Source organism: Sphingobium sp. 22B (assembly GCF_001580035.1).
GTDB lineage: Bacteria > Pseudomonadota > Alphaproteobacteria > Sphingomonadales > Sphingomonadaceae > Sphingobium > Sphingobium fuliginis.
In genome coordinates this window covers 1-57444 of record NZ_LTAB01000024.1, presented here as the reverse complement: position 1 = coordinate 57444, position 57444 = coordinate 1, and the positions used below count along the sequence as shown (strand labels likewise).

51 protein-coding genes are annotated in these 57444 nt (G+C 66.6%); 18 read left to right on the top strand and 33 right to left on the bottom strand.

What is annotated here, in order from left to right:
- Window positions 1-245 precede the first annotated feature (245 nt).
- Entirely contained in the window at window positions 246-425 is a 180-nt protein-coding gene (locus tag A0J57_RS26670; RefSeq protein ID WP_037483860.1) for a hypothetical protein, read from the top strand.
- A gap of 26 nt (window positions 426-451) precedes the next feature.
- Here the strand turns inward: A0J57_RS26670 and A0J57_RS18985 are convergent, their stop codons facing one another.
- The 10 genes from A0J57_RS18985 to A0J57_RS25430 all read right to left on the bottom strand — a co-directional run bounded on the left by A0J57_RS18985 (window position 452) and on the right by A0J57_RS25430 (window position 9484).
- Window positions 452-1231, bottom strand: a complete 780-nt coding sequence (locus A0J57_RS18985; RefSeq protein ID WP_061940207.1) for a phytanoyl-CoA dioxygenase family protein — start codon at window positions 1229-1231, stop codon at window positions 452-454.
- A 116-nt stretch (window positions 1232-1347) separates the two neighbouring features.
- Window positions 1348-3555, bottom strand: coding sequence for a NahK/ErcS family hybrid sensor histidine kinase/response regulator (locus tag A0J57_RS18980; RefSeq protein WP_062017333.1), 2208 nt, complete (start codon window positions 3553-3555; stop codon window positions 1348-1350).
- Complete coding sequence (locus tag A0J57_RS18975) at window positions 3552-4694, bottom strand: FIST N-terminal domain-containing protein (protein ID WP_044661018.1); 1143 nt, start codon at window positions 4692-4694, stop codon at window positions 3552-3554. The genes A0J57_RS18980 and A0J57_RS18975 overlap by 4 nt, the downstream gene beginning before the upstream one ends.
- 41 nt (window positions 4695-4735) lie before the next feature.
- A complete protein-coding gene (locus A0J57_RS18970) occupies window positions 4736-5125 on the bottom strand; it encodes a DUF779 domain-containing protein (RefSeq protein ID WP_061941023.1) in 390 nt (129 codons plus the stop codon).
- A 247-nt stretch (window positions 5126-5372) separates the two neighbouring features.
- Window positions 5373-6893, bottom strand: coding sequence for an aldehyde dehydrogenase (gene adh / locus A0J57_RS18965; protein ID WP_061939258.1), 1521 nt, complete (start codon window positions 6891-6893; stop codon window positions 5373-5375).
- An 87-nt stretch (window positions 6894-6980) separates the two neighbouring features.
- The gene (locus A0J57_RS18960; protein WP_061939256.1) at window positions 6981-7664 is read right to left on the bottom strand and encodes a hypothetical protein; all 684 of its coding nucleotides are present in this window, start codon (window positions 7662-7664) and stop codon (window positions 6981-6983) included.
- An 82-nt stretch (window positions 7665-7746) separates the two neighbouring features.
- Window positions 7747-8049, bottom strand: coding sequence for a hypothetical protein (locus A0J57_RS18955; RefSeq protein ID WP_025551453.1), 303 nt, complete (start codon window positions 8047-8049; stop codon window positions 7747-7749).
- A 144-nt stretch (window positions 8050-8193) separates the two neighbouring features.
- Window positions 8194-8352: a hypothetical protein gene (locus tag A0J57_RS26410; protein ID WP_158298534.1), complete on the bottom strand. Its 159-nt coding sequence runs from the start codon at window positions 8350-8352 to the stop codon at window positions 8194-8196.
- Window positions 8353-8414: 62 nt separating this feature from the next.
- On the bottom strand, window positions 8415-8705 hold the full coding sequence (locus A0J57_RS18950; RefSeq protein WP_044661015.1) for a DUF1330 domain-containing protein: 291 nt from the start codon (window positions 8703-8705) through the stop codon (window positions 8415-8417).
- Between the two features lie 68 nt (window positions 8706-8773).
- A complete protein-coding gene (locus tag A0J57_RS25430; protein WP_025551449.1) occupies window positions 8774-9484 on the bottom strand; it encodes a GntR family transcriptional regulator in 711 nt (236 codons plus the stop codon).
- 196 nt (window positions 9485-9680) lie between these two features.
- Here A0J57_RS25430 and A0J57_RS18940 point away from each other — a divergent pair, with 196 nt between their 5' ends.
- The 4 genes from A0J57_RS18940 (at window position 9681) to A0J57_RS18925 (ending at window position 12803) form a co-directional block, all read left to right on the top strand.
- Complete coding sequence (locus A0J57_RS18940; protein WP_061939254.1) at window positions 9681-10610, top strand: 3-keto-5-aminohexanoate cleavage protein; 930 nt, start codon at window positions 9681-9683, stop codon at window positions 10608-10610.
- 162 nt (window positions 10611-10772) lie between these two features.
- On the top strand, window positions 10773-11954 hold the full coding sequence (locus tag A0J57_RS18935; RefSeq protein ID WP_025551447.1) for an acetyl-CoA C-acetyltransferase: 1182 nt from the start codon (window positions 10773-10775) through the stop codon (window positions 11952-11954).
- A 31-nt stretch (window positions 11955-11985) separates the two neighbouring features.
- Complete coding sequence (locus A0J57_RS18930; RefSeq protein WP_226870507.1) at window positions 11986-12405, top strand: PaaI family thioesterase; 420 nt, start codon at window positions 11986-11988, stop codon at window positions 12403-12405.
- Between the two features lie 32 nt (window positions 12406-12437).
- Window positions 12438-12803: a hypothetical protein gene (locus A0J57_RS18925; protein ID WP_061939250.1), complete on the top strand. Its 366-nt coding sequence runs from the start codon at window positions 12438-12440 to the stop codon at window positions 12801-12803.
- A gap of 30 nt (window positions 12804-12833) precedes the next feature.
- Here the strand turns inward: A0J57_RS18925 and A0J57_RS18920 are convergent, their stop codons facing one another.
- Window positions 12834-14705, bottom strand: a complete 1872-nt coding sequence (locus A0J57_RS18920) for an AMP-binding protein (protein WP_061939249.1) — start codon at window positions 14703-14705, stop codon at window positions 12834-12836.
- A gap of 331 nt (window positions 14706-15036) precedes the next feature.
- Between A0J57_RS18920 and A0J57_RS18915 the strand changes: the two genes are divergently transcribed.
- On the top strand, window positions 15037-16179 hold the full coding sequence (locus A0J57_RS18915; protein WP_061939264.1) for an epoxide hydrolase family protein: 1143 nt from the start codon (window positions 15037-15039) through the stop codon (window positions 16177-16179).
- A gap of 9 nt (window positions 16180-16188) precedes the next feature.
- The gene (locus tag A0J57_RS18910; protein WP_235600908.1) at window positions 16189-16674 is read left to right on the top strand and encodes a MaoC family dehydratase; all 486 of its coding nucleotides are present in this window, start codon (window positions 16189-16191) and stop codon (window positions 16672-16674) included.
- Between the two features lie 99 nt (window positions 16675-16773).
- Here A0J57_RS18910 and A0J57_RS18905 read toward each other — a convergent pair whose 3' ends face one another.
- The 9 genes from A0J57_RS18905 to A0J57_RS18870 form a co-directional block, all read right to left on the bottom strand.
- Entirely contained in the window at window positions 16774-17439 is a 666-nt protein-coding gene (locus tag A0J57_RS18905; RefSeq protein WP_061939245.1) for a TetR/AcrR family transcriptional regulator, read from the bottom strand.
- A gap of 138 nt (window positions 17440-17577) precedes the next feature.
- Window positions 17578-18603 carry an aldehyde dehydrogenase family protein gene (locus A0J57_RS18900; RefSeq protein ID WP_328587047.1) on the bottom strand — a complete coding sequence of 342 codons (1026 nt, stop codon included), beginning with the start codon at window positions 18601-18603 and terminating at the stop codon, window positions 17578-17580.
- Window positions 18585-19049, bottom strand: coding sequence for an aldehyde dehydrogenase family protein (locus A0J57_RS27300; protein WP_328587046.1), 465 nt, complete (start codon window positions 19047-19049; stop codon window positions 18585-18587). The genes A0J57_RS18900 and A0J57_RS27300 overlap by 19 nt, the downstream gene beginning before the upstream one ends.
- Window positions 19046-20017: an alpha/beta hydrolase gene (locus A0J57_RS18895; RefSeq protein WP_061939243.1), complete on the bottom strand. Its 972-nt coding sequence runs from the start codon at window positions 20015-20017 to the stop codon at window positions 19046-19048. The genes A0J57_RS27300 and A0J57_RS18895 overlap by 4 nt, the downstream gene beginning before the upstream one ends.
- Window positions 20014-20748, bottom strand: coding sequence for an SDR family NAD(P)-dependent oxidoreductase (locus tag A0J57_RS18890; RefSeq protein WP_061939241.1), 735 nt, complete (start codon window positions 20746-20748; stop codon window positions 20014-20016). Before A0J57_RS18890 ends, A0J57_RS18895 begins: the two co-directional genes overlap by 4 nt.
- A complete protein-coding gene (locus tag A0J57_RS18885; protein WP_061939240.1) occupies window positions 20745-22721 on the bottom strand; it encodes an NAD(P)/FAD-dependent oxidoreductase in 1977 nt (658 codons plus the stop codon). Before A0J57_RS18885 ends, A0J57_RS18890 begins: the two co-directional genes overlap by 4 nt.
- Before the next feature lie 35 nt (window positions 22722-22756).
- Entirely contained in the window at window positions 22757-23896 is a 1140-nt protein-coding gene (locus A0J57_RS18880) for an alcohol dehydrogenase catalytic domain-containing protein (protein ID WP_061939238.1), read from the bottom strand.
- 2 nt (window positions 23897-23898) lie between these two features.
- A complete protein-coding gene (locus tag A0J57_RS18875; protein ID WP_061939236.1) occupies window positions 23899-25305 on the bottom strand; it encodes an MFS transporter in 1407 nt (468 codons plus the stop codon).
- A gap of 378 nt (window positions 25306-25683) precedes the next feature.
- Complete coding sequence (locus tag A0J57_RS18870) at window positions 25684-28077, bottom strand: TonB-dependent receptor (RefSeq protein ID WP_062017330.1); 2394 nt, start codon at window positions 28075-28077, stop codon at window positions 25684-25686.
- Window positions 28078-28569: 492 nt separating this feature from the next.
- Between A0J57_RS18870 and A0J57_RS18865 the strand changes: the two genes are divergently transcribed.
- Complete coding sequence (locus tag A0J57_RS18865; protein ID WP_061939232.1) at window positions 28570-29439, top strand: fumarylacetoacetate hydrolase family protein; 870 nt, start codon at window positions 28570-28572, stop codon at window positions 29437-29439.
- A 97-nt stretch (window positions 29440-29536) separates the two neighbouring features.
- Window positions 29537-30298: a 2-keto-4-pentenoate hydratase gene (locus A0J57_RS18860; RefSeq protein WP_061939230.1), complete on the top strand. Its 762-nt coding sequence runs from the start codon at window positions 29537-29539 to the stop codon at window positions 30296-30298.
- A gap of 370 nt (window positions 30299-30668) precedes the next feature.
- Here the strand turns inward: A0J57_RS18860 and A0J57_RS18855 are convergent, their stop codons facing one another.
- From A0J57_RS18855 to A0J57_RS18825, 7 genes are all read right to left on the bottom strand, one after another.
- The gene (locus A0J57_RS18855) at window positions 30669-31970 is read right to left on the bottom strand and encodes an aminotransferase class V-fold PLP-dependent enzyme (RefSeq protein ID WP_061939228.1); all 1302 of its coding nucleotides are present in this window, start codon (window positions 31968-31970) and stop codon (window positions 30669-30671) included.
- Window positions 31971-32025: 55 nt separating this feature from the next.
- The gene (locus A0J57_RS18850; protein WP_061939226.1) at window positions 32026-33285 is read right to left on the bottom strand and encodes an MFS transporter; all 1260 of its coding nucleotides are present in this window, start codon (window positions 33283-33285) and stop codon (window positions 32026-32028) included.
- Between the two features lie 47 nt (window positions 33286-33332).
- Entirely contained in the window at window positions 33333-34586 is a 1254-nt protein-coding gene (locus A0J57_RS18845; protein ID WP_061939224.1) for an aminotransferase class V-fold PLP-dependent enzyme, read from the bottom strand.
- Between the two features lie 35 nt (window positions 34587-34621).
- A complete protein-coding gene (locus A0J57_RS18840) occupies window positions 34622-37063 on the bottom strand; it encodes a TonB-dependent siderophore receptor (protein ID WP_061939222.1) in 2442 nt (813 codons plus the stop codon).
- Between the two features lie 184 nt (window positions 37064-37247).
- Complete coding sequence (locus tag A0J57_RS18835) at window positions 37248-38657, bottom strand: MATE family efflux transporter (protein WP_061939220.1); 1410 nt, start codon at window positions 38655-38657, stop codon at window positions 37248-37250.
- A 262-nt stretch (window positions 38658-38919) separates the two neighbouring features.
- Entirely contained in the window at window positions 38920-40143 is a 1224-nt protein-coding gene (locus A0J57_RS18830; RefSeq protein ID WP_064232726.1) for a dipeptidase, read from the bottom strand.
- 389 nt (window positions 40144-40532) lie between these two features.
- Window positions 40533-42968, bottom strand: a complete 2436-nt coding sequence (locus A0J57_RS18825) for a TonB-dependent receptor (protein ID WP_061939215.1) — start codon at window positions 42966-42968, stop codon at window positions 40533-40535.
- A gap of 397 nt (window positions 42969-43365) precedes the next feature.
- Here A0J57_RS18825 and A0J57_RS18820 point away from each other — a divergent pair, with 397 nt between their 5' ends.
- A complete protein-coding gene (locus A0J57_RS18820; RefSeq protein ID WP_061939213.1) occupies window positions 43366-44739 on the top strand; it encodes an amidohydrolase family protein in 1374 nt (457 codons plus the stop codon).
- A gap of 33 nt (window positions 44740-44772) precedes the next feature.
- Window positions 44773-45189 carry a DoxX family protein gene (locus A0J57_RS18815; RefSeq protein ID WP_061939211.1) on the top strand — a complete coding sequence of 139 codons (417 nt, stop codon included), beginning with the start codon at window positions 44773-44775 and terminating at the stop codon, window positions 45187-45189.
- Between the two features lie 92 nt (window positions 45190-45281).
- On the opposite strand, the gene A0J57_RS18810 is transcribed toward A0J57_RS18815, so the two are convergent.
- The 4 genes from A0J57_RS18810 to A0J57_RS18795 form a co-directional block, all read right to left on the bottom strand.
- The gene (locus A0J57_RS18810; RefSeq protein WP_061939209.1) at window positions 45282-46043 is read right to left on the bottom strand and encodes a class I SAM-dependent methyltransferase; all 762 of its coding nucleotides are present in this window, start codon (window positions 46041-46043) and stop codon (window positions 45282-45284) included.
- A 113-nt stretch (window positions 46044-46156) separates the two neighbouring features.
- Complete coding sequence (locus tag A0J57_RS18805) at window positions 46157-46693, bottom strand: gamma carbonic anhydrase family protein (protein ID WP_061939208.1); 537 nt, start codon at window positions 46691-46693, stop codon at window positions 46157-46159.
- A 9-nt stretch (window positions 46694-46702) separates the two neighbouring features.
- On the bottom strand, window positions 46703-47596 hold the full coding sequence (locus A0J57_RS18800; protein ID WP_235600907.1) for a 3-keto-5-aminohexanoate cleavage protein: 894 nt from the start codon (window positions 47594-47596) through the stop codon (window positions 46703-46705).
- On the bottom strand, window positions 47593-48351 hold the full coding sequence (locus A0J57_RS18795) for an SDR family NAD(P)-dependent oxidoreductase (RefSeq protein WP_061939206.1): 759 nt from the start codon (window positions 48349-48351) through the stop codon (window positions 47593-47595). Before A0J57_RS18795 ends, A0J57_RS18800 begins: the two co-directional genes overlap by 4 nt.
- An 88-nt stretch (window positions 48352-48439) precedes the next feature.
- Between A0J57_RS18795 and A0J57_RS18790 the strand changes: the two genes are divergently transcribed.
- Window positions 48440-49909 (top strand): amidase, encoded by a 1470-nt coding sequence (locus A0J57_RS18790; RefSeq protein ID WP_061939204.1) that lies wholly within the window; start codon window positions 48440-48442, stop codon window positions 49907-49909.
- 123 nt (window positions 49910-50032) lie between these two features.
- On the opposite strand, the gene A0J57_RS18785 is transcribed toward A0J57_RS18790, so the two are convergent.
- A complete protein-coding gene (locus tag A0J57_RS18785) occupies window positions 50033-50887 on the bottom strand; it encodes a dioxygenase (protein WP_061939202.1) in 855 nt (284 codons plus the stop codon).
- Between the two features lie 185 nt (window positions 50888-51072).
- On the opposite strand from A0J57_RS18785, the gene A0J57_RS18780 reads away from it, so the two are divergent.
- Both A0J57_RS18780 and A0J57_RS18775 read left to right on the top strand, forming a co-directional pair.
- Window positions 51073-52077, top strand: a complete 1005-nt coding sequence (locus A0J57_RS18780; protein ID WP_061939200.1) for a zinc-binding alcohol dehydrogenase family protein — start codon at window positions 51073-51075, stop codon at window positions 52075-52077.
- A gap of 1 nt (window position 52078) precedes the next feature.
- A complete protein-coding gene (locus A0J57_RS18775; RefSeq protein WP_061939198.1) occupies window positions 52079-52426 on the top strand; it encodes a cupin domain-containing protein in 348 nt (115 codons plus the stop codon).
- Between the two features lie 80 nt (window positions 52427-52506).
- Here the strand turns inward: A0J57_RS18775 and A0J57_RS18770 are convergent, their stop codons facing one another.
- On the bottom strand, window positions 52507-53592 hold the full coding sequence (locus tag A0J57_RS18770) for a LacI family DNA-binding transcriptional regulator (protein ID WP_201030954.1): 1086 nt from the start codon (window positions 53590-53592) through the stop codon (window positions 52507-52509).
- Between the two features lie 470 nt (window positions 53593-54062).
- Between A0J57_RS18770 and A0J57_RS18765 the strand changes: the two genes are divergently transcribed.
- The 4 genes from A0J57_RS18765 to A0J57_RS18750 all read left to right on the top strand — a co-directional run.
- Window positions 54063-55136 (top strand): aromatic ring-hydroxylating dioxygenase subunit alpha, encoded by a 1074-nt coding sequence (locus tag A0J57_RS18765; RefSeq protein WP_061939194.1) that lies wholly within the window; start codon window positions 54063-54065, stop codon window positions 55134-55136.
- Between the two features lie 72 nt (window positions 55137-55208).
- The gene (locus A0J57_RS18760; protein WP_061939192.1) at window positions 55209-56093 is read left to right on the top strand and encodes a tRNA U-34 5-methylaminomethyl-2-thiouridine biosynthesis protein; all 885 of its coding nucleotides are present in this window, start codon (window positions 55209-55211) and stop codon (window positions 56091-56093) included.
- Between the two features lie 120 nt (window positions 56094-56213).
- Complete coding sequence (locus A0J57_RS18755) at window positions 56214-57023, top strand: tRNA U-34 5-methylaminomethyl-2-thiouridine biosynthesis protein (RefSeq protein WP_061939260.1); 810 nt, start codon at window positions 56214-56216, stop codon at window positions 57021-57023.
- 47 nt (window positions 57024-57070) lie between these two features.
- On the top strand, window positions 57071-57444 hold a 374-nt coding region (locus A0J57_RS18750), incomplete at its 3' end, for an aldehyde dehydrogenase family protein (protein ID WP_153023175.1).

Here is a 57444-nt window from a genome sequence, read left to right as displayed (position 1 = left end):
ATCGACATTCAGATGATGACGAGCCGAAAATGGCGGTTTTCCGTGACCCGGAGCGCAGCCTACTCAAGGTAGGTGAGCACCGGAAGCACGGAAAAGCGTCATTTGCACGCCGTCAGGGCTGAATGTCGATTGGCTCTCGGCCGCTCCTTCGGGGGCGGCCCTTTCCACGGCGCCCTGCATGGGGTCGACGCTAAGCCTTTCGCTGAATTGAGCTTGCCCGCTTTTCATGCGACAGTGCCGCCGCCATGATGCGGAGACTCGCCGTGCATGATCATCTGAAGGATGCTGCCGAGGCGGCGGCCCTCACGGACAAGGAACTGGCCGCCATCCGCCGCAGGATGGGCGACCCGAAGAACCCGTCCGGGTTCGAGCAGGCCGTGCTGGACGAAATGGAAAGACGCCATCTGCAACCGCGCCACTGGTGATCGCCCCCGCGCTTGCTCCCGCCATGCTATTGCGCCAGGACGGTGCGCGGCGCGATCCCCAGCCGGCGCTTGATCGCGCGTTCCATCCGGCCGAAGCGGCTGAACTGGATGATCCAGGCTCCCCGCGCCCTGGGCGTAAGGTTGGCGCCGGTATAATGCAGCGTAAGCGGCGTGTGGATGGTCAGCCCACCCGCCTCGACCGGGCATGCGACCCGCTCGCCGGCTTGCGGAACCGCCGCCTCCCGGCCCAAAGTGCCCGATATGCGCGTAAAGGGCCGATGCGGCATGACCCCGGCGCGATGGCTGCCGGGAACGAACTCCATGCAGCCCTGCTCAAGGCTGGTGTCCTGAAGCGGAATCCACAGGTGGAGCCGGGCAAGGCCCCCGGCATGCGCCCCGCCGCCCAGCTTCCGATAGGCGATGTCCTGATACCATGGCGTGGTCGTGGCGGAATGCCCCGGCTTGAAGATGATATGGTCGAAGGCGAAGTGCATCGGCCCCGCAATGGCATCGACCAGCCGCTGGCTCCGCACGAACACCTCGGTCGCCATCAGGCGCGGCGCCAGGTTGGAGGCATAACGTATCTCATGCTGGCTGAGCCGCGCAGGGCCGGCGCCAGCCTGACCGCGCCCCATGTCCATCCGGAAACGGTCGCCGGGACGGACAGGATCGTCGAGCGCCGCGACCAGCAAGCGGTGGATTTCGACGATCTCCTCCACGGACCGGGCGGAAAAGGCGTCCCTGATCACGGTGAACCCATCCCGGATCAGTGAGGATCGAGCCGTCGCGACATCGAAAGCGCTCATAGCCCGCTCCATGATGTGGGGGATTCAGCCTATCACCGATGGCAAGGACGGGCGATCAGTGGGAACACCTAAAGCATCCGATGGAATCGACTTCCAGCCCCGCCAGAAACACCCGCCTATTTCAACATCGTGCGCAGCAAGGCGCGCAGTTGCGCAGGCTTCACCGGCTTGCCCAGCAGCGGAATGCCCCAGCCGTCCATCCTGGCCTTCAACGCCTCGCCGCGGTCGGCGGAGATCATCACCGACGGCACCGCCCGCCCGAAGTGGCCGTGCAACCGCTCGATCACGGCATCCCCGGTCTCGCCGTCGTTCAGATGATAGTCGACCAGGATGACATCGGGCGCCTCGCCCTCCGCAAAGGCGGCGACCGCCTCCGCGAATCCCCCGGCCGTCGCCACGGTACAGCCCCATCCGCCCAGCAGGGTCGACATGCCGGTCTGGATCGCCCGCTCATTGTCGACCACCAGCACCTTCAGCCCGCGCATCGACCGGTCGCTGCGCGGCGCGCTGCCCCCATCGCCCTCTTCCACCACCGCCTCGCCCGGCGGCACGCGGATGGAGAAGGTCGCGCCCTGCCCCGGCACCGATTCCAGCGTCACCTCATGGCGCAGCATGTCGCTCGCCCGGCGGACGATGGCGAGGCCCAACCCCTTGCCGCCCGCCCCCCTGCCCCCCGGCGTGTCGAGGCGGCGGAATTCCTCGAAGATCAGTTGCTGCTTGTCGACGGGGATGCCGGGACCGCTGTCGGCCACGCTCAGCCTTATCCCCTGCGCCTCCGCCACGCAGGTGACGCGCACCGACCCGCGCTGGGTGTAGCGCAGCGCGTTGGACAGGAAATTCTGGAGAATCCGCCGCAGCAGCCGGATGTCGGAGCGGACCCAGACCGGGGCCGTCTCCACCGCCAGCACCAGCCCCGCCGAACGCGCCATCGGCGCGAATTCCGTCCGCAGCGTATCGAGCAGCCGGTCGATGCGGAAATCGCTGATCTCCGGCTGGATCGCGCCCGCGTCGAGGCGGCTGATCTCCAACAGCGCCTCCAGCAGATCCTCGACCGAATCCAGCGCGGTGGACGTCTGGTTGACCAGCGCCCGCGTCGGCAGCGCCAATCGCCGGTCGCCCAGCGCCGCAACGAACAGCCGCGCCGCGTTCAACGGCTGCAACAGATCGTGGCTGGCCGCCGCCAGGAAGCTGGTCTTGGACAGGTTCGCCTTCTCCGCCGCCGTCTTCGCGTCCATCAACTGCGCCTCGATCTGGCGCCGCTCGGCCACCTCCGCCTCCAGCTCCGACGTGCGCTCCGCCACCCGCCGCTCCAGCGTCTCCGCCGTCTCGCGCAGCGCCGCCTGCGCGCGCAGCATGTCGGTCACATCGGTGAAGCCGATCACCTGCCCGCCCCGCTCCATGGCGTTGCTGCGAATCTCGAAGCTGCGCCCCCCGGCATGGACCAGTTCGCTGCGATGGCGCGCCCCGCCCCGGTCGAGGCAGCCCCTGTCGTCCATCCCCAGATTGCCCCGGCACCAGTCCAGCAGCGCGGCATGGCTATCCCGCTCCTGCGCCCAGTCCTCCGGCAGTTCCAGCAGCCGTTGCAGCGCCTCGTTCCACGCCGCCAGCCGCCCCTCGGCATCGAACAGGCACACGCCTTCGGACAGATTGTCGAGCGTCGCCTGCAACACGATGTTGCGCTCGGCCAGTTCCCGCGCCCGGTCGCGGGCATCCTCCGCCTTCACCTCGGTGATGTCGGTATAGATGCCGACGATGCCGCCCTCGCTGGTGCGCAGTTCGTTGATCTGAACCCAGCGCCCGTCGGACAGCGCCTGCACATGCCCGCCCTCCGCCACGCTATGGCGCGCCAGCCGGTCCGACACCCATCGGTCCTGTCCCACCGGGCGGTGATGGGCGGCGGCGAGCTTGGCGATCTCGTCGAAGCTCATGCCCTCGCGGATATGATCGGCGATCTCCGGCCAGAAACCCAGATAGGCCTCGTTATAGAGGACCAGCCGGTCCTCCGCGTCGAAAAGGACGAAGCCTTCGTTGATCGAATCGATCGCGTCGCGCAGCCGCATCCGCGCCGCGTCCGCATGGCCATGGGCGGAGGCGAGGTCGGCATTGGCCTCCGCCAGCTTCGCCAGCGCGTCCTCCAGCTGCACGGTCCGCTCGCGCACCATGGCTTCCAGCGAGATCGCGGTCTCGAACATCGAAAAGGCGTTGCCGGCCATGTCGCTCGACCGTTCGACCCGGTCGATCAGCGCCGCATTGATCTTGCGCAACTTGCGGTTCTCTTCCCGCAACGCCTCCAGTTCGGCGGAAGAGAGGGCCGCGTCGGTCATCGGCCGATGGCAAGGCCGCTGAAGGTCTGGTTGACGTGCAGCGCATGATATTGCTCGCCATAGGTGTTGAAGCCGATCACCCGATGCCGCCCGTACAGCTCAGACACGGCGCGGCTGATCTGCCGCTGCTCGGCATCGATGCGGTTCAATACGCAATCGAAGGCGATGATCCGGTCCACCGGCCCCACCTCTGCTGCGATGTCCGCGAACAGCGCGTCCATCCGCGCAATACGGTCCACCGGCTCGCCCACGGTCATCACGATCCCCTCGTCGATGGCGCAGTAGAAGGTAAGGCTGCCGTCGGGATTCGCGCTCTGGATCGACCGCACATGATAATCGCCCCCCGCCCGCACCATCAGCGGATGCGCGGCATAGAAGGCGACGCCCAGCGCCTCGCCCGCATGGCCCGCCAGCCGCAGATATTCCTGCGCGGCGGGCTCCGCATTGATCTCGGTCACGATCCGGTCGTTCGGGATCGCCCCGGTGACGACCATCTTCGCCTCGCTCGGCCGGTAATGCTGCGCCTTGAACACATGCAGCGGGCGCGGCGTGGACAGGATCGCCACCACCGCCGCATGGCCATGGAAGCGCCCGCCATGGAAGACCGCCGTCTCCCGAAAGGCCATGCCGTCGCCCGACGACCCGCCGATCAGCGCAATGTCGCCCAGCGCGTCCTGGATCGTCATGGTCAGCAATTCTTCCCGATGCGACAGCCCGTCGACCAGGAACAGCGCGACATGATTGACCTTCCCCCCCAGATGGCGGCTCTCCCGCTCCGCCTGCGCGGCCAGCCCGCGCACCGCCTGCCGCGCGGCGGCGGGATCGAAATTCTCGATGTCGTCGAAACAGAGCGAGGTCATGTGAAAGGCCGAAGCCGGAAAGCCGATGACGCTCAGGCTGTCCTCATCATAGCCATTTTCGGTCAGCTCGCCCGAACTGGTGCAGCCGATCGCCACCACGCCCTCCGTCCGGCGGTTGACCGCCCGCGCCAGCGCCTCCCGGTCGAAACGGTGCGAACAGAACAGCAGCATCCCGGCCAGCGGTTCGTCTCCCAATTGCCCGGCGACTTCCGCCATGGCCTTGGCCGGATCGCCCGCATGGCTTGACGCAAAGGCGATCTCCGATGCCAGCACCGTCATGTTCCTCTCCCCGCATTTTCTCCCTGTTCTTCTATGCGGTTTCACGCTCCGCGCAAAGGCTCTCCCGCCGCTTCCAGCGCCGCATTCTCCTCATCGGTGAAGATGCGGGATCGGACGATGAACCGCATCCCCTCCGGGCTTTCCAGCGACATGCCCGCGCCCCGGCCCGGCACGACGTCGATGGTGACTTGCGTATGCCGCCAATATTCGAACTGCGCCGCGCCGATCCACACCGGCACGTCGCCCGCGATCTGGCCCAGCAGCACATCCTGCCCGCCGGTCCTGAACTCGCCCCGCGGAAAGCACATCGGCGCCGACCCGTCGCAACAGCCGCCGGACTGGTGGAACATCAGCGGCCCATGACGCATGGTGAGGCGGGCAATCAACGCTTCGGCCTCCGGCGTGGCGAGGATGCGGGGTGGAAGGTTCATAATGATCTCCAGTCCCCCTCCCGTAAACGGGAGGGGTTAGGGGTGGGCGCGACCCCGGACTTGATCCGGGGGAGCTTCCAGCTTAGCCATTGCAGAATGGCGCTGAGGTTGCGYCCGCCCACCCCCCGGCCCCTCCCGCCTGCAGGAGGGGGAAGAAGAAAAAGGCGGACGCCCGGGAGAGGCGCCCGCCGAACCGAAGGCGTGAAGGGGGAAGGACCCGCCTTCGGCATGCGATCCGCCCCTCGCCTCAGAAGAACCCCAGCGCCTTGGTCGAATAGCTCACCAGCAGGTTCTTCGTCTGCTGATAATGATCCAGCATCATCTTGTGCGTCTCGCGCCCGATGCCCGACTGCTTGTACCCGCCAAAGGCCGCATGCGCCGGATAGGCATGGTAGCAGTTCGTCCAGACCCGCCCGGCCTGGATGTTGCGCCCCATGCGATAGGCCGTGTTCCCGTTCCGGCTCCACACCCCGGCGCCCAGCCCGTACAGCGTGTCGTTGGCGATATGCAGCGCGTCCGCCTCATCCTTGAAGGTCGTGACCGACAGCACCGGCCCGAAAATCTCCTCCTGGAAGATGCGCATCCTGTTATGCCCTTCCAGCACGGTCGGCGTCACATAATAGCCCTGCTCCAGCTCGCCGCCCAGATGCGCCCGCGCGCCGCCGGTCAACACCTTCGCGCCCTCGTCCCGGCCGATGTCGATATAGGAAAGGATCTTCTCCAGCTGGTCGTTCGACGCCTGCGCCCCGATCATCGTCGCGGGGTCGAGCGGACTGCCCTGCACGATCTTCTGCACGCGGGCGACGGCGCGTTCGATGAACTTTTCGTAGATGCTCTCCTGCACCAGCGCCCGGCTGGGGCAGGTGCAGACCTCGCCCTGGTTGAGCGCGAACATCGCAAAGCCTTCCAGGCATTTGTCGAAATAATCGTCGTCCGCGTCCATCACATCGGCAAAGAAGATGTTGGGCGACTTGCCCCCCAGTTCCAACGTCACCGGGATCAGATTCTCGCTCGCATATTGCATGATCAGCCGCCCGGTGGTGGTTTCCCCGGTGAAGGCGATCTTGGAAATCCGCTTGTTGGTGGCCAGCGGCTTGCCCGCCTCCACGCCGAAGCCGTTGACGACGTTCAGCACGCCTTCGGGGATCAGGTCGCCCACCAGGTCCATCAGCACCATGATCGACATCGGCGTCTGCTCGGCGGGCTTCAGGACCACGCAATTGCCCGCCGCCAGCGCCGGGGCCAGCTTCCACGCCGCCATCAGGATCGGGAAGTTCCAGGGGATGATCTGCCCCACCACGCCCAGCGGCTCATGGAAATGATAGGCCACCGTGTCATGGTCGATCTCCGCGATGGAGCCTTCCTGAGACCGCACGCAGGCCGCGAAATAGCGGAAATGGTCGATGGCGAGCGGAATGTCGGCGGCGGTCGTCTCGCGGATCGGCTTGCCGTTGTCGATCGTCTCCGCCATGGCGAGCAGGTCGAGATTCTCCTCCATCCGCTGCGCGATGCGATTGAGGATATTGGCCCGCTCCGTCGCCGAACGCTGGCCCCAGCCTTCCCTGGCCCTGTGCGCGGCGTCCAGCGCCAGCTCGATGTCCTCGGCGGTCGAACGGGCGATCCTGCACACGCTCTGCCCCGTCACGGGCGAAAGATTGTCGAAATATTCCCCGCGAACCGGCGCCACCCACTGGCCGCCGATGAAATTCTCATATTTATCGCGGATCAGCGTCTTCCCCGCGAACCGCGCCATTGCCTGCTGTAACATCATCCTCTCCCGGACTCGTCTGAAAGTTGAGGGACAGGATGAACCTTTCGGACAAATGGACAATTAGACCTTGGGTCGGCGGGACGCTCAAACCCCGCCGCCATTCATCGCCGCCTGCACCCGCAACCGGGGGAAGACCGCTTCCAGCGGCTTGGTGTCGGGCAGCACATAGACATAGCCGCCCTTCTTCCGGAACAGCGGGCTGACGTTCTTGCCGTAAAAGGCGATGGGCAGGTTGATGCAGCCGAAGGTGATGCGATTGTCGTCGCCGGTGGGCGAGAGCATCCGCTCGCGGCGGCGTTCCCTTTTCGGCGCGCCCTTGGGGATGGGGTGCAGCGCCACCGACGTGGCATAATCGACCCACAGCACCTTCTGCCGCCCCGCCGCCAGCCCGAATTTCGCCAGGAAGCGCCCGGCGGGCGTCGTCTTTTCCGCCGGGCCGATCTCCGCCAGATTCTTCGATCCGATGCCGGGGCTCGCCTCGTCCCCGACGGCCACGCCGATCAGGACCGGCGCATGACCCAGCGATTTCCCGCTGGCGTCATAGAGCGAAAGAACCGCCGCCTTCTTGTCGACGATGATATAGGGCAGCGCGCCATTGTCGCGGGACGCGGCGATCCAGTCGGCCACGCGCGCCGCTTCCCCGGACAGCTTCGCTCCCGCCTCCTGCGGCATGTCCGCCTGCGGTTTCGCCGGCTCCGCCGCCCGGACGCCCTCCGTCGCGGGAATGGCCGGCGCAAGCCCCGCCAGCGCCAGGAACAGTGGGATCATCGCTCAATGCACTCGAAGGAAAGCGCCGGCGCCCAGGACGGACGCCGGCGCGGGAACACCGGATTCGGCCCCGTTCCGGGCGTCAGTTGCGCGGCCGCTTGCGCTGATTTTCCTGCATGCGCTGCTCGATGCCGTCGACGCGGGCATTGATCTGGTCCAGCCGCTGGCCATTGTTCTGCGCCTGGCCGGATGCCGCCTGCGCCTCCGCCAGCGCCGATTTCGCGGTGGCGTCCGTCGCCTGCAGGCGCGAGTCGAGCGCATCGACGCGCTGGTTCACGGCGGCGACCTGTTCCCGCACGAAGCCCTTGGTGGCACAGCCCCCCAGCGCCAGCGAACCCACCAAAATCACCGCCAGAGGCGCGAATTTCGTGAAAGACCGCGACATCTCCATTCTCCTTATAGTTAACGAACCGTCCCCGTCCCAAGCCGAGCGCCGGATTCCGGACAATGGGATTCTGTCCGGCTGTGCATCCGCTCGGGTGAATGGATGGGACTGCCCGGGTGGGCCAACCGGGGGCGCGGGATTTCGTCAGCGGCGCGCGCCGGGCCGCCGCCATTTCCGGGGCCGTTCCTCCTCCCCCAGCAGCAGCATGATGTCGCCATAGCCGGCGAGCAGGCTTTCCAGCGACCGCACCGCCTGCCAGCCCCCCGGGAAAAACGCGCGGAAAATATGCGACTTGCCCTTCATCGGCATCCTCCCACAATAAGTCCTGTCCGGCGCGCCTCTTGGCGGGCGTGCCTTGCGGCGCTTCAGCGAGCGCCGTCGACCAGGATCACGCGATATTCCGCACCGGCAAGCCGATGCTGCAATGCTTCCTGATAAGCGGGCGAGTGGTACCAGGCCCGCGCCGCATCCAGATCGTCGAACTCCAATATGGCGACGCCGTCGGGATCGGGCCCTTCCACCGCATCATGCTCCCCATAGAAGGCGAGCCGCCGGGCCGGCTTTTCCCCCCGCGCCTTGACCGCCAGCGCGGCATAGGCGGCCATCTCCCCGGCATCGTTCAGCCGGTCGCGGATCATGACGACATAAGCGGGCATGGACGGTCCTCTCCTCTTCCTGTCATGCGCGGGGGCGGCAGGGCTGGGACGCGCCCGGCCGCAATCCCCTACGCCCCTTCCGTCACCTTGGCGGAGGCCTTGCGGGTCCGGGCAGGCTTCTGGTCCTTGCCCAGCACGATCTTCGTCGTCATCAGATAATGTTCGCGCATCAGCTTGATCGCCAGATCGGCGTCATGCGCCAGAAAGGCGTCGGCCAGCTTGCTATATTCCTTCTCCAGATTCGAACGCTTGGACGGCGAGGAGATGGAGAGCCAGCGATAGCGCTCGCTCTGCAGCAGCAGCATGTCGCGCACCCGGAGCAGCCAGGGATTGTCGCAGGTGGCGACCAGCGCGTGATGGAAGGCGTGGTGCGCGTCCGCCCATTCCTGCGTCACCTTGCCGTCATCGTCGTTGCGCGGCGTCCGCAGCAGGCCGTGCAGCGCCGCGACGATCCCCTTTTCCCAGGCGATGGTGGCGTTCGCGATGGCGGAGCGGATGCAGGGCTCCTCGATCAACAGGCGCACATCCGTCAGATGATGCAGGTCCTCGGCCGCGATCTCGCTCACGCGGAAGCCGCGCTGCGGTTCGGCGGTGACCAGCCCTTCGGCGGTGACCCGCGCCAGCGCCTCGCGCACCGCGCTCTGGTTCGCCCCCAGATTCTCGCACAGGTCGGAAATGACGAGCTTCTGACCGGGCGGAAGCGCGCCGTTCAGCAGCCGGGACCGGATCTGCTCGTAAACGCGGTGGGTGCGGCTGGGCGCCGGTGATTTCTCTGCCATTCGCCCTTGATAGTTCACTTTTTCACCATCTACAACCGTTACAATAAAAAGTGCACTTTCTGTTGACTCATGGACAATACTCGCACATCGTCCGCGCGACCGCCCGCCTCCCCCGGGGCCGGTTTCGGGCCGGGGCCGCGAACGGGCAAATGGCATGACATGGCCGACCTCTCGTCGGCCGGAATCGGGATCAAGCATGAAAGACAAGGTCATCATCTCCTGCGCCGTCACCGGCTCCATCCACACGCCGACCATGTCGGACGCGCTGCCGGTCACGCCGTCCGAAATCGCGGAACAGGCGATAGAGGCGGCGGAGGCCGGCGCCGCCATCCTCCATCTCCATGCGCGCGATCCCAGGGACGGCCGACCCTCGGCGGACCCCGCCCTGTTCATGGAATTCCTGCCGCGCATCAGGCAGGGCTGCGACGCCATCTGCAACATCACCACGGGCGGCAGCCTCACCATGACGGTCGAGCAGCGCTTGGCCGCGCCGCTGCTGGCGTCGCCCGAAATGTGCTCGCTCAACATGGGCAGCATGAATTTCGCGCTCTATCCGATGGCGGATCGCTACCGGCAATGGAAGCATGACTGGGAGGAGCCCTATCTGCGGGAATCGGACGATTATATCTTCCGCAACACCTTCCGCGACATCGGCAAGATCGCCCATGCGCTGGGCGATGCCCATGACGTGAAGTTCGAACATGAATGCTATGACGTCGGCCATCTGTACAATCTGGCGCATTGCATCGACCGCGGCTTCTTCAGGCCGCCGGTCTTCATCCAGTTCATCTTCGGCATATTGGGAGGGATCGGGGCGGAGGTCGACAACCTCCTCTTCATGAAGCGGACCGCCGACCGCCTGTTCGGACAGGATTATCACTGGTCGGTGCTGGGCGCGGGACGCCATCAGATGCCGCTCGCGACGCAAGCGGCGCTGATGGGCGGCCATGTGCGCGTGGGGCTGGAGGACAATCTGAACATCGCCCGGGGGCGGCTCGCCTCCAGCAATGCCGAACAGGTGCGCAAGGTGCGCGCGATCATCGAAGATCTGGGCCTGGAGATAGCGACCGCCGATGAAGCGCGCGCCCGGCTCGGCCTCAAGGGCGGGGACAAGGTCGCCTTCTGATGCCCGCGCGTCGATAGCGCCGGATCGGCCGGCCCGGAATCCGTGGCCCGATTCGCGCCCCGCCCTTGAAAAGACAGGCGACGATCACGATCAATGATATTATAGACATCATGTGATGGTCCGCCGCTACCGGTGCGGACGACAAGAGAAGGAAATGCCAGAGTGACCGCGGAAATCATCCTCGCCCATCCCGTCCGCACCCCGATCGGGAGCTATAACGGCACGCTCAAGGACGTGCCGGCGGCCGAACTGGGCGCCGTCGCCATCCGGGAAACCGTGCGCCGCGCAGGGCTGTCGCCGGATGCCGTCGGCGCGGTCACCATGGGCAATGTGATCCAGGCCGGCAACAGGATGAACCCGGCGCGCCAGGCGGCGATCCACGCCGGGCTGCCGGTCTCGGTCCCCGCCCTCACCGTCAACCGGGTCTGCGGATCGGGCGCGCAGGCGATCGTGACCGCCGCGCAGGAAGTGCAGCTTGGCCTGCACGACGTCGCCATCGCCGGCGGCATGGAGAATATGGACCGCGCGCCCTATCTGATGACCGGCGGCCGCTGGGGTTATCGCATGGGCGACGCCGCGATCATCGATTCCATGCTGCATGACGGCCTGAACGACGCCTTTTCCGGCCAGCATTCCGGCTGGCATACGGAGGATCTCGTCACCCGCTCCCAGATTTCGCGGGATGCGCAGGACCGCTGGGCCGAACGCTCGCAGAAGCGCTTCGTGCAGGCGCAGTCGGAAGGCCGTTTCGCGGCGGAGATCGCCCCCGTCACCATCAAGGGCCGCAAGGGCGACGTCAGCTTCGCCAGCGACGAGGCGCCCCGCGCCGATACGACGCTGGAGGGGCTGGCCCGGCTGAAGCCCGCCTTCCGCCCGGACGGCACGATCACCGCCGGCAATGCCCCCGGCCTCAACAGCGGCGCATCCGCGATGCTGGTCGCCACCCGCGCCTGGGCCGAGGCGAACGGCGTCGAGCCGGCGGGCCGGATCGTCTCCTACGCCGTCGCCGCGCTGGAGCCGGGCCTGTTCGGCCTCGCGCCGGTCCCCGCCGTGGTGAAGGCGGTCGAACGCGCCGGCTGGAAGCTGCCGGACGTGGAGCGGTTCGAGATCAACGAAGCCTTCGCCGCCGTCCCGCTGGCCATCATCAAGGAACTCGGCCTGCCGGAGGACATCGTCAATGTGGAGGGCGGCGCGATCGCCCATGGCCATGCCATCGGCGCGACCGGCGCGGTGCTGACGACCCGGCTGCTGCATTCGATGAAGCGGGACGGCGTGCGGCGGGGCCTTGTCACGCTTTGCATCGGCGGCGGCCAGGGTATAGCGCTCGCACTGGAAACGCTGTGACGGCGGCATGGATGCGGGGGAAAGATCGGTCATGAACGGTTTCGATACGATAAGCGCTCTGGCGCGGGGCGAACTGCCCCGCCCCCCCATGGCCGATACCGTGCCCTTCACCCTTCTTCCGCCCGAAATGGGACGCGTGGAGCTGAGGGCGACGCCGGGCGAACGCTTCCTCAACCTTGGCGGCGTCGTCCATGGCGGCTGGGCGCTGACCATGCTGGATTCCGCCATGGGCCTCGCGGCGGCAACCACCCTGGACGAGGGCGGTTTCGCCCCCACCTATGAAACCAGCGTCAAGTTCCTGCGGCCCATCCCCGCCAATATCGGGGAAATGCGGGTGATCGGCACCGTCATCTCGCGCGGCCGGTCCCTTGTCGCGTTGGACGGACGCATCGAAAGCCTCGACAACCGCATCTTCGCGCACGGCACGTCGACCTGCGTCGTTCCCCGCTGAACGCGGGGCGCACCATCTTTCAGGAGCATCGCATGGCTGAACCGAAGCATCCGTTCCGCGACGATCTGGACGATCAGTCCGTCCTCCACTCCACGGTCACGCGCAAACCGATTGTCGGCCGCGACAGGATATTGCGGACGATCCAGGCGGCCGGCGCGTCCTATGACCATATGCGTCCGACCTATCATGAAGCGATCGGCAACAGGAGCTTCGCGGAATATGACGCGAGGATCGCGGGCGGGCCGGAACTTCACTGCGTGGCGGCGATCACCCGGAAGGAATCGGGCGCGGTGGAGACGGTCATCATCAACTTCACGCCGCTGGACGGCGCGCTCGCGCTGGCGGAGAAGTTGAAGCAGGCCCTCGCGAGCGAAATCGGCGCCGATTATTTCCTTTAGGGCTCCTGCCCGCCGCGACGACGGAGCCGGTCACAGGATCGTGACCGGAACCGTCCCGTCGGGGTCGTAGAGCTGGTCGACCAGCGCCGCGCGGATCTGGAGCACCTTGCGCTGGTTGATATAGCCCTTGTCCGTCGTCTCGCCCGCCCCCAGCGATGCGGGCTCCGCCAGCAGATGCAGCGCAGCCACGCGGCGCGTCCCGGTGCCGTTCCCGGCATTATAATCCGCGATCCTCTCGCGAACCGCCGCCGCGACCGCGGGATGCGCGTGATAATCGCCCCCGATGTCCGGAAAGCGCGCCCGGCAGCCGACCGGGTTCACCCAGGCGAGAAGGCGGATGTCCTTCCGGTTCTCGCCGGCGACGACGACATCGCGCAGCAGCGGGTCCGTCGCGGACAGGATGGCAAGGCGCAGCGCGCCGACATTGACGAAGCTGCCGTTGACCAGCTTGAAATTCTCGCTGGCCCGCCCCGCGAAGATCAGGCCCAGTTCGGGACGCTCGGGGTCCAGGAAACGCAGCGCGTCGCCGACCTTGTAATAGCCCTCCTCGTCGAACGCGTCGCGCGAAGCCTCCGGCGCGCCGATATAGCCCGGCGTGATGCCCGGCCCGCGCACCCTGGCTTCATAGCGGTCGTCGAACGGCACCAGCTTCAGGTCGAATCCCGGCAGGGGCAACCCGACTTCCGCCTTGCCGTCGCCGAACCAGTGCGCCACCGAAATGCCCGGCGCCGCCTCCGTACAGCCCCAGCCGGAAAGCAGCGCGGTCTTCTTCCCCGTCGCCTGCACGGACAGCGCCTGGAACCTGTCCCAGGTCTCCTGCGGCAGGGCGGCGCCCGAAAAGGCGCAATAGCGCAGGCGGCTGAAGAACCGGTCGCGCAGCGTCTGGTTGACCTCCATCTCCTCGGCCAGCATCTGGAAGGCGGCGGGCACGTTCATCACGAAACTGGGCGCTATGTCGATCAGGTTGCGCACCGTGGTTTCGAATTCGCCCGGAAGCGGCCGTCCGCCGTCTATGTACATGGTGCCGCCCTGCTGCAACACGCTGTCGACATTATTGGTGCCGCCCAGCGAGTGGCTCCAGGGAAGCCAGTCGACCAGCACATAGTCCTCCTCATCCCAGGGCCAGGCCTGGGACACCGACCTTGCCCCCACGCACATGTTGCGGTGGCTGTTCTTCACGCCCTTGGGCGATCCGGTCGAGCCGGAGGTGAAGATGATCTTGGCGATCGCGTCAGGTTCGACGGCGGCATAGGCGCGTTCGAACGCATCGCCCGCCGGAACGGCCAGTATGTCGGGCAGCGAAAGCGGCGCATCGCCGGCCAGCCCGCTGATAAGGTCCGCCCGGCGATAGGGGTCGAGCGCCAGGCTGCTCTCATAGCCCTCCCGCCGTTCGACGAAGACGAGGGACGGCTGGAGCTGCTCCCCCAGATAGAGCAGGCGCTCGAGCCCACCCTCGATCCGGCTGAACTGGGGCGAAAGCGGCGCCACGGCCACGCCCACCGCCATCGCGCCGAAGGCGACCACGGCATGCGCGATCGAATTGGGCGACAGGATCGCCAGCGGCCCCCCGCCCACATGGCCCCCGGCCGCCAGAAATTCCCCGACGCTCGAAATCCGGCGCCAGGCCTCCGCATAGCTGAGATGCACCCATTGGCCGTCCGCGCCGCGCTCCGCCAGGAAAGTGGTCTCCGGACGCTCCGCCGCCCATTTGCGGACATGCGCCGCGATATTCCGTTCGATCGGCCCAAGGGGAAGGGGGGAGCGCAGCAGGATGGTGCCGTCCGGCCGGGTCTCCATCTCCACCGCCCGGCGGGGGAAGCGGACCGGATGAAAATCGGGGTCCTGCGGCTCGCTCTCGCCGGCTGCGGCGATTGCGGGTGCCTTGATCTGGTTCAGTGCCATTCCATCCTCGACGATCTTCTGACGCCCGGTTCGGACCGGGCCTTTCCCTGCCGGAGCCGCTTCGCGCGGCTTTCCCTCATGGGGGCACGGCGTCCTCCGCTTCGCGACCATGCGCTGCCGGCTGGAGGGGCCCCGCCCGATATGCGTCCGCGCGCGGTCGCGCCGACTCATGCGACCGCTCTACCACATATGGTCGATTTTCCAATAATAAATGCACTTTTTTACGCTTCGGGCTTTTGCTATCATGCAGGCTCTGTTGGTGACGCAGCTGCCCGGCGCGGTCCGATTTCCGCCCCATGGCCGCCGCGCAAACCGGAAGGCGCCGATTTCCATGCCCCTGCTTCCCCGATCCTCCCCGCGCCCCGCCCCGATCGCCATCCCGGCGTCCGCGCTGGACGGGCTGCGGCAACGGCTTGCGGAAGCCCGCTGGCCCGACCGGGAAACGGTGAAGGACGAATCGCAGGGCGTCCGCCTTGCCGATGTGCGGGACCTTATCGCGCGCTGGCGGGACGGCTATGACTGGCATGCCTGCGAAAGGCGCATCAACGGCTGGAATCCGCAGTCGATCGACATTGACGGACTGGGCATCCACTTCCTGCATGTCCGTTCCCCCCATGCCGATGCGCGCCCGCTGCTGCTGACCCATGGCTGGCCCAGCAGCGTGCTCGAATTCCGCCATGTCATCGATCCGCTGACGCGGCCGCTGGACCATGGCGGTTCGGCCGGCCAGGCCTTTCACCTCGTCATCCCCGCCTTGCCCGGCTTCGGCTTCTCGGCCTCTCCGGCGGCGGCGGGCTGGGGCGTCGAACGCATCGCGCAGGCCTGGTACACGCTGATGGACGCGCTGGGTTATGACCGCTTCTTCGCGCAGGGCGGCGATTGGGGCGCGGCGGTGACGGCGCAAATGGCGCGGGAACCCCGGCCCTCGCTCGCGGGCATCCATCTCAGCATGCCGATCTTCTACCCGCCCGAGCCGCCGGCGCAGCCCACGGAGGAGGAACAGGTCGCGCTCGACAAGAGGCATTATTTCCGCACCCAGGGCTATGCCTATTCGCAACAGCAGAGGGAAAGGCCCCAGACGCTGGCCTATGGCCTGGCCGACTCCCCGGTCGGACAGGCGGCGTGGATCTATGAGAAGATCCGCGACTGGTCCGACCCCGCATCGCAGCTGCCGTTCGATGAGGTGATCGACATGATCATGCTCTACTGGCTTCCCAACAAGGCGGCCTCGTCGGCGCGGATCTATTGGGAAAGCCCGATGCCTTCGATCCGGCCCGGACCGATCGGCGTGCCGGTCGGCGTCAGCGTCTTTCCCTTCGACATCATCGGCAGCACCCGCGCCTGGGCCGAGGCGCGGTTCGACCGGCTGATCCATTTCGCCAAGCTGCCGCGCGGCGGCCATTTCGCGGCGTGGGAGGCGCCGGACCTGTTCACCGCCGAATTGCGGACCTGCTTCTCATCCCTGCGCGGATGACGCCGGCCCATGACCAAGGACAAGAGAGGAGAGAGGAAGATCATGTGCACATTGGATGAATTGCGGTCGATGGTCGGTCAGGAAGTGGGCGTTTCCGACTGGTATCTGATCGATCAGGACATGGTGAACCGCTTCGCCGATCTTACCGACGACCATCAATTCCATCATGTCGATCCGGAACGCGCCAGGGATTCACCCTTCGGCACCACCATCGCGCACGGCATGCTCACCCTGTCGCTTCTGCGGTCCATGTATGAAAGCAGCAAGGCGCCGGTCCTCGACGGCACCAGCATGGCGGTCAGCTATGGCGCGAACCGGCTGCGCTTCACCGCGCCGGTGCCCACCGGATCGCGCGTACGGGGGCATTTCACGCTGGCCGACCTCAACGAAGGCGATGACGGCCGGGTGTTGCAGACCTTCACCTTCACGGTGGAGATAGAAGGCCAATCGCGCCCGGCGCTGATCGCGGAATGGCTGATCCAGTTCGTTCGTTGAACCGCGACCGCGCTTGCCTTCCCGCGCCAGGAACCGCCCGGCAACGGGCGGTTTCCATCCGGCGGGGCAGGCGGGCGGCGGCAAGCCGCCCCGGCTTCCTCAATTGCTCGCTTCGGCCTTTTCCGACGCCGCCTCGGGTCCGTTGGCCGAACGGCGGCGCAGGGGAATGCGGGTATCGACATCGGCGACGCCCAGCCGTTCCTTCACGGATTTCCGCGCCCGCTGGAGGATCTTCTCCGCGGTTTTGAGGTCGGTCGTCATCCGCGCCATGACCAGCGCGCCCAGCGCTTCGGAAAAGGCGGCGTTCGCGGCCTCCTCCGGATCGTCGACCCCGGCGCGCTCCAGCAGCCGGGTCACGCCGTCGATCAGTCCGCGCATGCCATTGCTCAGCCGCCCGCGCCCATCCTCCGAAAGATGGGCCAGCTCGCTGGTGAGCGACGGGATCGGGCACCCCGTCTCCGGATGGCTGCGATGGGTCATCGACAGATAGCCGTCGAAGAATTTGGCGATCGCCGCGCGGGGCTCTCCGACATCCAGCAGGCCCAGGAACCGCTCATAGCGTTCGTGGAACATATGCTCGACCGCATGGGCGACCAGATCGTCCTTGGACGCGAAATGGGCATAGAAGCCGCCGACGGTCAGGCCGGCCGCGGACATCACATTCGCCACCGCCACCCGGTCGATACCCTGGCAACGGATCGCCCGCGAAGCCTCCGTCAGGATGCGCTCCCGCGTACGCGCCTTATGTTCGCTTGGATATCTCATGCATAATCCCATAAGTGACGTGATCACAGCCGCTTACAGGAAAAAACGCGCCGCTTTCCCAAATGGCTGCTTGCAGCCAAGATAATATTATGGCCGTTCAGTTCAAGGGGTTTTCGCAACGGACGCCCCACGCCGCCGTCAATCCGGCGCAGCGCGCGGGGCCAGCATATATCTGGTGGCCAGATATTCGTCGATCCCCTCCGCCCCGCCTTCGCGGCCCAGACCGGACATCTTCACCCCGCCAAAGGGGGCGGCGGCGTTGGAAAGGACGCCGACATTCCACCCCAGCATGCCCGTTTCCAGCGCCTCCCCCAGCCGCTGCATCCGCGCCGCATCCCGGGTGAAGACATAGGCGACCAGCCCATATTCCGTGTCATTGGCCAGCCGGACCGCCTCCGCCTCCGTCTCGAAGGTCTGGATCGGCAGGATGGGACCGAAAATCTCCTCCTCCAGCAACAGGCTGCCGGGACGGACATCGGCCAGCACGGTCGGCTCGAAGAAGGTGCCGGGCCGGTCCAGCGCCCTGCCGCCGGTCGCGACCGCCGCCCCGCGCGCCACCGCATCCTCGACCAGCCTCAGGCAATTGGCGACGGCCTTGCGGTCGATCAGCGGACCGATCGTGACCTCCGGATCGAGGCCGGAACCGATCCTGAAGTCGCGCACCCGCCGGACCACCGCCTGCGCAAAGGCGTCGGCCACACCGGCATGGACGATGAAACGGTTGGCGGCGGTGCAGGCCTGGCCGATATTCCGGAACTTCGCCAGCATCGCGGCGTCGGCGGCGGCCTCCACATCGGCATCCTCGAACAGGACGAAGGGCGCGTTGCCGCCCAGTTCCATGGAGGTGCGCAGCACATTGTCCGCCGCCTTGCGCAGCAGGATGCGTCCCACCCGCGTGGAGCCGGTGAAGCTCAGCTTGCGCAACCGCCGGTCCGCGATGATGGGGCCTGTCACCTCGTCGGAGCGGGAGGTGGGAATGACGTTGACCACGCCGGGCGGCAGCCCCGCCTCCTCCAGCAGGCCGGTGAAGTAGAGCGTGGTGAGCGGCGTCAGTTCCGCCGGCTTGATCACCACGGTGCAGCCGGCGGCGAGCGCGGGCGCGATCTTGCGCGTCGCCATGGCGAGCGGGAAGTTCCACGGGGTGATCAGCAGGGCCGGTCCCACCGCATGGCGGATATGGTCATCGTCCCCGTTCCTTCGGGCGAAGGGCCGTAGCGGCCGGCGATGCGGACGGCTTCCTCGCTGAACCAGCGCAGGAATTCGGCGCCATAGACGACTTCCGCCCGCGACTCCTTCAGCGGCTTGCCCATCTCCAGCGTGATGAGGCGCGCGATCCGGTCGGCGTCGCGCATCACGAGGTCGAACGCCCTGCGCAATATGTCGCTGCGCCGGCGGGGCGCCGTGGCGGACCAGCCGGCAAAGGCGTCATGCGCGGCATCCAGCGCCGCAAGACCCTCCGCCGGGGAGGCGTCCGCCACCTTCGCCAGCAGTTCGCCCGTCGCGGGATCGAGCACGTCGAACGTCGCGCCGGACGCGGCGGGGCGCCACCTGCCGTCCAGGAACAGCCCCGTCGGCAGGTCGGCGGGCAGGGGGCGGGCGGATGCGGTCATGCTTGGGCCTTTGCTGGGGCGGCGGACGAACGAAGGAACAGCGCGGCATGCGCCACCTCGTCACGGGCGGACGGAATCGCCCCGCCCAGGGTGATGAAGCCATGCAGCATGCCGGGCAGGTGGCGATGCGTCGTCGGCGTCCCCCCCGCCTCCAGCGCGGCGGCCAGCCGGATCGTGTCGTCGCGCAGCGGGTCATGCCCGGTCGACAGGATCAGCGTGGGCGGCAACCCGCCCAGGTCGGGCGTCCGGATCGGGGACGCGCGCGCGTCCACAGCCTGCGCGACATCCCCCAGATACAGGTCGCGGAACCAGCGCATGCTGGACGCGGTCAGCGGATAGCCCGCGCGGAACTCTTCCATGGAGGCGGCGACCTCCCCCAGGTCCCCCACCGGATAGAAGAGGACGAGAGCCGTCAGGGGCGCCTCCCCGCGAAGCGCCAGCGCCGCGACCAGCGCCAGCGTGCCGCCGCCGCTGTCGCCGAACAGCGACAGATGGGCCGGATCGCCGCCGAAGTCCGCGGCATGGCGGGCAATCCAGCGCGCGCACCCGATCGCATCCTCGGCCGCGGCGGGGAAGGGATTTTCCGGCCCCAGCCGGTAGTCGACGGCGATGACGATGCTGCGGGACAGGGCGCTCAGCAGCCGGCAGGCGGAATCATGGGTGTCCAGATCGCCCACCACCCAGCCGCCGCCATGGAAGAAGACGGTCAGCGGCGCGGCCTCTCCCACATCGTCGGGCCGGTAGATGCGAACGGGAATGGACCGGCCGGGAAGGTCGATATGGTCGTCCCGCGACCCGATCCCCGGTTCCGCCGGAAAGGCGAAACGCGCCGAACTTTCGCGAAAGGCCGCCCGCGCCTCGCTCACGGCCAGCCGTTCATAGGGCTGCCGCCCGGATTCGAGAAAGGCCTGGACCAGCTTGTCCGCACCCGGTTCGAGCGGCGTCACCAGCGGGAATGGCGGGTTCATTGGCCCGCGACCCCGAGCAGCGCCCCGCCCTCGACCAGAAATTCCCCGCCGGTCGAATAGGAGGATTCCTCCGAAGCCAGGAAGGCGACCATCCTCGCGACATCGTCCGGCTGGCCGATCCGGCCGATCGGCACGACGGCGGGATCGATGTTGAGCTTCGCGGACATCTCGGTCTCGATCAGGCCGGGCAGCACCGCATTGACCCGCACCCCCTGCCCGGCGAAATCCAGCGCCGCCGCCTTTGTCAGCCCCATCACCCCGAATTTCGACGCGACATAGCCATAGCGGTTGCGATTGGGACGGACCCCGTTGATCGACGCGATGTTGATCACGGAACCGCCGCCTGCCCCGACCATCACCGGAATGCAGGCGCGCATGCCGTAGAAGACGCCGGTCAGGTTGATGTCGATCATCCTCCGCCACTGCTCGTCGCTGGTTTCGGCCAGGGGGCCGCCGCCGCCGACGCCCGCATTGTTGACCAGCACATTGACCGGTCCGAAGGCCTGGGCGGTGGCCTCGACCGCATCGGCCCATTGCGCGGAACTGGAGACGTCCAGGCGGTGGAAGATCGCCCCCGGCCCCAGTTCACGGGCCAGCGCCGCGCCGTCCTGTTCAAGCAGGTCCGCGACCACGACCTTCGCGCCTTCCCGCGCGAGCCGCCGGACCTGCGCCGCGCCCAGCCCCCGCGCGCCCCCCGTCACGATCGCGATCTTGCCCGCCAGCCTGCTCATTCCGCCGCCTCGGCCCGGTCGGGCAATGCCGTGATGGCATAATCCTCAAGGACGGGCGTCTGCATGAGGTTCCAGTAATCGAGCAATTCGAACGGCCATAATTTGGACGTGCGGCCGGTGCTGTTCTTGTACCAGCTTCCGACACCCTCGATCCCCCAGGCGCGCCGGGTGTTCGCCTCCTCCACCCAGTCGGTGAAGCGCTTCGTCGCCGCCTCGGTCGGCTCGATCGCCTGCCAGCCATTCTCCAGCATCAGCTTCAAGCACTTCACCGCATATTCCAGGCTGACCTCCGTCATGTAGATCGCGCTGCCATTGGCGGAGATGACGGCGCCCGGACCGCTCGGGATGAACAGATTGGGGAAATGGGGCACCATGATCGTGTTGTAGGCGCGCGGATCGCCATTCCAATAATCGTGGATCTCGATCCCGTCACGGCCGCGCACCTCGATGTCCGCGAACATCTCGTCGGTGCGGAAGCCGGTCGCGTAGATCAGCACGTCGAATTCATGCAGCCGGCCGTCCGCGGTCACCACCCCCTCCGGCACGATCCGCTCTATATTGCCGGTGACCAGTTCGACATGCTCCTTGCGCAGCGTCCTTGCCCATTGACCATTGTCGCGCAGCAGCCGCTTGGCCCCCGGCGGATAGGTCGGCGTGACCTTTTCGACCAGATCCGGCCGATCCGCGAGCTGGCGGTTGATCTCCGCCACCAGTTCGGCGCGGAACTGGGCGTTCAGCTTGCTGACCGTGCCCTTCTCCGTCCAGTCGGGATCGACGGTGACGATCGGCATCCGCCCCTCCGTCGCCAGCCAGAACTGCCAGAACCGGTACCAGCGCGCATAGGCCGGAATGTGCCGGAACAGCCAGATCATCTCCGGGCTGATGTCGTCCAGATAGGTGGGCGTGGGCAGCAGCCAGGGCGCGCTGCGCTGGAACACCGAAAGCTGCCCCACCTGGTCCGCGATGCTGGGCGCGATCTGATAGGCGCTGGCGCCGGTGCCGATGATGCCCACCCGCTTGCCCGTCAGGTCGACGCCATGGTCCCATTGCGCCGAATGCATGGCGGGGCCGGCAAATGTCTCCACGCCCGGAATATCGGGCAGCTTGACGGCGTTGAGCAGGCCGGTGCCGTTGACGATCGCATGGCCGCGATAGGTTCTGGTCTCCCCGTCGGTGACGGCAGTCACCACCCATTCGCCCGCCTCCTCATCGAAGATCGCGGATTCGACCACCGTATTGAAGATGAAGGCGTCGCGAATGTCGTAATCGTGCGACACGCGGACCAGATAGTTCAGGATTTCCGGCTGCGTCGAAAATTGCTGCGGCCAGTCGATCTTCTGCGCGAAAGTGTAGCTGAAGGCATAGTTCTGCGTATCGAGGCGGCAGCCGGGATAGGTATTCTCCCACCATGCGCCGCCCACCTGGCTGTTCTTCTCCAGCACGACGAAGTCGACGCCCGCCTGCCGCAGGCGATAGGCGGTGGCGATGCCGGTGATGCCGCCGCCAAGCACGATCACCCGGAAATCCCGTTCGGGCGCGATCTCCCCGGCGGTCCAGTCGGGCGCGCCGGTGTCCGGCTGGGCGATCTCATGCCGCAGCAGGTCGCCATATTCCACCGGATCGCGGGTGATGAGGAAACCGACGAGCTGCGTCATCTCGTCACGGCTGAGCGGCTCCTTCGGAACGGACCCACGGTCGCGATATTGCCTGATCGCCTCGACGATGAGGCGGCGGGCCTCCTTCTGCTGCGCCTCGTCCAGCCCGCCATGCGGCAGCGGGATGAAGGAACGCTTGGTGTGCGGCGGCTTGAGCGACGCGGGTATCAGGTCCAGGTCGTGATTGACCTGCGCCAGCGCCGCCAGCAGCGACGGCAGTTCCGCCTTCTCGACGATCCTTTCGATCTCCGCATCGTCGATCGTGACCGGCAGATAGCTGTCGAAAACATCATGTATGCGGGTCTTGGCTTCGGCCATTGGGCAATCCTTCCTGAATTCCGTGAAATGCGCGATCACATGTCGAAGAGTATGACCTGTCGCAGCTGGTCGCCGTCAGCGAGCGCGTCGAAGGCGTGGTTGATGTCGGCAAGCGCGATGTGGCGGGAGATCAGCCGCTCCACCGGGAGCCGCCCGTCCCGCCACAGGGCTTCCAGCAGCGGTATGTCGCGGCTGGGCACCGCCGAACCGAGATAGCTGCCCACGATGCGCCGCGATTCCGCCGTGACCAGCAGCGGCGCGATCTCCGAACGGGCGTCGGGCGCGGGCAGGCCCACCGTCACCGTCGTGCCCCCCGCCGCCGTGATGGCGAAGGCGGTTTCGAAGGCGCGGGGATGGCCCGCCGCCTCGATGACGATGGATGCCCTGATGCCCGCCGCCAGCGCCTGCTCCGGGGTATAGGCTTCGTCCGCGCCGAAGCCGATCGCGCGGTCCAGCTTGTCGGGCAGGGCGTCGATGCCGATCACCCTGCCGGCGCCCAGCGCGCGGGCGGTAAGAAGCGCCGCCATGCCGACGCCGCCCAGGCCGATCACCGCCACGCTGTCCCTTTCCCCCGGACGCGCCTCGTTGAGCAATGCCCCGCCCCCGGTCAGCACGGCGCAACCGAAGAGGGCCGCCACGTCGGGCGGAACGTCATCCCCCACCGGCACCGCCGAACTGCGATGGCAGACCAGATGGTCGGCAAAGGCGGAGACGCCCAGATGATGCCAGACGCCGTGGCCGCATTCACTCAGCCGGACATCGCCGTCCAGCAGCGTGCCCGCGCCATTGGCGCGGCTGCCGTTGCTGCACGGCACGCGGCCATCGGTCCTACAGGCGTCGCACTCGCCGCAGCGGGGCAGGAAGGTCAGCACCACCCGCTGGCCCACCGCAATATCGTCCACCCTCTCGCCCAGCGCCATCACCCGCCCCGCCGATTCGTGCCCCAGCAGCATCGGCAAGGGACGCCTGCGGTCGCCGTTGATGACCGAAAGGTCGGAATGGCAAAGGCTCGCCGCCTCCACCTTGACGAGGATCTCGCCGGGGCCGGGCGGGGCCAGCTCGACCGCTGCGATGCGGATCGGCCGGCTTTCCGCATAGGGCCGCGCGGCGTCGGACGTTTCGAGAATGGCGCCCTGGATGGTCAGCGGCCCCTGGACGATGGCGGTGTCGGACATGGTCAGCCTGCCTTCCGGAGATCGGCTTCGTCGATCGCCCGCAGCGAATAGCTGGCGGGCCTGCGATAGAGCGCGCCCACGCCGAAGATCGAAACGCAGAGCGCCGCCATCATGTAGAGGATGATCGGCGTGGTGGAACCGAAGCGGCTGAGCAGCCACACGGCGATGATGGGCGCGACCGACCCCGCGGCGATGGAGGTCGCATGATAGGCGAAGCCGCTGGCGATGTAGCGCAGCCGCGTCGGGAACAGTTCGGGCAGCATGGACGATTGCACGGCGATGCACAGGGCCTGCGCCCAGAAGGCGAAGGTCATCACCGCCATGATGATCCAGAACCGCCCCGTGTCGAGCAGCGGGAAGTAGAAGGGCGACCACAGCAGCAGCGCGATCGCGCCGGTCAGGAAGACCGGCCGCCGTCCGAAACGGTCGGCCAGCCAGCCCGCCCCGATCACCGGGATCACCGTCGTGACCGAGGCGACGAAGGTGACGAACAGCACCTCCGACGAACTGAGCCCGACCTGCTGGTTCAGATAGCTGACCGTGAAGATGGAGGTGATGCCGAAGATCGTGTTCTCGCCCAGCCGCGCCGTGATGCCGACCAGCAGTTCGCGCGGATAGCCGCGGATCACCTCGATCAGGCTGCCCTGCTTCAGCCGCGCCTCGTCATTCCTGCGGCTCGCTTCCTGGAAGATCGCCGATTCCTCGACCTGCCGGCGCACATAGGCGCCCACGGCGACGATCACCACGGAAAGCCAGAAGGCGATGCGCCAGCCCCATGACAGGAAATCCTCCTTGGCCATGGCGCTGGAGAGCAGCAGCAGCACCAGCACGCCGGCGATATTGCCGACCGCCGTCGCGCTTCCCGCCAGCGTGGTGTAGAAGCCGCGCCGATGGTCCGGCGCGCGCTCCGCCACCAGCAGGGTCGCGCCGCCCCATTCGCCGCCGATCGCGAAACCCTGCGCGAACCGCAGGATGATAAGGGCGATCGGCGCGGCGATGCCGATGGACTGGTAGGTCGGCAGGCACCCGACGAGGAAGGTCGACAGGCCGATGATGAGCAGCGTCATCTGCAACACGCGCTTGCGGCCGAGGACGTCGCCATAATAGCCGAGCACCACGGCGCCGACCGGCCGCGCCACGAAGCCGACGGCGACCGTGACGAAGGCCGACAGCGTGGCGAACCACGGGTCGCCCTCCGGAAAGAAGATCTTGCCGAAGACCAGGCCCGACGCCGTGGAATAGACCAGGAAGTCATACCATTCGATGGCGGTGCCGGCCATGGAGCCCAGCACGGCCTTCCGGAGGCCGGGATCGCCGCCATCCCCTTCCCGCGCCGGAACCGCCGCGGTCGCGGGCTGCAAGGCTCCGCCCTCTCCTATATCCTCATTCGCCGGGAGCGCCGTCCGCATCGTCAGATCCTTCGAAAAGCAGGGGAGGGACAGGGCCGGGCCCGAAAGGCCGCCAGGCCCGTTGACCGGCCATGGGACGCACGCGGCGGCCACGGCATCGCTTCGCCATGGGGGCGGAGACCGCCACCGCCGTTCAGGCCACCGCGCCCCTCGGCCCCGGTGGGCGCCTGTCCGCCCCATCCCTCTCCATCGCCTAGCCTCATCGGCCGATTTCCAAATGCTGTTATGGCGATAATATTATCATCCAAATGCGGGGCCAGCAAGCGGCAATCATCGACCAGAGATAATAAAATGGACTTTTTTGAGGCGACGAGGAGGAGGAAGGAGGAACCGGCCGCCCGGCGGCGGGAAGCGACCCCCGGGCGGCCGGCGCGCGCATCAGAACTTATGGCTGAAGCGCACGCCATAGGTCGCGGGCTGGCCGGAAAGCCTGCGGACGACGTCGAAGAGCTTGGCGACGTTCGTCCAATAATAGCTGTTGGTCACATTCTTGCCGAAGACCTCGGCGGTCCAGCGGCCGTCGCGGCTGCCGATCCCGGCCCGCAGGTCGAGCGTGCCATAGGCGTCGATCCTCAACGGCGCTTCATTGCCGAACCCGGCGCTGGTGCGCGAACGATGGGCGAAGTTCGCCGCCAGCGTCATGTCGAGATCCCCCGTCGCCGGGAATTTGTAGCTGGCGTCCAGATTATACTGGTATTTGGGCGTATAGGGGAAAGGATTGCCCTCGAAATTCCGGAGGTTGGCGAGGATCGTATAGTTCATGAAGTCGCCGATCACCCGGGTGTCGAGATAGGTCCCCGATGCCGAAAGCGTCAGGCCGCGCAGCGGATAGAGGATCAGTTGCGCCTCCGCGCCGCGAATCCGCGACTTGGGAATATTGGTCAGCGCCTCCAGCGGACCGAAGATGTTCGGCGTGATGATGGACCGGCCCTTGAGCTGCTTGTCCGTATAGTCATAGTTGAACAGGGCGCCCGTGGCATCCAGCAGCCGGTCGAACAGCGACGCCTTGAAACCCAGTTCATAGGCCAGCACGCTTTCCTGCCGCACCGGCAGGAAGGTGATGTAGCTGATGGACGATGTGACCGGGATGCTGCCCGCCTTGTAGCCGCGGCTGACGTTGAAATAGAGCAGCGTATTGGGCGCCGGCTTGAAATCGGCGCCCGCCTTCCAGGAAACATTGTCCTGGTCGAAGCTTCCGATCGACGGCCCGACGCTCAGGTCCGCCTGCAACATCGTGCATTCGCCGCCCAGGATCGGCGCCAGCGGCGGCAGCCCCTGGGACGCGCGGGCGCTGTTGAACACCTTGGTCAGCGCGATGCCGCTATTGTCGTTGCCCGCGCGCAGGCAGGTGTCGTAGCTCAGGTCCGCCTTGGTGTAGCGGGCGCCGCCGTGGAGCGTGACCTTGTCCCCAATGTCCAGGTCGACATTGCCGAATACCGCATAGGTGCGGAAACTCTGCTTGCCGAAGGACCATGTCGCGGCATCGTTCGTCGTCGGCGTGAACGCCGCATTCTCGGTGGAATAGGGGCTGTCGAAATATCCCTCCTCATGCGTCTTGTCCCGGGCATAGCTCGCGCCGAGGATGACGGTCGCCGGGCCGAACCGGCCGGTCGCCCGCACCTCCGTCGAGAAGGAGGAGATGCGGCCATAGACATTCTGGTCGGTCATCTTGAGCGCGGTGCCGTCGATGTCGACATCCTGATCGACCCGCATGTGCGACCAGTCGTTGAGCATCGTCAGCGTGACCTGATCGGTCAGCTCATAATCGGTGCGCAGCGCGATCTGGTAGAAGCGGTTGTCGCGGCGATAGGCCTGGCCGGGGTCCCAGTCGGCGGCGCGGGCATTTTCCGGCGCGACCGGATAGGCCAGCAGCAACGGAATGCGCGACGCCACGGAGGGAATCTGCGGCAGCGGCGCCTTGAACTGACCGGCCTGGGTGTCGCTCCTGTCGATGAAGCCGCTGAGGTTCAGGCTCACCTTCAGGCGGTCCACGCCATGCCAGTCCAGCATGAAGCGGCCCTGGGCGAAGCGCTGCTCGCCAAGCGTGTCGTCGCGCGTATAGCTCTTCTGCCAGCCGCCCGACCGCACGCCCCGCGCCGCGATGCGGAAATCCAGCCCCGGCGCGACCGGCCCGGTGATATAGCCCTGGGCGTCCACCGTGTTGAACCGCGCATAGCTCGCGGTAATGCCCGCGCCGAAGACGTCCTTCGGCTTGGCGGCGATATAGTTGATCGCGCCGCCGGTCGAATTCTGGCCGAACAGCGTTCCCTGCGGACCCTTCAATATCTCGACCCGCTCGATGTCGAACGCCGCGCCCTGGCTCATCACGCTGAAGGGCAGCGGCGCCTCGTCGATATAGACGCTGACCGTCGGGCGCGCGCCGATGGACGTGTCGAAGAAACCGATGCCGCGCAGCGAATAGACCGGCACGCCGATGCCGCTTTCGACATAGTTGAAGCCGGGCGCCAGCTTCACCAGGTCCTGCACGCTGGCGATGCCCCGGCTCTGCAACTGCTCGCCGGTCACGGCGGTGATCGACATGGGCACGTCGCTCAGGTTCTGCGCCCGCTTCTGGGCCGTGACGATGATGTCGGTGTCGCGCAGCGCGGCGTCCTGCTCCGCCGCCCCGCCTGGCCCGCCCGGCCCGCCCGGCGCGGCGGGAACCGTCGCGGGGGCCATCCCCTCGCCCGCCATCGCGGCCGCATGGAATCCGCCGCTCATCGCGACGGCGGCCACGCCCGCCAGCCAGATTCCGCCACAGGACTTGTACATGTCGTTCCTCCCCTCATTGTCGAGCCTCTTCGGGCTCCCGTCGAACCGTCATGCGGCCATCGCGGTCAGCGGTCTTCCGATGGAAAGGGGTGCGTTCCGTCACGCGGGCGGCTTGCGGCAGCCTGTCATCCACGCGCGGCTTTCGGGTGTCCTGCCCTCGCAAGGACAGGCCCGGTCACGACTTCCTCTCCATCTGGCAGGCTGGCCCTGCTCTTGCCTCTACCGAGACTCGGTGTCCGTCATCATGAGTGTCAAGCATATGCAATCTAGTGGACTATGCAACAGGAAATAGACTTTTTTGCATTTAGTCCGTTTTTACCGGAGCCCCGCCTCCCCTGCCCGCATCCCAACCCCTTGAGACATGGGGGAACTTGCCCGCCATGCCCGCCCCCGGCGACGGGCGGCCGCATCGGCGGGATGAAATAAAATGGACTTTATATTGACTAATCGACTTCCTGTCCTATCCTCCCGCCAGAAAGTCAGGAGAGAATTATGCGATTCGTGCGATATGAGGCTGGCGGCGAGGCAGGACTTGCCGTTTCGGTGGAGCAGGGGGCGTTTCACGGACTGCGGCTGTCCGACCCGGCCTATCCCGGCGAACTGAGCGCGCTGGTGGCGGCAGGCCCGGCCGCGCTGCAGCAGGCGAAGGCCGCCCTGCTGAACGGGCCGGAGGTCGATCTCGACAGCGTCACCATCCTCCCTCCCTTTCCCACGCCGGGCAAGATCCTGTGCATCGGCCTCAATTATCGCGACCACAGCGCCGAAGTCGCCATGGAGCTTCCGGACTATCCGCTCGTATTCGCGCGCTTCCCTTCGACATTGATCGGACATGGCGCGGCCATAGAACGGCCCAGGATTTCCGAAACGCTGGACTATGAAGGCGAATTCGTCGCCGTCATCGGCAAGAGGGGGAAGCATATTCCGAAGGAACGGGCGCTCGACCATGTCGCGGGCTACTCCCTCTTCAACGACGTCTCGGTTCGCGAATTTCAACGCCGCACCCCGCAATGGACGGTCGGCAAGAATTTCGACGCCAGCGGCCCCTTCGGCCCCTGGTTCATGACGGCGGACGCCCTGCCCTCGGGCGCTCGCGGACTGCGCCTCCAGACGCGCCTCAACGGCCAGACCGTGCAGGATGCGAACACCGACGATCTGGTCTTCGATGTCGAAACCCTGATCTCCACCCTCTCGGACGCCTTCACGCTGGAACCCGGCGACATCATCGTGACGGGCACGTCGGCCGGGGTCGGCGCCGGCCGCAAGCCGCCGCTCTGGATGAAGCATGGCGATGTCGTGGAGATCGAGCTTGAAGGGTTCGGCGTGCTGCGCAATTCCGTGCGCGACGAAGCGGACGCCGCCTAAAGCCAATTGCCGGCAGGGGGGTCAGGCCCGGCGGTCCGGCATGCCCCGGAACGCGCCGCCGCGCCCTGCGCCCATCCCCATCATATGAGGTAAGGATATGACGACCGTTCAGCGCGCAACGCAGGATTTCTGGGAACGCATCATCGCGCATGAGCCGCTTCCGGCGGAATGGGCGGGCAGGCTTTCCATCGACGAGGGCTATGCGGTGCAACTCGAAATCGCGGAACTTCACGCCCGGGCCGGCAACGCGCGCACCGGCTGGAAGGTGGCGGCGACCAATCCGGCGGTCCAGCAACAGCTTGGCGTCAGCGAACCCGCCTTCGGTTCGCTGCGGAACGCAACCACGCACGGGGACGGCTATGACCTGCCTGCCGGGAAATTCGTCGTGCCGCATGTGGAATCCGAAATCTGCTTCAAGGCGGGCGAAGGCATCGCCACCGTCGAAACCGAGGAAGACGTGCTGGCGGCGCTGGAATGCTGCTTTCCATCCTTCGAGCTGATCGAGAAACGGGTTCCCGTCCTCGACATGGGCGTCGCCATCGCGGACAATGTGGAACACACGTCCATCGTCCTCGGCGCCCCTCACCCCGTCCAGGGACTGACGTTCGAGAGCATCGCCTGCCGCCTGACCTTCAATGGCGAGGAAGTCGCCACCGGAACCGGCGCCAATGTGCTCGGCAACCCGCTACGCTCGGTCCTCTGGCTGAAACAGGCGCTCGCACGCTATGGCCGCCGGATCGAACCGGGCGACCTGATCATGACCGGCTCGCTCGTCCGCCAGTTCCCGCTCAAGGCCGGCGACAAGGTGACGGCGGAATTCTCGACCATCGGCAAGGTTTCGATCACCGTCTCAGACTAGAGCGCGCATTCGGTTTCCGTTGTCGCATCTTTTCCGATCGCGCGACATCATGGTCCTGCGCAGGCGGGAACCCGGTTCACAGGCCGAAACCGGGTTCCCGCCTCCCGATAGACAGTCTCCATCTGAACGGCGCCAATTCCGAAGCGGACCGGTTCATCCCATCCACGCCCCGCCGTCAATCCTCCCTGAAGGCACATGGATCCGTCGACTTCCTGCCGGACATCGACACTCCTTCAACCCAATCACAATATTTCACGCCCGACGCGAACTCAATATAGGATGTCGATGACATCATGCCGGCAGGCCTTCCACCGGGCGACAATCGCCAGCAGCCGGTCGAAAACCCGCGGCAACCCCTTCGCATCTCCCGTCACAGCGCCTTCATCGCCTCGATGAAATAGTCGATCTGCGCTTCGCTCGTATAGATATGCGGCGAAACGCGGATGACGTTCAGGCCCACAAAGGCCTCGGAATTGACCTTGATCCTGAACCGGTCGAGCAACTGGCGCTCCACATCGTCGGCCGACCGCTCGCCGCACAGAAAGGCGGTCAGGGCCGACGATTGCTCCGGCGCGTCGGGCGTGACCACCCTTCCCCACGCGATCTCGCGCAATCCGGTGCGCAGGCGCTCGGACAATTGCCGCAACCGGCCGCGAAACAGCTCGCCGCCGATCACGTCGTGAAATTCCAGCGCCTCCAGAAATCCCATTTCGGTGGCGATGTTCGCCGGCCCCTGCCGGTCGAACTTGCGCGCGCTGTGCCGCCAGGCGGGCGGGGTGCCGGGAAGCCATTCGGGGCCCGATGTCGACGCCACCCGGTCGAGGATGCGCTTGCTGAAATAGGTGAACCCCGCCCCGGACCCGCCCAATATCCATTTGTGGCTGGGCGCGGCGAGATGGTCTATGCCCAGTTCGGCGACATCGATCCTGATCGCGCCGAACGCCTGCGCCGCGTCGACCGACACCATCAGCCCATGGCTGCGGCCAAGCTCCGCCAGCGCCTTCACCGGCATTTGCCAGCCCGTGCGATAATTGACCCAGTTCATCACCAGCCATCGGGTGCGCGGCGTGATGGCGGCGGCATAGGCCGCGACGATCTCCTCCGGCGAACCCGGCTCCGGGCCCAGGTCGACGAAGACCAGCTTGACCCCATAGCGCCCGGTGAGCGTCAGGAAGGACTGGAAGGACGCGAAATGGTCGCCGCGCTCCAGGACGATCTCGTCGCCTTCGCGCCAATCCAGCCCCTGCGCCAACAGGTTGAGCCCTTCCGTCGTGCTCCGCGTCAGGGCGATTTCATCGACATCGGCATTGACGAAGGCCGCCGCCTTGGCGCGCACCTGCTCCAGCAGGTCCTGCCGGTCGTGATCCTGGGGATGGCTGGCAAGGTGGCGCTGCCAGCGCTTCTGCGTCTCCAGCACCAGTCGCGGCGGCGGGCAATAGGTGCCGTTGTTCAGGAACGTCAGCCCGTTGACGAAATCGAACTGCGACCGGATGCGCTCCCAATAGGCCGCGTCCGCCCCTTCGGCCGGCGGCGCGAACTGGGCGCGGTCGGTCGCGAACTGGGCGCCGGCAAAGGCCATCAGCCCGAAGGCCTCGATCTTGATCATCGGCGGCAAGGCGCTGACCGGCGGAAGCGGATGGCGAAACACGTCGCGGGGGGCAATCTCAGTCATGTCTCAAATCCTCGTGAGGTTCGGGTTGGAACGGCCTGCCGCTCCGATGTCTTTTCTAGTCCGCAAGTCCAAATGCCGCGGCCGCCGGGCGCGCGGCCTTCGGCAGATGCCGGTACCGCATCGCGAAATAGCTGGACGCCGCGATCGTGAAGAAGGCCGCGAAGGTCCATAACGCCGCCTGATAGCTGCCCGTCGCGTCATAGAGCCTGCCGAGCAGCAGCACCCCCGAAGCGGCCGCCATGAAGGCGCCGGTGAAGACGACCCCATAGATGGTCGAATAGCTGCGCAGCCCGAATTCGCGCGCGAGGAACCAGGGCAATATGTCGCTCTCGCCGCCATTTTGCACGCCGATCAGCGCCACGGCGGCCGCCACCAGGGCAAAGCTCGGCGCCACGCCGGAAAGCAGGACGAAAAGGCCGATCACCGGAACGAAGGTCACGGCGAAGGCGACATGATAGGGCGGCAGGCGGTCGAGCAGGATGCCGGTCCCGACCCGCCCCACGATCACCGCCCCGGAGTAGATGGAGAGCAGCAGCGCGGCGTCCGCCGCCGTGAATCCCTTGTCGATGACCAGCGACGTCAACTGGCTGAGGAAACCATGGGCGGGCGCGGTGCAGAAGAAGACCGCGGCCAGCAGCAGCCAGAAATTCCGGGTGCGCACCGCCTCCCTCAGGGTGAGGCCGCCGCCCGCGTCGGCGCCGGTCCGCTCCTGCCCCCGCTCCGCGCCCGTCGGCGCTTCCCGGACGGTCGCCAGCACCACCGGCAGCCCGATGAGCAGCACGGTGACCGACAGGGCGACATAGCCCATGCGCCAGCCATGGCCTGCGATGATCCATTGCAGGATCAGCGGCATGAAGAGGGCCATGACCGGAATGCCGCAGGCGGTCAGCCCGAAGGCCAGCCCACGGCTCTTCACGAACCAGCCGGCCAGCGACTTGGCGAACACCGTGGATGAATTGGCCGGCGCGGCGACGGTCGTTCCCGCGGCAAGCAGGGACAGCATGATCAGGCTGCCATTCTGGAAGGCATAGCCCAGATAGCATGCGCCCACCACCAGCGCGCCGAGCGTCGCCATCACCCGCACGCCGTATCGGTCGATGCCCCGTCCCACCAGCGGCGCCGCGAAGGCGCCGAAATAGCCCGCCGCCGCGGCGCTGCCGATCTCGCCCCTCGTCCATCCGAACTCCGCCTGGAAACTGGGGATGAACAGGCTGGAGATATAGGTGTAGAGGCCGATCCCCGTGCCGTTCCCGATCGTCGCGCCCAGCGCGAGCCGCCAGTTCCGGCGCCACTCGGCCACGCTTGCTGAAGGCATTGTTGTCGCGTTCATGACTTTTCCGTTCCGAACGATCCGCGCAGGGATCAGGCCGCCAGTTTCGCAAGCGCCGAAAGCGCCCGCCCGATGTCGACATCGCTGTTGTGGATATGCGGCGACGCGCGCAGCAGGGGGCCGTCGGCGCCGTCCACGATCCCCAGCCGGACGTCGGCGTCGCGGAATATCCGCCCGCGCACGTCTACCGCGTCCCAGCCCTTCACCCGGAACAGCAGGGCGGGCCCCGCCGGCACGCCATGCCCCGGCGACAACAGCTCCACATGGCCCAGCCCTTCCAACCCCTGCCGCAACGCATCGCCCAGTTCCCCGATGCGCTTTTCTATCGCGGCCCGGCCGATGGTCCGCTGCCACTCCAGCGCCGTGACGAATCCCAGCAGGAAGGGCACATTCTTCTGCCCGGCATTGCGGTCGTAGCGGCGGGCGCTATGCGCCATCGGCCGGTCCGACCTGTGGTCGTAGAAATTGCCCGTCGTCGGCCAGATCAGGTTCTGCACCTCCTGCCGCACATAGGCGAAGCCGGTGCCATGGCCGGCCGACGCCCAGCCATGGCCGGGGGCGGCGAGATAGTCGACGCCCAGGTCGGCAATCGAATAGTCGAGCGCGCCGAAGCTTCCGCTGGCGTCGAGCGCGGTGAAGATGCCGTTCCGCCGCGCCGCGTCCGCCAACGCCCGCACCGGCAGGCGCCGCCCGCTTGCCGCGCCGACATGGGAAAGGAACAGCAGGCGGCTGCGCGGCGTGAAGCGGCCGGCATAGCGCTCGACGATCTGCTCGTCGGTCAGCGCCCCACGCGGGTCAAGGCCGACATCGACGGCCCGCACGCCGAAACGCCGTTCGAGCGTCCGGAACGCGGAACGCGCCGCCAGATGGTCGCCGCCGTCGAACACTATCTCGTCGCCATCCTGCCAGCCAAAGCCGTGCAGAAGCAGGCTGATCCCTTCCGTCGCGCCGCGGGTCAGCACGATCTCGTCCCCCGATGCGCCGATGAAGCGGCCGATGCCGTCGCGGGCGGCCTCCAGCTCCCCTACCCGCATGGGCGTCGTGGGATCGGCCGACAACTGGTGCTGCCAGCGCTCCTGCACCTCCAGCACCAGCCCCGGCGGCGGCCCGTAATCGGCATTGTCGAGATAGGCGACGCCGCCCGCGACCTGGAAGCAGGCGCGCACCGCGCTCCAGAATTCCGGTCCCCGCCCGGCGCCCGCCGATCGCAGGTCGGCAAGGCTGGCGGGCGGCGTCCAGTTCGGTCGGTCCACGGTGGCCGTGGCGCTGTTCACCAGATCGTTCATATCAGCTTCTCCTGCTTGCGGGCGGGGCGCGTCGCTCAAAATTGAAAGCCGACGCGCAGATAATAGCGGCCGCCATCCGCCTCATAAGGCCGATAGACGGGGTAGCGCGCGCCCAGCGACGCCAGCCTGATCTCCCTGTCGGGATAGCCGTTCAGCAGGTTCTCCGCCCCGGCCGTCAGCTTGATGGCGGGCGTCACGGCATAGCTCAGGCTCGCATCGATGAAGGCTTCGGCCCCGAAGCGCTGGTTCAGGGAAACGACGTCCCAGAAAGGCTGCGTCCACCCGCTGTACCAGGTGCCGCGAAGCTGCGCCTCGAACCGGCCGCGCGACAGGTCGGCCGTCACCGATGCCTTGTGACGGGGCAGGCGGTCTTCAAGCCCCAGTTTCCGCAGCGGCGACACGACGCCGGGCACGGCATCGGTCACCTTGGTCCGGTTGTAGTTGTAGAGCGCGGTAAGGCCCAGGCTGGTGGCCGCGCCCAGCGGCAGCTGGTAGGACAGCACCGCATCCACGCCCTGCGTGCGCGTGGTGAAGCCGTTCACATAGAAGTTGAACGAGTCCAGCCCCCGCGCCAGCGTGACCCCCGAAGCGACCAGCGCGCTGCGCTCCTGCGGCGTCAGGGTGTAATTGGCCGACAATCCCAGCCGGTCCTTCACGCGGATATTGTAGTAATCGACGGTCAGGCTGACCCTTTTCGACAGGCTGAACGCCAGGCCCGCGCTGATGTTGACCGACCGTTCCGGCTGCAGGGGCTTGCCGCCGCGCAGCGCCGCGACCGGATTGGTCGCCGGAATGGTCCCCCGCGTCAGGATCGTCAGGCCGTCGTCATTGGGCCGCTGGGTCGTATTGGTCAGATTGGCCTGCCCCGGCGTCGGCGCGCGGAAGCCGGTGCTGACGGCGCCGCGCAGGGCGAAGCCGGGCGACAGCTCATATCGCGTCGCCACCTTCCCGGTCCAGGCGGAGCCGGCGTCCGAATAATGTTCGAAACGCCCGGCAACGGCCAGTTCCCAGCCCTCGCTGAGCTGCGCGTCGACATCCGCATAGGCCGCGACGCTGTCGCGCCCGAAGGTGCCGACCTGCGTCGGGTCGGTGCCGAAGAAGCCGTTCGCGCCGCCGGCCATGCCGAAGGCCGCGCCCGGCCCCAGGGCGTAGGACGCTTCCTCCCCGATGCCGGCGGTATATTCCTCGCGCCGGTATTCGCCGCCGAACGCCACCGTCAGCGGCGCGGCCAGACCCGCATCGGCCTGCCAGACGAGGTCGAGATTGACCCCATGTTCGGCCTGTATCCGTGCGCCGGCGTAGAAGTCCGTCGGGGAATCGGGGCCGAGCGACGCGTTGATGCTGTTGCTAATGTCATAGCGGATATGGCTGCGCCCATAGCGGCCGCTCAGGTCCCACCGAAGGGCGTCGGTCACTTGCCCCTTCACCCCGACGACCAGATCGGCATCCTTGCTCCGCGCCTTGAACACCGGGGCGAAGCCGCCGGGATAGAGCGAGCGCAGCGACCAGTTGTTCCAGATCGGCAGCGGATTGAAGATCGCGTTCGTTTCGGGATTGCGCCACAGAAAATCATTCGCCCCCTTGGTGAAGCCATAGCTGCCGAAGGCGTAGAAGCTGGTCGCATCGCTCAGCTCGAGCTTCAGGTTGACGAAGCCCTTCACCCCCTCCTGCTTGGGCTGGCCGAAGCGCTGGACGGGGTTGCGGATGTTCCGGCGGTAGAAATCGGCGCTGCCGAACCGCCCGCCATTGGCGGCCAGGGCCCGCGCGGCCGGATTCTGGTCGGCGCGGTCGGTCCGGTCGCTATTGCCATATTCCAGGCTGATGTTGACGCTGCCATTCCCGGTGAAGGGCAGGCCGACATTGACGGCCGCCTGGTAATTGCCGCCATCCCCGGCATAATATTGCCCGGCTTGCGCATAGCCGCGAATGCCGGGGCGGTCGTCGGGGATGAAGTTGATGACGCCGGCTATGGCGTCCGATCCATATTGCGCCGACGCGCCGTCCCGCAGCACCTCGACCTGCCGCAGGGCGACGGACGGGATCTGGGAAACGTCCACCGCCTGCGCGCCGAACTGGGTCACGTCGATATAGGCGGAACGGTGGCGGCGCTTGCCGTTGACCAGCACCAGCGTGTGGTCCGGCGACAGGTTGCGCAGGGTCGCGCTGCGGAAGAAGATATTGCCGTCCGCAATGGTGTTGCGCTGCACCTGATAGGATGGGACCAGCCGCGCCAGCTTGTCGCTCAGATCGGCGGACGGCACGGTGTCGAGCGCCCTGGCGCCCACCACGTCGATCGGCGCCAGCGAATCCGCGGCGGTCCGGTCGCTGCGCCGGGTGCCGGTGACGATGATGTCCGGCTGGTCCCCGGCCTCCGCGCCGGTTTCCCCGGCAAGAGCGTCCGGTGACAGCCAGGCGCCCGACATGGCGAAGATGGAAATAACGATGCGTTGACGCGATCGCGCGCGAACGAATGGCATGCGCCCCCCAATGGATGCTGAAATGTGGATTGGTGCGCCGTCGGCGCGGGGCTCTCTTTGCCGGAGTCGCCACGGATGGAATTACCGTCGTAATTCTATCAGTCCAGCCAATTTCTACTTTAACGGTTGAAATAAGGGATTGGACGGACCGCAAGGCGGACCGGCGACGCCCGGAAACGGGGCCTCAGGCCGCCCCGCGCCGCCACACGCCGGGCGAAAAAACCGCCGCTCCGCCCGCCCCGGCATAGGCGATCAGGCCCAGCGCGCTGGCGATCGGGAGCCAGATGAAGCCGCCGCCCATCATCGCCACCGCGACCCACCCGACGCTGACCGTCACCAGGAAGCGCAGCGTCACCCCGGCGCTGGCCCAGATCGCGCTGCCCGCGCCCTGAACCGCGAAGCAGAGGATGAAGCCCGCGGCGAAGACCATGTAGAAGCCGCCCGCCACATGCAGGTAGATGGCGGCGTTCCGCAGAACCTGCCCCTGGTCGGAGAATAGCCCCGCCCAGATGTCCGGCCAGATCGCGACGACGATGCCCGGAATGCCCGCCACGGCCATCGCCGCGCCCGTTCCCGCCCATGCGAATTGCCGCGCATGCGCGACGTTCCGCGCCCCCACATTCATGCCCACCAGCGTGAGGACTGCGGAGGCTATGCCGAAAAGCGGCGGCAGCAGCATCGTGTCCAGCCGCGCCGCGATGCCATATCCCGCCAGGGCGTCGACGCCGAACCGGGTCGCCAGCGACGCCATCACCACCGCCATCAGGCTCTGTTGCAACGAGTTGAACGAACTGGGGATGCCGATACGAAAGATGTCCGCCAATATGGCCGATCGGAAGGAAAAGCCGGCCGCTCCGCTTTTCGCGCGCCATTTGCGCATGCACCATAGCAGCGTCAGCATCGCGCCGCACTGGTAGAGGACCAGCGCCAGCCCCGCCCCGCCGATGCCCAGGGCGGGCAGCGGGCCGAAGCCGAAGATGAAGGCGGGCGAAACCGGAATCATGAAGGCGGCGCCCGCCAGGGAGATCTTGGCCGGCAGCATCGGATTGCCCATTCCGCGAAAGGACGACGCCAGCGCGTTTGTCACCCACAGGCAGGTCACGCCCAGGAACAGCGGCGTCGAATAGTGCAGCGCGTCGCGCAGCACCTCCCCCCTCGCCCCCAATGCCCGGAACAGCGCCGGCCCCGCCAGCAGCATGACGACGGAGCAGGCCGCGCCGATCAGCACCGCCAGCACCAGCCCGTGAAGCTGGATCGCGGCGACATCCTCCCGCCGCCCGGCTCCCGTCGCCCGCGCGATCGCGGAGGATACGCCGTTTCCCAGCCCCCCGCCGGACATGGTCTGCATCAGCATGTAGATCGGGAACACCAGCGCCGCGCCGGCCAGCGCGGCGGTCCCCAGGAAGCTGATATAATAGACCTCCGCCACGCTGACGCCGATCTGCGCGAAATTGACCGACATGGTCGGCAGCGCCAGCCGCCACAGCGGCGAAAGGATGGTGCGCGCATAGGAACCGGTCCGGAAAGACGGCATCGGGCCGTCCGATGCGCCTGCGCCGCCCGTTTCGGCCATCGCTCCATCGAACCGCTTCATCGATCTCCCCTTCTCGCGGCCACCGCTGTTGCCGGAGGAGCATTCCCGATGCGATCCGCCGGCCCCTCCGCGCTGCCGGAAGGGCCGTTATCATCTTTATATGGTATCCGTAATCCTATTTGTAAAAATCATTTGGCCGGCCGTCCGACTCATAGCGCCGGACGGCAGGACAGGACGACAAGGACGACGGTGGACGGTGGACGGTGGACGGTGGACGGGGCGGCGGCGGGAAGAGAAGGCACCGCCCGCCCCCGCCATGCCGTTACTGCTTCAACGCCTGCGCTTCGCCCCATACGCGCAGCAGGTTGCCGCTCCACAGCTTCGCGATCTGGTCCTTCGTATAGCCATGCTTCACCAGTTCGGCGGTGACATTGCCCGCCTCGCCCTCGTCGGACCAGCCGACGATGCCGCCGCCATGGTTGAAGTCCGACGACAGGGCGACATGGTCGATGCCGATGCGCTGCACGGCATGGTCGACCGCTTTCACCAGGTCGGCCACGCTCGCCAGCGGCTCGGTCGCGCGCAATTCATGATAGCGCCTGTCATATTCCCTGGCCTTGTCGAGCGGCAGCACCGCGCTATTCTCCCCCTGAAGCTCATATTCGGCCTTCAGCGCCTCCAGCTTCGCGGTAAAGGCCGGATCGCGGGGCCGCAAATAGGCGCTGAACGCATTGATCGCGACGACGCCGCCATTTTTCTTCAGCGCATCCAACTGCGCATCGGTCAGGTTGCGCCCATTGTCGACCAGCGCGCGCAGGTCCGAATGCGAAGCGATCACCGGCGCGCGGCTGAGGGAGAGCAGTTGATCGAAGGCGGCATCGGACAGCTGGGACACGTCGATCAATATGCCCAGCTTGTTCAGCCGCGCCACGACATCCCGCCCCAGCGGCGACAGGCCGCCATTGCGGCTCGGCCCCTCCGCGCGGACCAGCGCCGGGCGCGAACTGTCCGCCAGCCGGTTATGCCCCGCATGGACCAGGCCGAAGATGCGCACGCCCTGCTTCGCCCAGGCGTCGACATCCTCGACCCTGTCGACGAAGGCGCCGCCATTGACGATGCTTTCGACCAGCGCGAACTTGCCCGACGCGGCGATGCGGCGAACGTCCGCCGGGGTGAAGGCCAGTTCGACCTGCGCGGGATAATGCTTCGCGAAACCTTCGATAACCCCGTGCCGCTCGGCCGCGGCGGCCTTCGCCCGGGCGAGATAGGCGGGGGTTTCCCCCTCCTGCGGCACGAAGACGGCGACCGCCGCGCCCTTCAGTCCGCCGCGCCTGATCTTCACGAGATCGAACTGCCCCTTGCCGTCGCTCGACGCCGGCGATGCAGGGGTATCGAAATCCGGCACGATGTCGACATGCGCGTCAAAGGGCAGGACAGCGGCATGGATCGCCTGCGCATCCTCGGCCGCGAGAAGGCGGTCGCTGGCCAAGGGCGACGCGCCCAACAATATCGCCAGGGCCATGGATCTGATAGGCGTAACCGTCATTGGGTTCATTCTCCTGTTCGGTGATGCTGCGGCCTGCCTCACGAACATGCGCCGCCCCTGCTTCGCACCGCCATTGCGGACGGCGCGGAACCGGACCCTAGAACGGGACGCCCGGCGCCATTATCGACTTTTCCGACGCGGCCCTTCAGTTCTTTCAAACCTATGAGCGCGGATCATCCGACCGCCAGCATGATGAATAGGTCGGGCGTCGGCATCGGCCATATGCGCGAAGGCCGCCGCCACCGGTCATCACCGGCGCGGCGGCGCGGATGTCCTTTTCCGCAGGATCGTCGCGCCCGGCCCGCCCGGACCGAAACGCAATCGCCCCCCATGCAGGGGGGCGGAAAGGCGAAAGCGGACGGAACGCATCCCGTCCGCTTCCGATCAGGTCACTTGAACTTGACGCCCAGCGTGACGCCGTAGGTCACCGGCATGCCGGCAAACCGCACGATCGCATCATAGGCGGTCTGGACGTTCGTCGAATAATATTTGTTCGTGACGTTCTTGCCCCAGACCGACAGCTTCCACGCGCCGTCGGCCGCCTCTATGCCCGCGCGCAGGTCGAGCACGCCATAGGACTTGATCTTGAAGAGATCGTCGAAGGCATAGTCGTTCCGGCTGTTCGCGGGCAGCACCAGTCCGCGCGATCCGCCGATATTGGCGTTCTGATCGCTCCGCCAGTTATAGCTGGCGCCGACGAAGGGCTGAACGGCGCCGACCTGCCACTTATAGTCGGCCGAAGCGTTGAGCTGCCATTTCGGCGTGTACGGGATGGGCGAGCCGGAGAAGTCGGTGAAGGTGTTCGTCCGGCTGAAGTTCGAGAACTCCAGGATCTCGCTGTCGATATAGCTGCCAGCCACGCCGATGCTGAGGCCGCGGATCGGATTGCCGCTGACTTCCAGTTCGACGCCCTTCAGTTCGGAACGCGGAACGTTCACCAGCGCCTCCAGCAGGCCGAAGACCGGGTCCGGAACCTTGCCGCGAAGCTGCTTGTCGCTATATTTATAGTAGAAGCCCGCACCGGTCAGGTTGATGCGGCGATCGAACAGTTCCGCCTTGAAGCCCGCCTCGAAGCTCAGGATCGATTCCTGCGTGACCGCCCGGCTCTGCTCGAACGAAGCGCCGGACAGGAACGGGAAGCTGCCCGCCTTGTAGCCGCGCGCCACGTTGCCGTAGATCAGCAGCCCGTTGGTCGGCTTGATGTCCACGCCCACGCGCCAGGACACATTGTCCTCATTCAGCTTCGCGCGCAGCTCGCCCGGCAGGTAGGTCGCCGGCGTGCCGTCGAAGGTCACATTGTCGAGCGCGGCGCACTGATCGTTGGTCAGCGGTGCGACGGGCGTGAAGGTCGGCGTGAAGCCGGGGATCGGGATGCCGCCGAACTGGATGCCGTTGGCGATGCCGGTGAAGGTCGCGGCGAAGGTGCCGTCGCCGCGGTCGTAGGTGCAGTTGGAGAAGGAACGATCCGCCTGGGTATAGCGGATGCCGCCCTTCAGCGTCACCTGGTCGATCACGTCGAATTCGACGTTCGCAAAGCCGGCATAGTTGCGCATGTTCTGCTGCGAACGCAGCCTGTCGCCGGTGAAGCCGAAGATCGGCGCGGCGCTGATCTCGCTGAAGTTGAGCGTGCTCCGCTCCCGCGTGTTGGTGCGCTCGTAATTCGCGCCGATGACCCAGCGGACCCGCTGGTTGCCCGAATTGGCGATGCGCAGTTCCTGGCTGAAGCTGTTGATCCGGCCGAAAGTATCCCCATAGTCGCCATTGGCGAGCGCGGTGCCGTCGAACTCGAAGCGGCCGTTGTCACGCGAATAGGCGGAATAGGAGGTGATCGACGTCAGCGTGATGCTGTCCGTCAGGTCCAGGTCGCCGCGCAGGACGGCCTGGCCCATCTTCTCCAGGATGTTCGGCTTGGAATAGGGTTCCCAATCGGCCGCGCGGGCATTGTGCGGCGCGAACGGCAGGGTCAGCAATTCGCCCGGAACGGTGGCCGGGAACTGCGGGATCAGGCCGACATATTGCGGCGCGGCGGGGTCGCTCGAATCGCGCCAGCCGTTGAGGTTCAGGCGGAAGCGCAGGCTGGAGCTGGCGTCCCAGTCGAGCAGGATGCGGCCGGCAATGAAGCCGACCTGGCCGTTGCGCTCATTGGGGCGGGTATAGCTATATTGCCAGTCGTCGCCCATCGCGCCGTTGATGGCGATGCGCCCCGTCAGGTTTTCGGCGAGCGGGCCACTGATATAGGCATTGCCATCGACACGGGAGAAACGGCTGTAGCTGAGATCGCCGCCGGCTTCGAAGCTGTCGGTCGGCTTGGCCGCGATGAAGTTGATCGCGCCGCCGGTCGAGTTGTTGCCGAACAGCGTGCCCTGCGGTCCCTTCAGCACTTCGATGCGCTCCAGGTCGAACGCCGTGTGCGAAGTCATGACCGGCAGAGGCTGCGGCGCTTCGTCCAGATAGACCGACACGGTCGGATAGCTCGCCAGCGTGCTGTCGTAGAAGCCGACGCCGCGCAGCGTATAGACCGGCGTCGAATATTGGGTCGGCTGGAACGTCAGCGACGGGACGGCGCGCGACAGATCGGCCAGCGACGTGACCTGCTGGTTCTTCAGCGTCTCGCCCGACAGGGCGGTCACGGCAAGGCCGACATCGTTCAGCGACTGTTCGCGCTTGTTGGCCGTGACCACGATGTCCGCGGGTTCGGAGGACGGGCCCTGGCTCTGCGGGGCGGCCGCCTCGGTCTGCGCGGCGACGCTGACCGGCGCGGTCAATCCGGCGATCGCGGCAGTGCCGAGCAGAACCGGTCTATAAAGTCTTCCAAACGATTGCATTCGTCTCCCCTCCTCAAGCAGGTGATGGTGATGTTCCGGCTTGGACGTGGGGATTCTACGATCCTCCCCGCCCAAGGAATTCCTGCAAAACATTCATCAAGGGCCGCTGGACGGTCGAAATGCGACTCCACCGGCGCTTGCAATCGTTTGTAGATGACGCATGGGCAGGCACAGGTCAATAGCCGACATGACGTCAAGGCCAAAATGGCGCAGAACGGAAACCCATCGTTGCGCATTTGACACAGTCGGCCCGAAAGGCCGCCGATCGGGCGGTTTGCCAAGCCCATGGGATTGCGTAGAATTTTCCGGAAGCGCGCCGCAAAGTCAGTTGGCGCTTTACGATATATGCAAACGATTGTAACTAGACGGCTGCTCATATTCAGTCAGGAGAGTGCTCATGGTCGATTCAACATCCGCTTCCGGAGAGGACGCCGGCCGCCTTCCTTCCCGTGGCGAAGTGTTGATCCGCAACGCCACGATCCTCACCATGGACCCGAAGCTGGGCGATCTCGCGGGCGCGGACATCCACATCCGCGACGGCCGTATCGTGGCGGTCGGAACCGCGCTCGACGCGCCCGGCGCGGAAGTGATCGACGCATCGCGCAACATCGTCCTGCCCGGCTTCATCGACACGCACTGGCACCTGTGGAACGGCCTCTTCCGCGGCCTGGTCAGCTATTACCGGCCCGAACTCGGCTATTTCCCGATGAAGAAGCTGCTGGGCAAGCTCTTCACCCCCGACGATATCCACTGGGCGGTGCAGCGCGGTCTTGCCGAAGCGGTGAATGCGGGGATGACGACCGTCCACAACTGGGCGCACAACATCCCCAGCCCCGCCCATGCCGACGCGAATATCCGCAGCCACATCGCGACGGGCGTGCGCGGCCGCTTCAGCTATGGCTGGGCGGAGGGTCAGGCGGACGACCAGCCGATGAACCTGGCAGACCTGCCCCGCGTGAAGGATGAATGGTTCGCGGACGGCCAGGACCATCTGCTGCACCTGGGCATCTGCGTCCGCGGGCCGGAGACGCCGCAGCCCGAAATCCGCCGCGACGCCTATCTCAAGGAATGGGAAACGGCGCGCGCCCTGGGCCTGCCGATCACCATGCATGCGGCGCAGATGCGCGCCGCCAGGTCGCGCGCGATCGAGCTGCTGGAGGCGGACGGCCTTCTCGGCCCCGACCTTCAGCTCGTCCACTGCATCCATGCCTCCGCCGACGACCGCAAGCGGATGGCCGATTCGGGAACCAGCCTCAGCATCAGCCCGCTGATCGAGCTTCAGGTCGGCATGGGCTTCCCCCAGACCGGCGAGATGCTGGAGGCGGGCGTGCTGGTGTCGCTGTCGACCGACACCGTGGCCGTGACCGGCGCGAACATGTTCGCGATCATGAAGGCGACGCTCGACATCGAACGGGGACGTGCGGAAAATATGGCGCTGGCGCCCCGCCGCGTGCTGGAAATGGCGACGATCGATGGCGCCCGCGACCTGGGCATCGCCGACCAGGTCGGCTCGCTGGTTCCCGGCAAGCGCGCCGACCTCATCATGGTCAACCTCGACCGCGTCAGCATCTCCACCCTGCCCGCGGCCGACTGGGTCAGCCTTCTCATCCATCACGCACAGCCGGCCAATGTGGACCTCGTCATGGTCGACGGGCGCATCCTGAAAAGGAACGGCAGGCTGACCGCGCTGGACGAGGAACGGATCATCGCCAATTCGGAACAGGCGATCACCGGCCTGATGCAGCGCGGCGGCCTGCTCGCCGCCGCCTGACCTCTTCTTCCCTCATCATCATAGGTAGGTCCGATGCCAGGCTTCATCGCCACGCTGCTTGAATCCCGCTGGTTCCTGTTGGTCGCACGGCTGCTGCTGACCTTCGTCTTCTGGACGGGCGGGCTCGCCGGGATTTTCGACTTCTCCGGCCGGGTGGCCGAAATGCGCCATGCGGGCCTGGCGCCGGCGGAACTCTATGTCGTCGCCGTCACCATCGTCGAACTGGGGGGAACCGCGCTGATCGTCACCAACCGCTGGTCCTGGCTGGGCGCGGGCGCGCTCGGCGTGTTCCTTGCCCTGACCATTCCGGTCGGTCACCCCTTCTGGGCCATGGAGGAGCCGCAGCGCACCGCGTCCTTCTTCGTGTTCCTGGAACATGTCTCGGTCATCGGCGGACTGATGCTCGCCGCCTCGCTCGGGCATCTGACCGCCGCCCGAAAGGCTGCGTAAACCATCACGGCAACCGCCGGACAAAGGGGGACGCCGGGCATATCCGGTGTCCCCCTTCTGCCATCAGCCGCCGCACCCGGCGCTGGCGCCGGTCAGATCTTCCGATAGGCGAACATGCTCGTTTCATAAGGGAAGGCGATCTCGGCCCGGTTCGCCAGTTCGGGCGTGTGCGCGATCAGGGCGCGGACCTGCCGTTCGACCTCCTCCCGCTGCCCGGCCGCCAGCGCGGCAATGAAACTGACCGACAGGCTGCGCTGGACGATGACCTGTTCCGCGCTCCCGACATGCCGGTTCCGCGCATGCCGCTCCTCCACGAAGGCGAAACCCGGCGCAGGGAAGGCGCTTCGCCACTGGCCGGTGCGATAGCGCGGCGTATCCCCTTCCCAGGGATCGATGATGGCGGAAAGTTGCGCCACCCAGGCAACGCTCTCGTCCCGCCCGTTCCAGATCAGACCCAGCCTGCCCCCCGGAACCAGCACCCTGCGCATTTCCTGCACCGCAGCGGCAGTCGCAAACCAGTGAAAGGCCTGGGCGCACACGATCGCATCGACCGATCCGTCGGGCAGCGGGATCGAGTCGGCCGCCCCCGCCAGCGCCTCCACCTCCCCGAAATCGTGGATGAGCTGCGCGCGCATCGCGTCGATCGGTTCGACCGCAATGATCCTGCCGCCGCACTTCCGGAGGAGCGGGATGAATTTCCCGGTGCCCGCGCCGACCTCCAGCGTCGTGCGCCCGGGACCGACGCCCAGCACGTCGCGAAGCCATGCCGCCGCCTCGGGGGGATAGCCGGGCCGCCCGCCGACATAGTCGGCGGCGCCCGTCTCATAACCTCTCGACTTTTCATGGATCGGCATGCTGTTCCCGCTCCGGCGCCCGCCCCATGCAAGAGGAAGCGCGCGCCCGGGTCAAGCCCGGCGTCGCGAAATCAGCGCGGCAGATCCGGACGAACGACCCGCGCCCGCCCGCATCATCCGCAGGCGCGATCCGGCTCGATCGAATCGATATGCCGTTTGGCCAGCCGCGCATAGGCGGCGGGCGCCTCCCGGTTGCGGCGCAGTTCCTCCTCGCCCAGCATCCGCACGAATTTCGCCGGAGAACCGGCCCATAGCTGGCCGCTCTCGACGCGCTTGCCCGGCGTCAGCAACGCCCCGGCCGCGACCATGGCATCCGTCTCCACCACGCATCCGTCCATCACCGCCGCGCCGAAGCCCACGAAACTGTGGTCCTGAAGCGTGCAGCCATGGATGATCGCCTGATGCCCGATCAGGCAATGGGCGCCAATCGTGGTGGCGAACCGCCCCGTCGTCACATGGACGATCGTGCCGTCCTGGATGTTGGTGCCCTCGCCGACGACGATCGGCTCCACGTCCCCGCGCAGCACGCAATTATACCAGACCGACGCGCCGCGCCCGATGGTCACGCGGCCGATCACCTGCGCGCCGGGGGCGATGAAGGCGTCGTCCGCGATGCTGGGCCACGCCCCTTCAAAGGGATGGATCGGCATGTCCCGCCCTCACGCCAGCCGCAATGCCTTGCGCGCCTCGGCCGGGGTCGCGAGCTGCCCGCCCAGATCCTCGACGATGCGGCGCGCCTTGGCGACCAGTTCGGCATTGCTCTTCGCCAGCACGCCCCTGTCCAGATAGATGGTGTCCTCCAGCCCGACCCGGACATGGCCCCCCGCCAGCAGGGACTGCGCGACCGTGGTGAAGGCGAAGCGGCCGATGCCGAACGCGCCCCAGATGCTGCCCGCGGGCAGCTCGCCCCGCGCATAGAGGATGGTTTCCGGACTGGGCTGGAAGCCATAGCGCACGCCCGTCACCAGCGAACAGAGCGGCGCCGGATCGATCGTGCCGTCCTTCACCAGATCCGCCAGCATCGCGATGTCGCCGGAATCGAACAGCTCGATCTCCGGCCGCGCCCCGGATTCGCGGATGACCGCGGCCATCTTGCGGACATTGCCGGGCGTATTGATGACGACGGCGGAACCCGAATTCATCGTGTTCAGGTCGAGCGTGCAGATTTCCGGCCGCAGGATGCCGATATGCTCCACCCGCTGTTCGGGCGGCAGCAGCGTCGTGCCCGGCCCCGCCACGCTGGGATCGTCCTCGGACGGCACGAACCGGCCGCCGGGACCGGTCGTGATGTTCAGGATCAGGTCGGGATTGCCGTCGCGGATGCGGTCCACCGTCTCCCTGTAATGGGCGATGTCCATCGAGGGCCTGCCGGTCTCCGGATCGCGGACATGCAGGTGGACGACCGCCGCTCCCGCCTTCCCCGCCTCCAGCGCGGAGGCGGCGATCTCCGCCGGGCTCACCGGCAGGAAGGGCGTCTGCTCGCGCGTCGTCAGATTGCCCGTCACCGCGCAGGTCAGCACGACGGGCGACTGGATCGGATAGGTCGAACTCACAGCGCGCGCCCTCCGTCGACCTGGATGATGTGCCCGGTCGAATAGGTGAGGTGGGTCGCGCAGGCGGCGATGGCGCGGGCGATGTCGTCGGCGCTCGCGATCCGCTTCAGCGGCGTCGCATCGGCCACCTTCTGCGAGAAGTCGGCGCCGCGCCCCGGCACGAAGCTGGTGTCCACCACGCCCGGCGACACGGCCAGGACGCGCACTTCGGGCGCCAGCACGCGGGCAAGCGCCTTGGTCATCACGTCGATGCCCGCCTTCGCCGCGCAATAGGCGATGTTCGATCCGACGGCGGTGAAGCTGGCGATGGAGGACAGGGACACGACCAGCCCGTCGCCCGACGCCTTGAGCAGCGGCGCAAGCTCGCGGACCGTGGCGAACTGGGCGCGCCAGTTCACCTGGAGCATCTCGTCGATGAACGCGTCGGTCAGGGCGTCCAGGTCGCCATGGGGAATCGCCTTGGTGAAGCCGCTGGCGTTGATCAGGCCGTTCAGCGCCCCGCCGCATTGCGCGGAAAGCGAGTCCCGCAACTGCTGCAAGGATGCGGTGCTGGTGATGTCGACGTCATGCAGGCCGCCGCCATGGGCGAGCGAGTCGAGGACCGCCGCGCCCCGTTCCGCGATCGCCGGCGCGCGGTCGGCGATGTGCACGACGGCGCCCTCGGCCGACAGGGCGCGCGCGGCGGCGGAGCCGATGGCCCCCGTCCCGCCGACGACTACGAAGCTTTTTCCCGTCAAAGGGCCGTTGATGCTCATGCTGGCGTTCCTCTACAGAAGAGTGATTGTGAATTTCGCAAATACTATTACAATCGATTGCAGAGATTTTGCAAGCACGGAGACCAGGATGGAGGATTTCGAAACGGCCAGCGGGATCGCGGAAGCGGTCCGGACCCGCCGCGTCAGCGCGCTGGAGGTCGTCGACGCGGCGATTTTCAGGATCGAGGCGCGCGACCCGACGCTGAACGCCTTCGTCCATCGCGGCTTCGAAGAGGCGCGGCAGCGCGCGAACGCCATCGACTCGAAACTTGGACGGGGGGAGGAGGTCGGCCCGCTGGCCGGCGTGCCCACCGCGCAGAAGGACCTGTTCAACTTCTATCCCGGCTGGCCGAGCACCTTCGGCGGCATCGGGCCGCTCCGGCATTTCTCGCTGGACCTCAAGACCACCTATCCGCAACGCATGGAGGATGCCGGCGCGGTCGTGCTGGGCATCACCAACTCTCCGGTCATGGGGTTCCGCGGCACATGCGACAATCCCCTGTTCGGCGCCACCCGCAACCCCTTCAACCCGGACCATAACAGCGGCGGGTCGTCGGGCGGCGCGGCGGCGGCCGTCGCGGACGGCATGCTGCCGGTCGCCGGGGCCAGCGACGGCGGCGGATCGATCCGGATTCCCTCCTCCTGGTGCGGGACCTTCGGCTTCCAGCCCTCCTTCGGGCGGGTGCCCATGGTCATGCGGCCGAACGCCTTCGCCGGCGTGTTCCCGTTCGTCTATGAAGGCCCCATATCCCGGACCGTCCGGGACGGCGCGCTCGCGATGCAGGCGCTGGCCGGCCATAATCCGATGGACCCCTTCAGCGTGCCCGACGATGTCGACTGGCTGGGCGCGATCGGCCGCCCGGTCGGAAAGCTCCGGGTCGGCCTCGCGACCGATCTTGGCGGCTATCCGGTCGACCCGCGCGTGGCGGCGGCGATCGAATCGGCCGCAAGGGGGCTGGAGGATGCGGGCATGACCGTGGTCCCGCTCGATTTCCAACTCCCCTGCCCACATGCGGAACTGACCGATCTCTGGTGCCGCATGATGGCCGGGATGATGATCTCGGTGTTCGACGGCTTCAAGGCGCAGGGCCTGGACATATTGGGCGACTTCCCCGATTCGATCCCTGCCGAGCTGACGCAGTGGATCGACGTGGCGCGCGGTCTCAGCCGGCGGGAGGTCGAGGCGGATCAGGAACTGCGGTCCCGCGCCTTCGACGTGCTGCAAGGCGCGCTCTTCGGCGTCGACCTGATCGCCTGCCCGACGACGGCCTGCCTGCCGGTGAAGAACGCAGGGGACGGCAATACCAGGGGCCCGGCGGAGATCGCCGGAGAACCGGTCAATCCGCTGATCGGCTTCTGCCTGACCTATCTCACCAATTTCTGCGGCAATCCCGCGGCATCGCTGCCGGCCGGCCTGGTCGACGGACTGCCCGTGGGCCTGCAACTGATCGGCCGGCGCTGGGCCGATGCGGACCTGCTGGCGGCCTGTTCCGCCTTCGAGGCCGCACGCCCCTGGCAGGACAGCTACCGCATCTGCGCCGCCCGCCCGCTCGGCTGAAACGCATGACCTGAAAGGAAAGGGGCCTGAACCGAAAGGGCCTGAAAGGAAAGGGGCCTGAACCGAAAGCGGCCCCTGGCGGAAAAGGCCCCGGCTCCACCGAGCCGGGGCCTTTTGCTTCGGTCAATCGATCGGCGGCTTGGGAATGAAGGTCTCGCCCTCATGCATGGCGAAGGTGCGCTCCATGCGATAGCTGCCGTCCGCCTGCTTCTCATATTGCCCGATCAGGCCGGGGGTGACGCCGAAGACCACGTCGGTGTCGATATATTGGTCGTCGTTCACGAAGACCTGCGAAATGCGGGTCTCATAGCCGGGCTTCCACAGCAGGAAATGGAGATGGGCGGGCCGGAAGGGATGCCGCCCCTGCGCCTTCAGAAGGCCGCCGACCGGCCCGTGGGTCGGCACCGGATAGCCCGCCGGCAGGACCGTGGTGAACCAGAAGCGGCCCTCGCTGTCGGTGGTGAACTTGCCGCGCAGGTTCATGTCGACCTGGTTTTCATCCTGATTCTCGTAAAGGCCGACAGGGGAAGCATGCCATACGTCGACCTCCACCCCTGCAATCGGTTGCCGCTGCGCGTCGATCACCTGCCCATGCACTTCCAGCTTCGGACCGGGCGTTGCCGAACGGCAGATGGTGCCGCCATTTTCCGTCCGGGGCGAGTGCATGCGCCAGAACGGCCCCAGCAGCGCCTCGGCCTCCTCGGCATGGTCGGGATCGCCGTCGCACAGCAGCGTCGACAGGCCAAGGACATCGGCCAGCAGCACCGCCTCATTATGCCGTTCGTTGGTCGCCTTGCCCACCGCGTTCAGGAAATCCAGGGCTATATCCAGCTCCGGCCGCGTCAGATTGGTCCGCCGCGCGAAGTCGTGAAGGTTCTCGACCAGCACCTCCATGATCTGCCGGAGGCGCGGATCGGCCGTCCCGGACATGGCGCGAATCACTTCCTGCGTGATCGCTATATCGGCTTTTGCTTGCATGCTGTGCTCTCCTGCGCGGGATGCCGCGAGGCCATGGGCTGGTCCATCGCGGAAGATGGCATTTGACATCCTCCGCCGACAACAACTACAATCGATTGCAAAGTTCAACCCCGTTTTCGAGCAATCGCCATCACCCGGCACCGACCAGACCCAATTTTCTCCCTTAAACCAACAGGATATTAGGAATGAAGGATTCCCAGAACGGCGTTACCCGGCGGCTTCGCCTGACGGAAAAGGCGAATGACGCCTCCAGCGTCCGCCTCCCCGTCGAATCGGACGTGCGCCTGGAGGTGAAGCCGGACCAGGTGCTCGTCGAAATCGCCTGCGCCGCCGTCAATCCCAGCGACGTGAAGGCGGCGATCGGCATGATGCCCTATGCCGTCTGGCCGCGCACGCCGGGCCGCGATTTCTCCGGCCGCATCGTGGAGGGGCCCAGCGAACTGGTCGGCGTGGAGGTCTGGGGATCGAGCGGCGATTTCGGCATCCGCTGCGACGGCACCCATGCCTCGCATATCGTGCTCGACCTCGATTGCGTCTCGCAAAAGCCGTCCAACATCTCCCTGCTGGAGGCGGGCGCCGCGGGCGTGCCGTTCGTCACCGCATGGGAAGGCCTGCGCCGCGCCGGCTTCCCGCAGAAGGGCGATACGGTCCTGGTCTTCGGCGCCAATGGCAAGGTGGGCCAGGCGACGATGCAGATCGTGACGCTGCTCGGCGCCCGCGCCATCGGCGTCACCCGCCGGGACGAACCCTATATCGGCCACGCCAACGCCCCGGTCGAGATGATCGACGCCAGCGCCGTCAACGTCGCGGATGCGGTTCGCGACCTGACGGACGGCAAGGGCGCGGGCCTCATCTACAACACGGTCGGCAGCCCCTATTTCGAGGCTGCTTCCGATTCGCTGGCCAAGCGCGGCAAGCAGATCCTGATCGGCACGATCGACCGCGTCGTCCCCTTCGACATCCTGAAATTCTACCGCGGCCAGCATGAATATATCGGCATCGACACGCTGTCGCTCAGCACCCGCGACACGGTGGCGATGCTGACGGCGATGACGCCGCATTTCGAAAGCGGCGCGCTGCGGCCCTTCTCGGTGGGCCAATCCTCCATCCACGCGCTGGAGGATGCCTCGTCCGCCTATGCGAAGGTCATGCAGTCGGATCGCGACCGCATCGTGCTGGTCCCGCGCTGACATGAACGTCACCCGCTTCGCGGAGGCGCCGGAATATAACGCGCCCGGGCATGACGGCATGCGCTGCCTGCGCATGCTGGGGAAGGAGGCCTGCCCGTCCGGCTTCGCCTGGATGGGCCTGTCGATCATCGAACCGGGCGGCTGTATCCAGCCGTCCGCCTCTCCCTATGAAAAGCTCTATCTGGTGGTCGAGGGAGAGCTGGAATTTTCCAGCGGCGGCGTTCCGGCGACGCTTGGCCGGTGGGACGCATGCCGCTTCGCGCCGGGGGAGGAAAGGACGATCGCCAACCGGTCCGACCGGCAGGCGACGGTCGTGCTCGCCATGGCCAATGTGATCCTGGAGGACTGACGGAACCGCGTCGGTCGCCGCCGCGCCTCGATCCCGGACCGGCGGCCGCGCCTCCGGCGGGATCGAAGGCCGGTTTTCCCCTATGACCCGACGAGCTGCTTCGCCGCCCCCCCGCCGGGCAGCCCCGCCTTTCGCGGCGCGGCGGCGGACTCCCGCACGATCAGGCTGGGCGCAAGGACGATGTTCCGCCGACCGCTATCCTCTCCCCTGATCCGGTGGAGCAGAAGGTCGGCGGCTTCCCGGCCGAGCGCCTCCTGGCTGATCCGCACGGTCGTCAGCGGCGGCGATACCAGGTCGACCATCGGCATGTCGTTATGGCCCACCACGGACACGTCCTGCGGGCACCGCAGTCCGCATTCCCGCAAGGCGTCATAGGCGCCCAGCGCCAGCAGATCGTTGGCGGCGACGATGGCGGTGACGTCCGGCCGCCGCTCCAGCAGCCTGCGCGTGGCGGCCGCCCCCTCCTCCCGGCTATAGCCCTGGGTCGATTCGTGCAGGTCGTCCCCGCTCCGCAATCCGTGATGGTCCATCGCGCCGTAAAAGGCCCGCCGCCGCAGATGGCCGGTCGAAATGGCTTCCGGCCCCGCGAGATGGGCGATGGCGCGATGGCCCAGTTCGAAGACATGGTCGACCGCCAGCTGCATGCCCAGCGCATCGTCGGAAACCACCGCCGACAGCCGCCGCTTTTCCTCCGCGCGGTTGACCAGCACCGTCGGAATCCCCTGCGCCAGGCAGAAATCGACGACCGGATCGTCCCGCTGCGCCGTCGCCAATATCAGCCCCTCGACCTGCCGGGTCGCCAGTTCCCGGGCGACCTCCAGCTCCCGCGCCGGTTGCCGGCCGACATCCGCGACCACGGTTGAAAATCCCTCCGCCGCCAGTCTTTCCGCCGCGCCGCTCAATATGGGCGAGAAGACGGTGTTGGCGATGTCGGGCACCAGCATGCCGACCAGATGCGACCTGCCCGTCCGCAAGCCCGCGGCAAGCAGGTTGCGCCGGTAGCCTAGGGTGCGCGCGACGGACGTCACGCGCTCCGCCACATCTTCCGCCACCAGATGGCGGGTTTCGGGGTTGAGCGCGCGCGACGCGGTCGAAGGATGAACGTCCGCCTCCTGCGCGACCCGCTTGAGGGTCACGATCCGGGACGGCTGAATAGTGGCGGGCAAGGCTCTCTCCATGATTGGGCGCTACCCTTCACGGGGCCTGCAATCGTTGGCAACATAAATCGCAGCTTGACATGTCTGGCAATGGTCTGCAATCGATTGTAAACATTCGCGATGACTCTTATGAGTCCCTTTTCCAGATGCGGAGGCGAAAGTCACATGAGCCATTCGACCCTGACCAGGCATTTCGGGATCGTGACCCCGCCGGAACATGCAACGCCGCGAACCCCGGCGAAGGCCGCCGTTTACCGCCGCCGATAGGCAGGCTCGGCCAGGGATCGGAGGGATTGCGATGAGGGAGCCTGCCGCCGGATTGCAGCCAGCGCAGCCCCTTCCGGGAAGCGGCGGACATCCCTCCCCGGCCCCGGCGCCCCCGGATCATGCCGCAGTCCGGAGGAACCCACCAACCCCTTAGCCCGGCAGGAACGCCGCCAGAAGCGCTCCGCCGGTCATCCACTGAATGGAGAGGACATATGTATGTACGCAATGCCTGGTATGTAGCAGGCTGGGCGCAGTCCCTGGCCAATGGGGAACTGCTCGCCCTCAAGATCCTCGACAGGCCGATCGTCATCTACCGGACGGGATCGGGCAGGCTGGTCGCGCTGGAAGACCGCTGCCGCCACCGTTCCGCCCCCCTGTCCAAGGGCCGGGTGGAGGGGGAGGAGATCCGGTGCATGTATCACGGCTTCAAATATGGGGCGACCGGCGCCTGCACGGAAATACCGGGCGCCGCCGCCATCCCCGCCACCGCGCGCGTCACCGCCTATCCGGTGGTCGAGCGGCATAGCTGGATCTGGGTCTGGATGGGCGACGAAGCCGGCGCCGATCCCGCGCTGATCCCGCCGGTCAGCGGAATCGACGAAGGCCGGTTCGTCCTGAAGCCGGGCGTCATCGACTATCGGGCGGCCGCCGCCCTGGTCTGCGACAACCTCCTCGATTTCAGCCATCTGAGCTACGTCCACCCCAACAGCTTCGGCGTGACGGAGGAATGGGCGCTCACCCGCCCGCGAATCGAACAGCGCGACCGCGGCCTGCATCTGGAACGCTGGGTGCGCGACCAGCCCGCCCCGCATCATCAGCCGGAACTGGGCAGGATCGATTATTGGAACGAATATGAATTCTCGGTCCCCGGCATATTGAGCCTGACGTTCAAGATGTTCCCGGTCGGCGCCGCCGAACGCCATGGCGGCCGGTCGCCGGGCGACGATCCGTCCCTGCTTTCCTTCAGCTATTCGCTTCAGGCCGTCACCCCCATGACGGAGGGCACCGCACGCTATTTCTTCGCCTACGGACCGCGCGTGGAGGAGGATGTCGACGGCTATGCGGAGGCTTTCTCCGCCGTCGCGAACGCCGCCTTCCTGGAGGACAAGGAGATTATCGAGGCGCAACAGGCCCGGCTTGCGGAGGGGGATGCGGACATGCTGATCGTCCGGGCGGACTCGGCGCTGGTGCAATATCGGCGGCTCGTCGAACGCCTCTCGGCCGCCGAAACCGGCCTTGACAAAAAGAACAAACCCCAACTTGATATGCAATCGATTGCAAGTTAGTTTTTGCAGCAGTGAGTCGCCGCTTCGACGGCGAAGCTGGATTGGTTCAAAACAGCGCTGAGAGGACCAGCTATGTCTGAAGGTAAGATTGTCGCCGGCTTTGTGGCACCGCACCCGCCGCATCTCGTCTATGCCGAAAACCCGCCCCAGAACGAGGCGCGCTCGGAGGGCGGCTGGGAAATGCTCCGCTGGGGCTATGAACATGTTCGCAAGAGCATCGAGGAACTGAAGCCCGACGTGCTGCTGGTGCATTCGCCGCACTGGATCACCCTGGTCGGCCACCATTTCCTGGGCGTGCCGCGCCTGACGGGCAAGTCGGTCGATCCGATCTTCCCCAACCTCTTCCGCTATAATTTCGACATGCAGGTCGATGTCGAACTGGCGGAGGCCTGCTGTGCGGAGGCGCAGGCGGCCGGCCTCACCTCGCAGATGATGCGCAATCCCAATTTCCGCGTGGATTACGGCACCATCACCACGCTGCACATGGTCCGTCCGCAATGGGACATTCCGGTGGTGGGCATCTCGGCCAATAATTCGCCTTATTATCTCCAGCTGGACGAGGGGATTGAGGAGATGGAGCGGCTGGGCGTCGCCACCCGCCGCGCCATCGAAAAGAGCGGCAAGCGCGCCGTCCTGCTCGCCTCCAACACCTTCTCGCACTTCCATTTCCATGAAGAGCCGGAAATCCCGGAGGATATGAGCCGCGAACATCCCCAGAGCTACAAGGGCTATAAATGGGACATGCGCATGATCGAACTCATGCGCCAGGGCAAGCTGCGGGAAGTGATGAACCTCTTCCCCGAATGGGTCGAGGAAGCCTTTGCCGAAGTGAAGTCGGGCGCCTTCCCCTGGATGGTGTCGGCCATGGACTATACCGACGTCCCGGCGCAACTTTATGGCTACGGCACCGTCATCGGCACCGGCAACGCCGTGATGGAATGGCGCCTCGCCTCCTGACACCCGGCCCGGGGCGCGCCGCGGCGAACGCGGCGGCGCGCCCCGCATTCTTCGTTACCGCATCGCCGCCGCGCAATCCTTCGCTCATTCGCGCAAGATGCTCTGGAATTGGAGTTCCGCATGCCAATCGTTTCCGCATTTCTGATGCCGGGCAATCCGCTTCCCTTCCTTCGGCCTGAAAACCCCGCCTGGGCTCCGCTCGCGGATGCCAGCCATGCGGCGGGCCGTGCCCTCGCCGCTTCGAAGCCCGACGTCCTGCTGATCTATTCGACGCAGTGGTTCGCGGTGCTCGATGAATTGTGGCAGGCGCGCCCGCACAGCACCGGCATCCATGTCGACGAAAACTGGTACGACTATGGCGACCTCCAGATGGACCTGCGCGCCGATGTGGAACTGGCTCATGCCTGCGCCGCCGCCGCAAACGATTGCGGATACAAGTCGAAGACCGTCGACTATCAGGATTTCCCCATCGATTCCGGAACGATCGTCGCCAACGCCTTCCTCAATCCCGGCGGCGTCATTCCCGCCGTGGTCGCAGCGAACAATCTCTATCAGGACTTCGCCACGACCGAAGCGCTCGGCAAGGTCGCGGCGGCCCAGGCAGACCTGCAGGGCAAGCGCGCCGCGGTGATCGGCATCGGCGGCCTGTCGGGCAGCTATTTCGATCATGCCATCGACATCGCCACCGACCGCATCGTCCGCGACGAGGACGATGCCGCGAACCGCGCCCTGCTCGACGCCATGCAGCGCGGCGACCAGGCCCTGCGCGACGGGCTGCCGGCCTATCTCGAAACCGCCAAGGGCGACATGGGAATGAAGCATCTGGGCTGGATTCTGGGCGCGACCGGCGGCTTCAGGGGCGCGACCGTGCACGGATATGGCGCCACTTACGGCGCCGGCGCGGCCGTCGTCGAATTCACCCTCAACTAAGCGGCCGGCACGGCGCCTTCGGGCGCCGTGTCCGCCTCGGAGCGAACATGCCACGAATTGACTATCGCAATTTCATCAACGGCCGCTTTGTCGAAAGCAAGCGGCGGTTCGAGGACATCAACCCGGCCACGGGTCAGGCGCATGCGATCGTCCATGAGGCGGACGAAAGCCTGGTGGAGGAGGCGGTGGCCGGCGGCCGCCGGGCGCTGGCGGGCGATTGGGGCAGGTCGACGGTCGAGGAACGCGCCGCCCTGCTGGACAGGATCGCGGCGGGCATCGACCGCCGGGCCGATGATTTCCTGGCCGCCGAAGTCAATGACACGGGCAAGCCGGCCTCGCTGGCGGGATCGCTCGACATACCGCGGGGCGCGGCGAATTTCCGCACCTTCGCCAACATCATCCGCACCTCGCCGGGCGAGGT

Bases quoted from the DNA above. Each gene is read 5' to 3' on its own strand.
- A0J57_RS18820 (WP_061939213.1), top strand. From the start codon at position 43,366: ATGGTCGATTCAACATCCGCTTCCGGAGAGGACGCCGGCCGCCTTCCT.
- A0J57_RS18805 (WP_061939208.1), bottom strand. From the start codon at position 46,693: ATGCCGATCCATCCCTTTGAAGGGGCGTGGCCCAGCATCGCGGACGAC.
- A0J57_RS18840 (WP_061939222.1), bottom strand. From the start codon at position 37,063: ATGCCATTCGTTCGCGCGCGATCGCGTCAACGCATCGTTATTTCCATC.
- A0J57_RS18885 (WP_061939240.1), bottom strand. From the start codon at position 22,721: ATGGCCGAAGCCAAGACCCGCATACATGATGTTTTCGACAGCTATCTG.
- A0J57_RS18810 (WP_061939209.1), bottom strand. From the start codon at position 46,043: ATGCCGATCCATGAAAAGTCGAGAGGTTATGAGACGGGCGCCGCCGAC.
- A0J57_RS18940 (WP_061939254.1), top strand. From the start codon at position 9,681: ATGAAAGACAAGGTCATCATCTCCTGCGCCGTCACCGGCTCCATCCAC.
- A0J57_RS18890 (WP_061939241.1), bottom strand. From the start codon at position 20,748: ATGAGCAGGCTGGCGGGCAAGATCGCGATCGTGACGGGGGGCGCGCGG.
- A0J57_RS18875 (WP_061939236.1), bottom strand. From the start codon at position 25,305: ATGCGGACGGCGCTCCCGGCGAATGAGGATATAGGAGAGGGCGGAGCC.
- A0J57_RS18815 (WP_061939211.1), top strand. From the start codon at position 44,773: ATGCCAGGCTTCATCGCCACGCTGCTTGAATCCCGCTGGTTCCTGTTG.
- A0J57_RS18910 (WP_235600908.1), top strand. From the start codon at position 16,189: ATGACCAAGGACAAGAGAGGAGAGAGGAAGATCATGTGCACATTGGAT.
- A0J57_RS18845 (WP_061939224.1), bottom strand. From the start codon at position 34,586: ATGAACGATCTGGTGAACAGCGCCACGGCCACCGTGGACCGACCGAAC.
- A0J57_RS27300 (WP_328587046.1), bottom strand. From the start codon at position 19,049: ATGACCGCATCCGCCCGCCCCCTGCCCGCCGACCTGCCGACGGGGCTG.
- A0J57_RS18835 (WP_061939220.1), bottom strand. From the start codon at position 38,657: ATGAAGCGGTTCGATGGAGCGATGGCCGAAACGGGCGGCGCAGGCGCA.
- A0J57_RS18950 (WP_044661015.1), bottom strand. From the start codon at position 8,705: ATGCCCGCTTATGTCGTCATGATCCGCGACCGGCTGAACGATGCCGGG.
- A0J57_RS18825 (WP_061939215.1), bottom strand. From the start codon at position 42,968: ATGCAATCGTTTGGAAGACTTTATAGACCGGTTCTGCTCGGCACTGCC.
- A0J57_RS18830 (WP_064232726.1), bottom strand. From the start codon at position 40,143: ATGACGGTTACGCCTATCAGATCCATGGCCCTGGCGATATTGTTGGGC.
- A0J57_RS26670 (WP_037483860.1), top strand. From the start codon at position 246: ATGATGCGGAGACTCGCCGTGCATGATCATCTGAAGGATGCTGCCGAG.
- A0J57_RS18795 (WP_061939206.1), bottom strand. From the start codon at position 48,351: ATGAGCATCAACGGCCCTTTGACGGGAAAAAGCTTCGTAGTCGTCGGC.
- A0J57_RS18960 (WP_061939256.1), bottom strand. From the start codon at position 7,664: ATGATCCCACTGTTCCTGGCGCTGGCGGGGCTTGCGCCGGCCATTCCC.
- adh (WP_061939258.1), bottom strand. From the start codon at position 6,893: ATGTTACAGCAGGCAATGGCGCGGTTCGCGGGGAAGACGCTGATCCGC.
- A0J57_RS18790 (WP_061939204.1), top strand. From the start codon at position 48,440: ATGGAGGATTTCGAAACGGCCAGCGGGATCGCGGAAGCGGTCCGGACC.
- A0J57_RS18860 (WP_061939230.1), top strand. From the start codon at position 29,537: ATGACGACCGTTCAGCGCGCAACGCAGGATTTCTGGGAACGCATCATC.
- A0J57_RS18865 (WP_061939232.1), top strand. From the start codon at position 28,570: ATGCGATTCGTGCGATATGAGGCTGGCGGCGAGGCAGGACTTGCCGTT.
- A0J57_RS18895 (WP_061939243.1), bottom strand. From the start codon at position 20,017: ATGAACCCGCCATTCCCGCTGGTGACGCCGCTCGAACCGGGTGCGGAC.
- A0J57_RS18755 (WP_061939260.1), top strand. From the start codon at position 56,214: ATGCCAATCGTTTCCGCATTTCTGATGCCGGGCAATCCGCTTCCCTTC.
- A0J57_RS18880 (WP_061939238.1), bottom strand. From the start codon at position 23,896: ATGTCCGACACCGCCATCGTCCAGGGGCCGCTGACCATCCAGGGCGCC.
- A0J57_RS18785 (WP_061939202.1), bottom strand. From the start codon at position 50,887: ATGCAAGCAAAAGCCGATATAGCGATCACGCAGGAAGTGATTCGCGCC.
- A0J57_RS18915 (WP_061939264.1), top strand. From the start codon at position 15,037: ATGCCCCTGCTTCCCCGATCCTCCCCGCGCCCCGCCCCGATCGCCATC.
- A0J57_RS18970 (WP_061941023.1), bottom strand. From the start codon at position 5,125: ATGAACCTTCCACCCCGCATCCTCGCCACGCCGGAGGCCGAAGCGTTG.
- A0J57_RS18780 (WP_061939200.1), top strand. From the start codon at position 51,073: ATGAAGGATTCCCAGAACGGCGTTACCCGGCGGCTTCGCCTGACGGAA.
- A0J57_RS18975 (WP_044661018.1), bottom strand. From the start codon at position 4,694: ATGACGGTGCTGGCATCGGAGATCGCCTTTGCGTCAAGCCATGCGGGC.
- A0J57_RS18765 (WP_061939194.1), top strand. From the start codon at position 54,063: ATGTATGTACGCAATGCCTGGTATGTAGCAGGCTGGGCGCAGTCCCTG.
- A0J57_RS18930 (WP_226870507.1), top strand. From the start codon at position 11,986: ATGAACGGTTTCGATACGATAAGCGCTCTGGCGCGGGGCGAACTGCCC.
- A0J57_RS18870 (WP_062017330.1), bottom strand. From the start codon at position 28,077: ATGTACAAGTCCTGTGGCGGAATCTGGCTGGCGGGCGTGGCCGCCGTC.
- A0J57_RS18980 (WP_062017333.1), bottom strand. From the start codon at position 3,555: ATGACCGACGCGGCCCTCTCTTCCGCCGAACTGGAGGCGTTGCGGGAA.
- A0J57_RS18905 (WP_061939245.1), bottom strand. From the start codon at position 17,439: ATGAGATATCCAAGCGAACATAAGGCGCGTACGCGGGAGCGCATCCTG.
- A0J57_RS26410 (WP_158298534.1), bottom strand. From the start codon at position 8,352: ATGAAGGGCAAGTCGCATATTTTCCGCGCGTTTTTCCCGGGGGGCTGG.
- A0J57_RS18760 (WP_061939192.1), top strand. From the start codon at position 55,209: ATGTCTGAAGGTAAGATTGTCGCCGGCTTTGTGGCACCGCACCCGCCG.
- A0J57_RS18985 (WP_061940207.1), bottom strand. From the start codon at position 1,231: ATGAGCGCTTTCGATGTCGCGACGGCTCGATCCTCACTGATCCGGGAT.
- A0J57_RS18855 (WP_061939228.1), bottom strand. From the start codon at position 31,970: ATGACTGAGATTGCCCCCCGCGACGTGTTTCGCCATCCGCTTCCGCCG.
- A0J57_RS18925 (WP_061939250.1), top strand. From the start codon at position 12,438: ATGGCTGAACCGAAGCATCCGTTCCGCGACGATCTGGACGATCAGTCC.
- A0J57_RS18955 (WP_025551453.1), bottom strand. From the start codon at position 8,049: ATGTCGCGGTCTTTCACGAAATTCGCGCCTCTGGCGGTGATTTTGGTG.
- A0J57_RS18920 (WP_061939249.1), bottom strand. From the start codon at position 14,705: ATGGCACTGAACCAGATCAAGGCACCCGCAATCGCCGCAGCCGGCGAG.
- A0J57_RS25430 (WP_025551449.1), bottom strand. From the start codon at position 9,484: ATGGCAGAGAAATCACCGGCGCCCAGCCGCACCCACCGCGTTTACGAG.
- A0J57_RS18850 (WP_061939226.1), bottom strand. From the start codon at position 33,285: ATGCCTTCAGCAAGCGTGGCCGAGTGGCGCCGGAACTGGCGGCTCGCG.
- A0J57_RS18775 (WP_061939198.1), top strand. From the start codon at position 52,079: ATGAACGTCACCCGCTTCGCGGAGGCGCCGGAATATAACGCGCCCGGG.